The sequence below is a fragment of the uncultured Porphyromonas sp. genome (assembly GCF_905372525.1).
In the GTDB taxonomy this organism is placed as follows: Bacteria; Bacteroidota; Bacteroidia; order Bacteroidales; family Porphyromonadaceae; genus Porphyromonas.
In genome coordinates this window covers 57,672-115,342 of sequence record NZ_CAJPPN010000001.1, presented here as the reverse complement: position 1 = coordinate 115,342, position 57,671 = coordinate 57,672, and the positions used below count along the sequence as shown (strand labels likewise).

Genomic DNA, 57,671 nt, shown 5'->3' with positions numbered 1-57,671 from the left:
ACCTTACTCTCAGAGCCTTAGCATCCATCCTCTCTCCGAGATCTCCCGAGCGAGAGGAGACTAGCTAGTTGAGCCCAGTAGCTTGGGAAGCTCTTAGCGACGACCTCTGGCGTCTGGATACGTAGCCTTCCCGTCCTAAGAGTCATCAGTGAGAGTGCCATGGCGATGCGATGATCCTGATGCGGATCTATCACTGGGGGCTCCTCAGGGATACTCTGCTCCGAGGTCAGACCTGTCCAGTAGAGCTCGTCCCGGCTCATGCCAAGGGGAATACCGAGCTTAGCGAACTCCGAGCTTAGTACCCCGAGGCGATCAGACTCCTTGACCCTTAGGTGAGCGACCCCTCGGAGCCGAAAGGGGACTCCCCTCCCCACTAGTGCCGTGACAAGTGCGGGGACGAGATCGGGGCAAGGGCTCATATCAGCCTCGAAGCTCTCGACCACACTCTGCTCCCTATGATAAATACGTGTCCCCCCCTCTGTGGGCTCGGTATAGACCCCGAGATGCTCCATGTAGAGGGGTAGGTAGAGACTATCGCCCTGCAGGGAGGGCCGAATGAGCCGTCGCAGATAGCACTCCGAGCCTGATGGGAGCAGAGCCACTAGAGTATAGGCATAGGAGGCTGCACTCCAGTCCGCCTCTGCCCATTGTGTCATCTGGCTGGCTCTGTGGGAGCTCTCTGTACATGGTTCATAGACGAAGTGTCCTGCTCTAGTCTCTATCCATTGGTACCCACCCTCTCGGACTATAGCCTGTGTCATATAGGCGTAGGGAGCAGAGGCTAGCGAGCCAGATAAGTGAATAGCGACCCGCCCCACCAATCGTGGAGCCAGCAAGAAGAGGGCACTAAGATACTGGGAGCTAAGGGTAGCATCTAGGGTCACCTCTCCCGAGCCCAATATCCGTGGCGTGATATATAGTGGCGGATAGCCCTCCTTGCCTAGATACTGAATATCTGCTCCGAGGGTGCGCAGAGCGTCTACCAGCGGAGCTATTGGGCGGTCGTGCTGACGAGCTGTACCCTCTAGCCTACAAGGGGTACTAGCGGCTACAGAGAGATAGGCTGTCATGAAGCGCATCGCCGTCCCCGACTCTCCGACATTGATTACAGCACTACCCTCTCTACTCCTCTGGAGTGCCTGCAGTAGAGCCCGAATATCCTCAGGGGTATCATCCAGCGAGAGGGCCTCTAGGCTCGGAAGTTCCCCACCACATAGAGCAGAGAGGACGAGCCTACGAGCCATCAGGCTCTTAGAGGGAGGCAAAGCCCAGTGTAGGGATATAGGTTCGGAGATATGAGCCGAGGAAAGCTCTAGCATCTAGGGGAAGAGTGGAGCTAAGAGTCCGACATAAAGCTCGAGCCAAGGACGATCTAGCTCCTCAGAGAAGTCTCCTACCTCCTGACTATCTATATCCAGCACTCCCATGATCTCTCCACTCCTATCGTATATAGGTACGACGACCTCAGAGCGAGAGAGGCTAGAGCAAGCGATATGCCCAGGATAGCTCTCTACATCGGGGACGACTAGAGTCTGCCCCTGAGCCCAAGCATCGCCACAGACCCCTCGGCCGTAAGGGATTCGGGTACAAGCTATATCCCCTTGGAACGGGCCGAGGACGAGTTCTCTCTCCGATACGAGATAGAAGCCCACCCAAAAGAAACCAAAGGTCTGCCGAAGTGCAGCGGCCATATTAGCGAGGTTAGCTATACGATCTGTCTCGACCGAGAGGAGCGCCCGGAGCTGTGGGTATAGCTCACGATAGCGTTCCTCTCGGCTCTTGCCCTCTAGTATGAGTTGCTCTGCCATGATTATTGTCTACTGATGGTATAAGGGGGGGGCAGGGTGATTAGCTGACCTCTCGATCTAGTTCTATTCGGAAGGTCGTCCCCACATCTACGATAGAGTGATGCACATAGATACGCCCACCGTGATACTCATTTATGATCCTACGCGCGAGGGAGAGCCCGAGCCCCCACCCACGCTGACGAGTTGTGACTCCAGGGCGGAAGACCTCCCGTTGCTTTCCCTTTGGGATCCCCTTACCCGTATCCGTAATATCGATATAGACGATACGCTCCTTCACGACGTAGGCGAAGGTGATCGTCCCCTGTCCGTGCATAGCATCTACGGCGTTCTTGATCAGGTTCTCGAAGACCCAGGCTAGTAGAGGCTCGCTCAGACGGACAATGATCGGAGTCTCTGGAGTTTCTGGGGGGATCAGTCGGACCTGCTTAGATATACGTGGCTGCATATAGCCGATGATCCTTAGGAGCACCTCATGGAGGTCGGCGGGCTTGAGGTTGGGCAGTGAGCCTATCTTCTGGAAGCGGTCTGCGATGATCCCTAGACGTTGGATATCCTTCTCCATCTCCTCGGTGACCATGGGCTCGACACCACTACTAGCTAGGTATTCCTTCCAGGCGATGAGGGAGGAGATCGGGGTACCCAGCTGGTGTGCTGTCTCCCGAGAGAGTCCCTCCCAGATATGGTTTTGATCTGAGCGTTTGAGGCTGATGACAGCCACGATAGCTATCCCGAGGAAGAGGAGGAAGACCCCGAGCTGTATGTAGGGGAAGATCTCTAGATACCTCAGTCCATAGCTATCCGAGTAGTAGATATACTGGGGAGCTACGAGCTCGTCGATGACGATCGGTGGGTAGCCTCGCTTGTAGCGCTCCAGCTCTCGGCGCAGATAGGCTTCCCCATCCTTGCGGGGGACATCTATATTGTAGTAGCTCAGTATATTCCCCTTATCATCAGTCATGATGATCGGGATAGCGGTATTGGAGTCAAGGATGCGATAGAGATAGGTCATGATCATCTGCTGATCATAGGCATTCGCTGCCCGAGTAGCATTAGCCCACATCTCGAGCTTCTCATGCTCCTCTATGGCTATCTTGGAGACCAGTCGGTCAGAGAGGACGAGAGAGAGGACGGCGAAGAGTACGGAGCAGACGATGACGGCGATACGTCCAGAGCTACGCCGGGTCAGCCATAGCCCCCCTCCCTGGAGCCACTGCTCCCCTAGCCGACGGATCTTCATAGTCCACTAGTATGCTCCCTGGAGCACCTCATAAGCATAGCGGGCGAAGGAGGCAAGCCAGTGGTCGCCCCCATAGTTGGATCTGAAGATCATCCCCATCCCATGCTGGTACTGCGCACGAGCAGCCTTCCCGAAGCGCTCCTTCAGGGGATGTCCCTGTGGGAGGTAGCGTGCTATACGAGCCATCGTCCACGCTCTGGTGTAGGCGAGCCCCACGAGATGTACGATCGTATAGTCCGAGAGGTCACTGACCTGTGGTAGCTGGCAGAGGCGGGCAATCCCTGCGGGGGTGAAGTAGGTCCTGAGCCAAGCTACATACTCTCTCTGTGGCAGCACTCGGGTCATCAGATCTGCGACCATGAGTGTGGGGGAGAAGAAGTCTGTGGCATTAGGCTCCCATTCGGCTGGCACTCGCTTATCTGCGAGGTGTAGCTCCCGAGCCTTAGCGATGAGGGCTTGCTCGAAGTCCTTATCTCCTCGCTGACGGGCATAGTCTATGGCGAAGGAGAGGGCAAAGGCGAGGTTAGAGTGTGTCCCGACCCTATTTGAGTAGGTAAGCTTCGGCAGGTAAGCCTTCCACTTCGCTACGATCTTTGTCGCTAGGATATCTACGTTTTGCGCCCAGAGCTGAGCCTTTTGCTGGAGGACGGTATCGTCCGTCTCTGCGGCCATGCGGTGAAGCTCTTCGGAGAGCTTCAGGAGCCAAGCCCAGCCATAGGTACGCTCATAGGTAGAGGCAAGCTTGCGATCGAAGTAGGAGGCTTCGCTTCGCATATTTTCCTCCGTCAGGTGTTGGTCAAAGGAGGCTATGATAGCCTCCCGCTCTGGCAGGTCAGGATGACTACGAAGTACCTCAGCCAGCATCCAGTGACTGTGTACAGCGCTGTGCCAGTCGAAGCATCCATAGAACGCAGGATGTAGCTCTCGGGGAGAGAGCCCGAGGTCGGTACTATCTACGTAGGTGTGCCCAGGCTTATTGGGGTACTCTATGAAGATATTCTTGAGTGGCATCTGGATGAGACGCTGGAGCTCACTTGTCGCCAACTCTTGTGCCGAAGCGCTGGGGAGATAAAGCCCTAGGCCTAGGGCACAGAGTATCGTCTTATGTAGCTTATTCATATTCAGGGAGGGCTATTCATTCGTTGGGGCGTCAGTCAAGAGGGGCGAAGATGTCCCCTCGGCGACACATGAGGGAGGAGTGCAGATGGCTCCTATACATCATTATATATAGGATAGGCATCTGCGGAATGCTCAGTCTTCGTTACGGCTGGGGAAGCCACAGAAGCTATGCCACCAGCGGAGCTTTACCACTCCGGTGAAGGCCTCTCTGAAGATAGAGGTATTCATCTTGGAGGTACCTAGGACTCGATCCTCGAAGGTAATCGGCACCTCCACGACAGTGAAGCCTAGGCAGTAGGCCGTATACTTCATCTCGATCTGGAAGGCATAGCCCTTGAAGTGCACTTCTCCTAGGCGCATCGTCTGGAGCACCTCCCGCCGATAGCAGACAAAGCCTGCCGTACTATCCTTGACGGGCATCCCCGTGATGAGGCGGACGTAGAGCGAGGCGCCATAGCTCATAGCGATACGATCCAAGGGCCAGTTCTTCACGGCTCCACCTCGGGTATACCTAGAGCCTACAGCCACGTCTGCCCCTTGCTCAGCACAGGCTCGATAGAGCTCTAGGAGCTTCATCGGGGGATGGCTAAAGTCGCAGTCCATCTCAAAGATATAGGCATAGTCTCGCTCTAGAGCCCAGCGGAAGCCTGCTATATAGGCTGTCCCCAGACCTTGCTTCCCTGCTCGCTCCAGTAGGAATACTCGCTCGGGGTACTTCGCTTGTAGAGACCGTACGATAGCCGCCGTACCATCGGGCGAACCATCATCGACGATCAGTAGATCGAAGGGCTGAGGCAGCCCAAGGACTGTATCTATCATCTGAGCTACATTCTCGCGCTCGTTGTAGGTCGGGATGATGACGACGCTATCACTACTCATAGGTGTAAGTATCTATCTTGTGAGATGGGAACAAAGCAACCTTCATTCTGGGGGACAAAGATACCAAGAATATGTAGTTCGCTCGATACTCCCCCGAGGGGGATACTCCGCCCATAAGTGCACACTAGAGAAAGATAGATACCTCCAGCGGGCATCCTCCTCCAGTCATATGCCCCCCAAAGCTCCGTATCCAAGCTACTACGAGCCACTCCGTCATCCCCCATCTGGGTATTTCTAAGGAAGGCAAGAGGAATATACCGAGAGCACTATCGGGTAGATGGTGCATTTTCTCTAGCCTTTGGCCTAGACGTGTGACACATCCATGGCAAGGATCCTATATAGAAAGCTATCATGGGGTGGATAGCATCCCTCTAGGGGCCACTGACTTGGGGAGATCGTGCCCTTGTACGAAGCTAGATAGGGCGACCACATAGGGGTACTAACGGCCTAGGGCAAAGAGGTCGAGGAGCTGGCGCTTAGATAGGTGCAGCCCTATCTTAGACATAGATTTACTAGGCACAGACCTATTACTTAGGGAGGGAAAGTATACACGCGTGTACACTGCAGTGTACACGCGTGTATACCATAGTGTACAAACGTGTACACAACCTCGCTCTAAGTATATCCTCTAAGGCTCCCTCCCAGGCACTTATTTCGAGGGCTAACGCTTAGTCCATAAATGGATATAACGAAGGTATCTCACGGTATGAAACTATATCCCCAAAGATCCCGAAGAGAGGGGGTAGAGAAGAGTAGCCATACATCGGCTCTGGCGAGGAGCTCGATAGGTTAGGAGGTTAGCCTTCTTTAACGTATCTTTGTATATCTGACCTCCGTAATATGCCCTAAGATGGCTGAGATGCCGTATATACGATGAGGTCAGCAATACTCGTTTTGATTAGGTAGCAGTGATAGCCCTATCTCATAGCTTTGTCCATGGATGGAGCTAGCACCTCTGGGCAATAGGGACAAGTGAGTCCCTTGAGAAGCCGAGAGTACCTAGATATGATAGAATGTGAAGACAGAAGAATGAGACTAATATATTCGAAGATCGCCCTACTGGTCGTAGGGATAGGTATCGCCCTAGCTCCCCCTCTCTATGGGAGCCCAGCCGCTCGTCGCAAGAAGGCCAAAACGACGAAGACCAGTAGCTCGTCGAAGAGCAAACGGGGCAAGTCCACTCACAGAGGTAGAGGTACCCGTGGGCGCCATAGCTCCCGAGGGCGAGTATATATGCCTACTGCAGAGCAGCTCGAGCAGATGCGCCTCGACAGTATCCGACTGCGTACCGGAGGAGCAGAGGTCAGCCAGCAGGTCAGCCAGCAAGCGACCCAGCAGATGGAGCTCCTGACGACACGCTTTCGTCGTGCTGATACGACCCTGACCCGCTCCGAGATCCAGGAGCTCTACTTCGCTATGGATGAGCGTACCGACACGGCACCCTTCCTAGACAAGATAGAGCGGGAGGCCGATGAGCTGATCAATCAGAAGAAGATCTCCGAGGCACTACAGGTCGTGCAGCAGGGGCTATGGCGTACCCCGACACATATCGGGCTGATCAAGCGAGCCTGTGACCTATCGTTGCACCTGAAGAGCAATCGCTTCGACAGCTATATGTATCAGCTCATTGAGCTCATGAGTATGCTCGCTCATACGGGGGGGGATACCCTTACCAAGGAGAAAGCCGTATCGGTACGCTCTGCCTCTGATGCGCTCCTCTTCGAGATACATTGGAACGAGACCCCCCGCGAGGATATCCTCTCCACCCGAGAGGTGCAGTCTGGGGGAAAGACCTACAGCGTCATCACCGTACGTACGGGCAAGGGCAGCGAGGATCACTACTATCTCCTCCGCTCTACCTTTGCCTCTCCAGCGCCCCTAGCTAAGACTAAGTAACGAGCGAGCGGAAGATGACACAGCCTAGACGGTGGATACTCCGCTCCTATACCGAGCAGGAGCAGGCACTAGCGACTAGCCTCTCACAGCAGCTGGGACTATACCCTGCGGTGGGTCGTCTCCTCGTCGCTCGTGGGATCACGACCGTCACGGAGGCCGAGGGCTTCCTAGCTCCCTCCCTCGAGGCACTACATGACCCCCTGCTCATGCAGGACATGTCGGTAGCCCTAGACCGGCTACAGCAGGCGATAGACCGTCAGGAGCGCATCCTCATCTATGGAGACTACGATGTCGATGGGACGACAGCTGTCGCCCTCCTCTACCGCTACCTGAGTGCCCACTGCCTACCCGAGGATCTCCTCACCTATTATATCCCAGATAGGTACGAGGAGGGATACGGGATCACGAGGCAGGGGATAGACTATGCCCATAGCATCGGTACTGGACTGATCATATCTGTGGATACCGGCATCAAGGCTCATGAGGAGATCCGCTACGCTCGGGAGTTGGGCATGGACTTCATCATCTGCGACCATCACACCCCAGATCCTCATCTTCCCCCTGCGACAGCGATCCTCAATCCCAAGAGGCTGGATAACACCTACCCCTTCGCTGACCTATCGGGGTGTGGTGTTGCCTTCAAGTTCATGCAGGGATTAGCTCTACGCCGATCCTTACCCTTCGACACGCTCCTCCCTCTATTAGAACTCCTGGTGCTGAGCATCGCTCAGGATCGGGTACCTATCTTGGGGGAGAATAGGATACTGACCTACCACGGACTGAGGCAGCTGAATGCCACCCCTTCTATAGGGATCTCCTACCTCATGAAGCAGGGGAAGATACGCCCGGGACATGTAGATATGGCTAGCATATACTACGAGCTAGGGCCACGAATCAACGCAGCGGGTAGAATGGCTCATGGAGCTGAGTCCGTGAAGCTCCTCATCGCTCGAGATCAGCAGGTAGCCGAGAAGCAGAGTACGATACTAGATGGCTACAACCACCTGCGTCAGGATCTCGATCAGGAGATGACCAAGCAGGCACTAGAGCTCGTACGCTCGCACCCAGAGCTCCTAGAGCAGAGGATACTCGTGCTCTATGACCCTGACTGGAACAAGGGCGTGATGGGTATCGTCGCAGCTCGCCTAGCTGATCGGCTACATCGCCCTGTCATCATCCTAGCCCGTAGTGGAGACTACCTCTCGGGCTCTGCACGCTCCTATGGGGGGTACGACCTCTACCAAGCGGTACAGAGCTGTCGGGATAGCCTACAGAGCTTCGGGGGGCATATGTATGCTATCGGGATGACCCTCCTACCAGAGCATCTCGATGCCTTCCGCTCTCAGCTAGAGCAGTATGCCCAGACGAGCCCTAGTGGAGAGGTGGAGACAACCCCAATACTACAGATAGATACTCGCCTAGAGGCACAAGAGATCTCGAGGAGTCTACTGAGGCAGATCGAGTCTCTATCCCCCTTCGGCATGGGGAACGAGCGACCCGTCTTCCTCACGGAGCATCTACGGGACGCTGGGGGTACACGAGCCGTAGGGAAGTGTGATCAGCACCTTAGCCTACGAGTCACAGACTACTACCAGCGCATACGTCCCATCCACGGCTTCGCCCTAGGAAAGGCGTCCTATCTACCGAAGTTGATACGACACGAAGCCTTCGCCCTATGCTATGAGCTGGAGGATAACGACTTCTATACCCAGACCTTCCTACAGCTACGAGTGAAGGATCTATGCCTGGAGAGTGAACTACCAGAGCGACTACACTAGCCCCCATGCTCCCTAGAGAGAGCAAGATATACCAGAACGACCATGAGTGACGAAGCGCAGGAGACTATAGAGTCCGAAGGGGAGGAGATAGATACCCTCCTCACCACTGAAGAGCCAGTACCGGAGGATACGACGGACCGTATGCTCTGGCCCGAGGATCTCTTCGATCTAGTCACGACACCCACCTCTGCTATCACTGCTGGACACGACCCTCAGCCCGGAGTCGTGGATGCCGACCTTAGCCCAGAGGAGGTGCTGGAGCGCTACTGGGGCTATACCTCCTTCCGTCCCCTACAGCGAGAGCTCATCGAGTCTGTCCTACAGGGGCGGGATACACTGGGACTACTGCCCACGGGGGGAGGTAAGAGTATCATCTTCCAAGTACCAGGACTTATGCTCCCCGGGCTCACTCTGGTTATTACCCCTCTGATTGCCCTGATGAAGGATCAGGTAGATAGACTTCGGGCACAAGGTATACGGGCGACAGCCATCCATTCCGGGATGTCCTCGGAGCGTGTCCGTTCAGCACTAGACAACTGCTTGTACGGACACTACAAGTTCCTCTACATCTCGCCCGAGCGCCTAGGCTCTACCCTATTCCGTACATGGCTCACAGAGCTCAACATATCGCTCGTCGTGGTAGACGAGTGTCACTGCGTCTGTCAGTGGGGCTATGACTTCCGCCCCTCCTACCTAGATATACCGATCGTGCGCCAGGAGCTAAGCGAGGTGCCCATGCTCGCCCTCACCGCTACCGCCACAGAGGCGGTGGTAGAGGATATCATCCGAGAGCTAGCCTTTCGCCCTGGCTACACCTCGCTCAAGAAGAGCTTCTCTCGCCCCAACCTCTCCTACTCCATCCGTCACTACGATGACAAGTCCGCTATGATGCGTCATATCCTCAGTCGAGTAGAGGGATCCACGATCGTCTACTGCCGCAATAGGGATATGACACGTCAGATAGCAGAGGAGCTGAATGCCGTAGGGATAAGTGCTACACACTACCATGCCGGGCTGACCTACCAGGAGCGTGAGCTCCGCCAGGCACGTTGGATGCGTGATGAGATACGTGTGATGGTCGCTACGAATGCCTTCGGGATGGGGATCGATAAGCCTGATGTGCGCCTAGTCATCCATATGACTGTACCTACCTCACTGGAGGAATACTTCCAGGAGGCAGGACGGGCAGGACGGGATGGGGAGCGATCCTATGCCGTGATGATCGTCTCTAGCTCCGATGATCAGACCTTAGTGCGTAGGCTACGTGATACCTTCCCCGAGCTATCCTACGTACGCCATGTGTATGACCAGATGTGCAACTTCCTCTCCATAGGGGAAGGAGAGGGACTAGAGCGCACCTACGACTTCGACCTAGAGCTCTTCATACGTCGCTTCCATATGCGCCCCATACAGACCCGTCATGCCATAGAGATCATGCAACTCTCGGGCTGGCTAGACTACCACGATGATGATAGTCGCTCTAGGCTGAAGTTCCTCATCCCCAGCTCTCGGCTCTATGAGCAGAGTGTACGCCCAGACGACCTAATCCGTGCTATACTCCGCTCCTATACGGGGCTCTTCGCAGACTACGTCACCATCAGTGAGATCGACCTAGCACAGCTCACGGGCTATACGGCGGATGAGGTCTACCTCTTCCTACTGGATCTCACGATGAAGGGGATCCTACATTATATACCACAGAAGAAGATCCCTCGGGTATTCTTCCATATCCGCCGCGAGGAGAGCCGGCACCTCAGGATCCCCTACGAGGCCTATCAGCAGAGACTAGAGCGGATGAGTGAGCGTATAGGGGCGATGCGCACCTATATAGGGACAGATGACCTCTGTCGCTCGCAGATGCTCTTAGGCTACTTCGGAGAGGTATCGAGTCGCCCCTGTGGAGCTTGTGATGTTTGTCTCAAGAAACACCCCTCGGGGCTAACGCAGCATATAGTGGACGAGGTCAAGGTACAGCTAGATAAGCTCTTTCTCTCGACAGACCTTCCGAGCTATCCTCTAGCCTCGCTCGTGGATACCCTACCCTTCCATCCACTGGATGTGGCGAAGGCTGTACGCTTCTGGGCGGGAGAGCTAGAGGATGCCTTTATCCTAGACGGCCCCCACCTACGTAGGACTCTTGACGCGTAGTGATCCCATCCGCCCCATCCCTTACGGCTGGAGGACTCATCGAGGAGATATAGGGGGCTCCCCCTCCACATCTCAGCGCGCATATAGACCTTACTAGGGGCATTAGCCGAGTATATTGGCTATCATAGCCTAGCTATTAGTAACAACAAGTGCCAACTATTCACTAACTTTACGACCCGAAAAAGCGAATAACTCATGCAAGAAAGAATACAACAGCTACGTGATCAGGTAGAGGCTCTGACGGCGCAGACAGCACAAGAGGTCGAGGATCTTCGTATTAAATATATCAGCAAGAAGGGGCTTATCTCCCAGCTATTCGATGAATTCAAGACCGTCCCCAATGAGGAAAAGCGACTCGTGGGGCAGCAGCTCAATGTCCTGAAGGAGGCTACCATCGCCAAGATCAATGCCCTGAGGGAGGCGCTCTCCTCTACCAAGGGGGAGGCTGAGGCGATCGACTGGACACGTACGGCCTATCCTGTACGCCTAGGTACACGTCACCCACTGACCCTCGTTCAGCAGGAGATTACTTCTATCTTTGCTCGTCTAGGGTTTGCTATCGCTGAGGGGCCTGAGGTGGAGGATGATGACCATGTATTCTCTCTGCTCAACTTCGCAGAGGATCATCCTGCTCGTGATATGCAGGATACCTTCTTCGTGCGTAATACTCCTGACACCCTCCTCCGCACCCACACCTCGTCGGTACAGACTCGTGCAATGCTCGGCGCTCAACCACCTATTCGCATCATCTGCCCAGGGCGTGTATATCGCAACGAGGCTATCTCTTATCGTGCCCACTGCTTCTTTCATCAGGTAGAGGCTCTCTACGTGGACGAGAACGTCTCCTTTGCTGATCTCAAGCAGGTCTTGCTCTACTTCGCTCAGGAGATGTTTGGTAGCGAGACGAAGATTCGCCTACGTCCCTCCTACTTCCCCTTCACCGAGCCCTCTGCAGAGATGGACATCTCTTGTAATATATGTGGCGGCTCAGGATGTAACTTCTGTAAGCACACTGGCTGGGTAGAGATCCTCGGCTGTGGTATGGTCGATCCCAATGTCCTAGAGAACTGTGGTATCGATAGTCGCAAGTACTCTGGCTATGCTCTCGGGATGGGAGTAGAGCGTATCACCAACCTCAAGTATCGGGTGAGTGACCTACGTCTCTTCTCCGAGAATGATGTACGCTTCCTCGAGCAATTCCAAGGTGCTGAGTAGTCACCTCATCCCCTACCTAATAGAACTGTGACACGCAAGGAACGCTACGAAGTAGTCTTAGCTTGGTTCGAGGAGCATATGCCTGTAGCTGAGACTGAGCTACACTACTCGACTCCCTTCGAGCTACTAGTCGCAGTCATCCTCTCAGCCCAGTGCACAGACAAGCGGGTGAACATGATCACCCCACGCCTCTTCAAGCAATATCCCACGGCGGAGATCATGGCTCAGGCAGAGGTGGAGGATATCTTTGAACTCATCCGTAGTGTAAGCTATCCCAACTCCAAGGCTAAGTATCTAGTCTCTATGGCCAAGATGCTCGTGGAGCAGTTCGGAGGTGAGGTACCTGAGGAGCGGGAGCAACTCATGAAACTCCCAGGCGTAGGACGCAAGACAGCCAATGTGATCGCTGCTGTCGTCTACCATCGCCCAACGATGGCTGTAGATACGCATGTATTCCGCGTGGCCAATCGTATCGGACTAACGACAAATGCCAAGACACCCCTCGAAACCGAGCTTACCCTCATCAAGTACATCCCAGAGGCTCTCATCCCTAAGGCTCACCACTGGCTAATCCTGCACGGACGATACATCTGTGTCGCACGCAAGCCTCACTGCTGGGAGTGTGGGCTAGCTCCGTACTGCCGTTACTTCGCTGCACAGGAGCGCAAGAAGAAGAGGGAGACTCAACAAAAAGATAAGAAGAATGAAACTAAGGCATAGACTCACGGGGGCGATCAGCCTTTGTGCTACGGCTCTCGTCCTCATGACAGCTAGTATCTCCTCCTGTAGTGGAGGTAAGCAACGGGGAGCAGAGAGCGATAGCTCGGTACTCATCATCGGGGTCATGCCCTCAGTGGACTACCTCCCCATAGCTATAGCGGAGCAAAAGGGCTTCTTTGCAAAGCCCATCCGTCTCGTGCGCTTCTCCTCGCCTATGGAGCGTGATGCAGCCCTCCAGACAGGAGCTGTCGATGCCTCAGTGACAGACTATATGGGGGCTATGCTCCTACAGAGCAAGGGGACCAAGGTACAGCTCCCCATCGCCTGTCAGGGAGCCTTCCGCCTTGTCCTAGGTAAGAAACCACAACTCAATACCCTAGCAGACCTCAGAGGTGGCCGTATCGGGCTGTCCTCCAATACGCTCATTGAGTACGCGACGGAGCATGCGTTAGTAGAGGGCGGGCAACCTATTCCCTACGAACGAGTAGAGGTGCAGCGGATACCTATCCGCCTCGAGATGCTCCGATCTGGGGAGCTCGATGGTGCGATCCTCCCTGAGCCGTACGCTAGTATGGCTGCTGCCGAGGGGCTCAAGGTCATTGATCTTCCTTCTCATCTAACGAGCAACATCACGGGACTCGTCTTCCTCTCCTCGTCGGTGAAAGCGAAGGAATCAGCTCTTACCTCCTTCGTTGTCGGTTATGATCAGGCTGTAGCCTACCTCAATACTCATCCTAGAGAGGAATGGATAGGTGTCCTTCAGGATCTACTGGGTATAACGCCTAAGGTAGCAAAGACTCTCCCTCTGCCGACCTATACCACTGCGACCCAGCCCCGAGAAGAGGATCTACTCCCCATCCTAGACTGGATGAAGGGGCGTGGCCTCGTCTCTCCGAGCTATGAGCCCACGGGACTTGTCGGTCTGCAGCTCACGGACTAAATATCTCGGACTAGGACTTACGTCAGTCCCTCCCTCAATTATGGATACCCCTCCTGCACTACATATACAGAGCCTATCCGCCTCCTATACTAGTCGGCAGGGGAAGAAACAGCCAATACTTACTGGTGTATCAGCCTCCATTGGAGAAGAGATTGTCTCCGTCATAGGCCCTTCGGGGGGAGGTAAGTCTACCCTCATACATTGTCTATCGGGGATCATAGAGCCCACCTCTGGAAGCATTATGCTGAACGGGCTACCATTAGATCCCAAGAGACACCAGATAGCCCTCGTCCCCCAGCAGTACGGACTCCTCCCATGGAAGCGTGTACGAGAGAACATCCTCCTACCCCACTCCCTAGGGAAGCGTATCGTGAGTGAAGAGCTACAGAGCTCAATCCTACACACACTAGACATCCAGTCCCTACTCGGTCGCTATCCGAGCGAACTAAGTGGAGGACAGAGGCAGCGTGTAGCTCTAGCCAGAGCCTTCATCATGCGCCCCGACCTCCTGCTCTTAGATGAGGCATTCTCTGCCCTTGATATAGCCACAGCCGAGCGTTGCCGAGATCTCTTTGCCGAACTTTGGCAACGTTATCCGACCCCGACCCTCCTAGTGACCCATAGTCCTGAGGAAGCTACGAAGCTTACCTCCCGTACGCTCCTCATAGGAAGGGGTACCCTGCTCACCGATCTAAGGCATCCAACAAAGGATGAGCTAACACAACTCCTACTCCAGATCGATGAGGCGCTTCAGTAGACATCTCCTACAGCTACTATTCGGGGCATCCATCTTACACCTGATATGGATAGGAGGATACTATGCCTTGCACTCGACTGTGCTCCCTGCACCATGGGAGGTCTACCGACACATGCTCACGATGGACTGGGCACAGCTATTAGTGCATTCCTTGGCTAGCCTGGAGCGCATCGGATGGGGAGTGGCGATAGCTCTTTTCCTCGCCTGGGGCATATCCCTTACTGCCGTCCTGTCGCCTCGAGTCGGGAGAGTATTCTCGACCTTTATCTATTTCTCTTATCCGATCCCCAAGCTAGCACTTCTACCCGTCGTGATGCTCCTAGGTGGTCTTGGCGAGGTGACAAAGGTCGTTATGATCGTCTTGATCATTCTATTCCAGCTGGCCGTATCGATGAGGGATGCTCTGATGACGATACCAGCAGAGCACTTTATGCTCACTCGTTCACTAGGAGCTAATACCCTAGGGCTACTCCGTCAGGTACTCCTACCTGCTATCCTACCTGCCTCATTGTCTGCTCTTCGGGTTGCGATAGGTACGGCTATCTCTGTTCTCTTCGTGACAGAGACCTATGGGACTACCCTTGGACTAGGCTACTATATTACGGATGCTTGGATGCGAATAGACTATCTAGATATGTATGCTGGCATTGCCCTACTGAGCCTCGTTGGGGTGGTGCTCTTTATTTTGGTGGATCTAGCAGAGGTCGTGCTCTGCCCGTGGCTCCACAGGAAGAAGTAACGGGGCTCTATCTACTATACCTTCATACCTCCTCCTATACCATTACACAATAGGCTCTCACCACCAGCCAAGCTATCCCTCACTCATCTTAGGGCTGACACATAGCCCCCCTTATCTATTCTGGTCTCTAGCTCTCTAGGAGGATTATTCCACATCCGATAGAGAGCCTTAGTCGCATCTCTGGGGTGTCCAGGTGTTAGTCCCGAGAGAGAGACATTAGAGTCCCCTACTGAGACTATACTTAGAGTATGGTTGTGTACACGCGTGTACACTGGAGTGTACACGTGGGTATACTGGAGTGTACACACGTGTATACCCTTCCCTCCTAGATGGCAAGTGTAGACTCATGAAGTTACTCCTAGGATACAGATACTTCTACTCAAAGGGATACGCCTCAGCCTCTCCTACCTCGGTCTCAAGTGAACACATATGTCCCCCCCACCTATCTAGCCCTGTAGACTACCCCGAGCTCCGGAGGGCTATCAGCCCCCATTTCTCAGCTTTGCTTCCACTGCTCTTGCCTCTAGCTTTATGAGGCTATGTCCTAAGCCTCCTTCTCATCTTTGGGATGACTGTGTGGGGAGAGGCTACACATTATATGTATGTGTGCATGAGCTATGGGGGTACACGTGTATGAAGGCTCTGCTCAGCAAGATTCTGATGCAGTCCATGAGATAGTTGTGGGTGGAGGTGGGGGACGAGACACAGCGCCAAGGTAGAGGAGCCGTACCGTCGGTCGAACAGCTCGCTATCTCGGCCGTAGACCACAGCCCTCGAAAGATCCAAGAATTAGGAGTTATCCCGATAGCTTTGCTTGACGATGATTACCACCTTGCTGCAGAATTATTGAGCACACCTAGACTCCTCTGGTTAGCTGTATGATAGCCCTGGGTGGTGATTACTCTTCCGACAGAATTGATTATCTTTGTGGCGGGTCTAGCCGTGGCTAGCCTGCGACTGGAACCTCACTAAGGGGATGACTTGATCATCCCCTTTTTAGTTGGAGGACTTGGGAATTTTATCTTCATGAATGATAATAATATCTCACTCCCTATGTGAACGATTAAGATAATTCTTAATCATATGAAGTAAGTGGTGGATGGGTACCCCTATAACTATTCTTCGTGGGAAAAATCATCTTTCTCCAGACACCACTTGTGTCAGCGCTCCCCTCAAGCTAAGCTAATCGCCCAATATCATATCCCATCTATCTCGTTTAGGTACAGATATGGGATACTCCATTGTGGAGTTATGGCGCTTTATCAGTGACGAATAGGAGCGAGAAGATGAATATATCGGCGAGAAATAGTAGTTTTGGAGGTTAATTGAACCGGCTAATGGTCATCAGTGTATAGACCATAGTTGGGAGAAGATACGTTTAGGCAATAGAGTAATAGTATAATGGGCAAGATCATCGCTCTGGCCAACCAAAAGGGTGGCGTGGGTAAGACTACGACGGCTATCAACCTAGCCGCATCCTTGGCCTCACTAGGCAAGCGAGTGCTCCTCGTCGACACCGACCCTCAGGCTAACGCCTCCTCTGGTATTGGGATCGAGAGCTCCCAAGTCGGTAAGACAATCTACGAGTGTCTATGCTCCGCCCTACCGGCTCAGGAGGTCATCATCCCCACGGTGGTAGAGGGGCTGGACATCCTCCCCTCACATATCGACCTTGCCGGAGCTGACCTAGAGCTCCTGGAGCGTGACAAGCGTGAATACGTACTCAAGGGGATACTAGAGCCCATAGCAGACCGGTACGACTATATGCTCATCGACTGCTCTCCCTCGCTAGGGGTCATCACGGTGAATGCTCTCGTGGCGTCAGACTCCGTACTGATCCCCGTACAGTGTGAGTACTTTGCACTAGAGGGTATCTCTAAGCTCCTGAACACCATACGTATCGTGCGTCAGAGACTCAACCCCAAGCTGGAGATCGAGGGCTTCCTAATGACGATGTACGATAGCCGTACGCGACTGAACAATCAGATCTACGAGGAGGTCAAGGGACACTTCAAGAGCCTCGTCTTCGAGACTGTGATCCAGCGCAATGTCAAGCTAGGAGAGGCTCCTAGCCACGGGCTGCCAGCTCTACTCTATGATGCCGACAGCCGTGGCGCAGTCAATCACCTACAGCTAGCGACAGAGCTCATCAATAAAAACAAGTAGATGACCAAAGGGAAGAATAAGAATGTACTAGGCCGAGGGTTAGGAGATCTCCTAGGAGGTGATCCCGAGCCCAGCACGGGAGCTTCGTCCATCCAAGAGCTTGCGATTGGGCAGATTGTACCGAATAGTAACCAACCACGTCGGGAGTTTGACGAGGAGAAGCTAGCCGAGCTAGCAGCCTCTCTTCGCTCTATTGGCTTGGTACAGCCTATTACGGTACAGCAGATCAACCCAGAGCAGTATCTCCTGATCTCTGGAGAGCGACGCTGGAGAGCCGCTCAGATGGCAGGACTCGCTACCCTACCCGCCTATGTACGCCCTACGAAGCCCGAGGAGATCATGGAGCTTGCCCTCGTGGAGAATATCCAGCGAGAGGATCTCAATGCCATCGAGATCGCACTAGCCTACCAGCACCTCATCGAGCTCCATCACCTAAAGCATGAGGAGCTCGCAGAGCGTGTCGGCAAGAAGCGTGCGACAGTCACCAACTACCTGCGCCTCCTGCGCCTCCCTGCTGAGCTACAGCTAGGGCTCACCCAGAGGCTGATCGACATGGGGCACGCTCGTGCCCTCCTACAGATAGATGATACGGAGCGACAGATCGAGCTCTACAACCTCATCGTCCAGGAGCACCTGAGTGTACGAGCTGTCGAGGAACTGGCTCGAGCGATCAAGGAGCAGCATACCGAGGAGGTCGAGCAGGAGACCCAGAAGCGCACCGCCCCTCGGATGGTACGCCGAGCAGACTACCGTCTATTCGAGCGACAGCTCTCGCAGGTGCTGACGACCAAGGTCACCCTCCGAAGTGACGCCGAGGGTAGAGGCAAGCTCACCATACCCTTCTCCAGCGATAAGGAGCTGGGACGTATCATGCAGCTCCTGGAGAAGCTCCAGCATTAGTCTATAAGTATCTCCCGTGCGTATCTGTCTCCTCACCCTCCTCTCTCTGCTGAGCTTCCCGGCATACCTATCTGCGGGGGCTTCGCCAGCTATAGACACTAGTCAGCTAAGGATAGAGACTTATCCTCCCCTCGTAGCCTCGTCCCTCGGCAGTGTATCTAAGCACTCCACGACGCAGGATGGGTACCTCAGCCTATGGGCTGATAACACTAGCCGGCAGGATACGGTAGATACTCGGGCACTAGAGCAGTCGATAGAGCGCAGTCTCTGGAAGCCTAGCTCAGGGCGTGCTATGCTCTGGGCTCTACTCCCCGGTGGGGGACAGATATACAATCGCAAGTACTGGAAGCTCCCCATCGTCTGGGGTGCATTCATGGCTTGCTACTATGCGGTCTCGTGGAATCACCGTCAGTATCAGGAGTACCACGCCGCCTATAGAGACATCATGAGCGAAGACCCGTCGAAGAACACCGCCTGGCTAGTCTTCGCTCCTACAGGTGCCAAGGCAGAGAACTATGCTCAGTACTCCTCACTCAAGCAAACACTCAAGCGTGGAAACGACTTCTACCGACGCTACCGAGACCTGAGTATCGTCGTCAGTGTGCTCGTCTACGGACTCTCTATCCTAGACGCCTATGTAGACGCAGAGCTCTACACCTTTGACATCAGTCCAGATCTATCATTGAGGGTAGTCCCGGAGGTGGGACTACCTAAGCTCGGAGCCCCCTCCTATCAGCTGGGGGTGAACTGTAGCCTCACCTTCTAATATGGATACCCGATGAAATCCTATCTCAAGGTAATCGCCTCTTCGTTAGTTCTTTTTTCTACACTCACACTACAGGCACAGACGGATAGCCTTCGTGGCCGTACCCCCTCGAGCCTATCTCTCGCCTCGGCTCTACTAGACCCCATCACACTACCCTCCTCCCTAGATCAGGATGTGGAGGCTCTGCTCGAGCAGTGGTATAGAGGGTATGGCCTACACAAGGGGGCTCGTACCAATAGCCGTGTCGTCCCCTCCTCCGTAGCCGTCCCCTACACTCCAGACAGCGTGTACATACGTATGCTGAACAAGATGCCCTCGGCGATGCACTTCAGCTACAACCCTCTCGTACGCGAAGCTATCGAGCTCTACCTCTTCAAGCGAAGGGGGCTACTCAGCTCCATGCTCTCCCTAGCAGACCTATACTTCCCTGAGATAGAGGTGACCCTAGACAAGAATGGTCTCCCTATGGAGCTCCGCTATCTGGTCATCGTAGAGTCGGCCCTCAACCCCAAGGCGATCTCTCCAGCAGGGGCAGCCGGTCTGTGGCAACTCATGCTCCCCACGGGTAAGATCTACGGCCTCTCGGTCAATAGCCTCGTGGATGAGCGAATGGATCCGATCAAGAGTACCGAGGCTGCCTGTCGCTTCCTAAAGGATCTCTATAGCATCTATCGAGACTGGTGGCTCGTCCTAGCAGCCTACAACTGTGGCCCTGGGAATGTCAATCGAGCCCTCAAGCGTGCGGGAGTCTCTAAGGCCAACTTCTGGGACATCTATCGCTTCCTCCCCAATGAGACCCGTCGCTATATCCCTCTCTTCATCGGGGCTTACTTTGCGATGCACTACCATCGTGAGTATGGGATCTTCCCCCGCGAACTTGGGCGCCCCTTGGCTACCGACTACTACACGGCATCCCACCGGGTGACCTTCGAGCGTATTGCAGAGCTTACCGGAGTAGACCAGGAGACGATTTCAGCCTTCAATCCCCAGTTCCGCCGAGGGATCATCCCCGGGAACAACACGCCCTACCCCGTCCGCCTTCCCCTCTCTGCTATCCTCAAGCTAGATAGTGTCGGTGAGGGCGTATCCTCACCCGAACTCAGAGTAAACCTCGAAGGGCCTAGCAGTAGTGCTAGGAAGGGGCAGCAAGAGAGTCAGGAGGAGGACGAAGAGGAAGTCACCACCAGAAGAGGCCGCAGAGGCAAGCAGAGTAAACGATCCAAGAGAGAAAAGGGCTCCAAGAGCCAATCCTCTCATCACCGCGTACACTCTGGGGAGACCCTCTCCTCCATCGCCCGCAAGTACGGAGTCTCTGTCAGCGAGCTCAAGCGCTCCAACGGACTCTCCTCCGACCACCTCAGTGTCGGGCAGAAGCTCACGGTAAAGAAGAAATAGCTCCGTCTATAGTAAGAATAACTATATAACAAGTAAGAAGCACAATGAAACAACCAACACTCGTCGTACTCGCCGCAGGTATGGGTAGCCGCTACGGAGGGCTCAAGCAGCTCGACGGACTAGGCCCCTCAAGAGAGACGATCATGGACTACTCGATCTACGATGCTATACGTGCAGGCTTCGGCAAGGTCGTCTTCGTCATTCGTCACACCTTCGAGAAGGAGTTCCGAGAAAAGATTATCTCCAAGTACGAGCATAAGATCCCTGTAGAGGTTGTATTCCAGGATCTCGACAAGCTCCCTGAGGGCTTCACGGTACCAGAGGGGCGTGAGAAGCCTTGGGGTACCAACCACGCTGTAATGATGGCAGAGTCTGTCGTACGGGAGCCCTTCGCTGTGATCAATGCCGATGACTTCTATGGTCGTCATGGCTTCGCTACCCTAGCAGACAAGCTCCGTAGCTTCTCTGACACTCGTGACAAGTACTGCATGATCGGCTATCGTGTGGGCAATACCCTTAGCGAGAGTGGCTCCGTCGCCCGTGGTGTCTGCCAGGTAGACGAAAAGGGCTTCCTCACCGAGGTCGTCGAGCGTACTGCTATCTCACGCGATGATGCAGGACGTATCTGCTTCACCGACGAGAACGGTACGACTCAGTACCTCGAGGAGAATACCCCCGTATCTATGAATATGTGGGGCTTCACTCCCGACTACTTTGACTACTCCAATGAGCTCTTCTGCCACTTCCTGAAGGCTCTAGATACGAACCCCAAGTTCGAGTACTACATCCCCCTACCCGTCAATCTACTCGTCGCCGAGCATAAGGTCACGGTCGAGGTACTTGACACTCCAGACCAGTGGTTCGGGGTCACCTACGCTGCTGACCGCCCAGATGTAGTGGCGAAGATACAGGCACTAGTAGACGCTGGCGAGTATCCCACGAAGCTATTCTAGGCACTCCCATAGAGACCTTCCTAAGAGGCTACATCACCCTCCCGTGGTGTAGCCTCTTCTACTAATATATTATCCTACTCACTCAATAATCAACCTCTATCCTATGGCTTTCATACAGTCCGTACGAGGCTTTACACCTCAGATCGGCGAAGATTGCTTCCTCGCAGTCAATGCTACCGTCGTCGGGGATGTCGTCCTCGGTGATGGATGCAGTGTGTGGTTTAATGCCGTCCTTCGGGGCGATGTGAACTCCATCCGTATCGGACGCAATGTCAATATCCAGGATGGCTCTATCCTGCATACCCTCTACCAAAAGTCTACGATCGAGATCGGCGACAACGTCTCGATCGGTCACAACGTCACCCTACACGGCTGCCACATACGGGACTACGCCCTCATCGGTATGGGCTCTGTCGTGATGGATGATGCTATCGTAGGCGAGGGGGCTATCGTAGCAGCTGGCTCTGTCGTCCTAGCTAAGACGATTATCGAGCCCTACAGCCTCTATGCCGGGACACCCGCCAAGTTCATCAAGAAGGTATCCCCCGAGCAGAGCAAGGAGCTCAACGAGCGTATCGCCAATAACTATCAGATGTATGCCTCGTGGTTCGACAAGGAAGAGAACCCTCAGCCCTAAGGCACATACACTTAAATTTATACATCATCCTATGAAATCAGTATTGCTTACTTCGCTGGCACTCGTGCTAGCCCTCGGAGCGACCGAGATCACCTCTGCACAGAGCAAGGACGGTGCTATCACCCCCCAGCTCCTAGAACAGCTGCGCAAGAGCGAACCTAACACCCCGACTGAGCGTGCCCTACACAATGCTATCGCCCTACAGGGGATGAAGGACTTCTTCGTCAATCCTGCCCGTCCCCGCTCTATCGAGGACTCCTTCTCCATCGAGGTCAAGAGTGCAGGTATCTCGGACCAACAGCAGAGTGGTCGTTGCTGGCTCTTCACGGGGCTCAATGTCCTACGTGCGCAGTTCATGGCTCGAGAGAAGTCTGGTACCTTCTTCTTCTCGCAGAACTATTCCTTCTTCTGGGATCAGCTCGAGAAAGCCAACCTCTTCCTCGAGGGAATCATCGAGACCCGTAAGGCAGAGGTTACCGACAAGAAGGTAGAATGGCTCTTCAAGAACCCCATCAGCGATGGCGGGCAGTTCACCGGTATCTCAGACAATCTCATCAAGTACGGGGTGGTACCAGCCGAGGTCATGCCCGAGACGGCCTCCAGCAACGATACTCGGCTCATGGGGAGCATGATCGCACGCACCCTACGCCAGGCAGGCATACAGATCCGCAAGGCCTCTGCCTCTGGCGAAAGCCTTGCCCAGCTACGCAAGCGCAAGGACAACTGCCTCAAGCAAGTCTATCGCATCCTGAGTCTCAACCTCGGTGTCCCTCCCACAAGCTTCACCTACACGCTACGTGATGCTAGCGGCAAGGCTATCTCCACAGAGACCTATACCCCACAGAGCTTCTATAAGAGGTTCGTCGGCGTGGATATGCGCGATCAGTTCGTGATGCTCATGAATGATCCCTCCCGTCCCTACTACAAGGTCTATGAGATCGACTTCGACCGCCATGCCTATGACGGCAAGAACTGGACCTATGTAAACCTCCCTATGGAGGAGATCAAGCAGATGGCGATAGCCTCACTCCGAGACAATACGATGATGTATTACTCCTGCGACGTAGGCCGCGAGCTTGACCGCTCCAAGGGGATCGCAGCGCTTGATAACTATGACTATGCCTCGCTCCTCGGCTATCCCTTCGATATGACCAAGGCTGAGCGTATACAAAGCTTCGATAGTGGCTCTACCCACGCTATGACGCTGAAGGCTGTAAACCTAGATGCAAACGGTAAGCCCACGAAGTGGAAGGTCGAGAACAGCTGGGGCGAAAAGACCGGCGTCAAGGGACATATCATCATGACGGACGAGTGGTTTGATGCCTATACCTTCCGCCTCGTGGTGAACAAGAAGTACGCTACGGACAAGGTACTAGAGCTCCTCAAGACCAAGCCCGTCCAGCTCCCAGCCTGGGATCCTATGTTTACCCCCGATGCTCCCTAGTCCTATCCTATGAGGGCATATCATAGAGGATAAGCTCCTAGCCATTCCCCCGAGAGGAGGTAGCCAAAGGTCTCTGACCTCTTGGCTACCTCCTCTCTCTTTTGTAAGACACCCCTGCAGAGTATACTCTGGTATAGGACTCCAGGCTCTCTAGCCTCGTATCGCCCGTGCTTTGCTCCCCTACGGTCCGCTTATCATCACGCTCTATTCACGAGCGAGAATAGTATATCCCCCACCTATCCTAGAGATAAGTGGGGGATATACTTAAATAGGGCTTGCCTATATCTGTGGAGGTATGGACTACTTACCCTAGGCTGTAGGTATGGACACTTACCCCCTGGGCCGAGGGTAGATAGTTGATCCCCTACCAGCACATCTGCAGTAGGACGAAGGAGATGAAGAGTCCCCAGAGCGCAGCTCGTCGGTGACGCTCCGAGCGTAGGCGCACATGGATATAGGCTAGGTAAGCGAACCACGTAGCTGCCGCCCAAGTCTCCTTAGGGTCCCAAGCCCAATAGTGTCCCCAAGCCTCCTTAGCCCAAAGAGCCCCAAGGAGGATACCAAAGGTCATGAATGCCCAGCCAACCTGCACGAGGTTGTCACAAATATCCATCTCGTGGTCGCTGATAGGACACTTCTTGAACCACAGCATATAGGCAGACATTAGTGCCGCCGCTCCGAGTACGGCATAGGCAAACATATAGACGATGACGTGCGGTGCGAACCAAGGGCTCTGCAGCGCAGGCATGAGCGTCTTGTTATGAATGTCTGGATTAACGAGATTGATCGTAGTGAAGACACCCGCTAGGATAGTACTGAAGGCCAAGATCCAGGGATAACGCCAGCGAGAGTAGACGATCAGTCCTGCCGTAGGGAGGAAGAAAGCATACCAAAGGCGTGTCTCTCCCATCGTTCTCAGGGGAGGACGCTCTAGCGAGAGCCACAGGCCGAAGATAAAGCCGAAGTAGACCAATAGCCCCGCAGCCGTGAGGAGATAGGTCGGGAGAGGACGCTTCTTCCAAGCTGTCCAAGCGCCACCAGCCCATAGGGCTAGGGCGGGTAAGGCAAAGTATATGAAGGAATCCCAAGTCATAAGAATCGGATTGATTGTAATCGAGAGGTTAGAGCCGAGGGAGAGGACGAAGGGTAGCTCTGCTCATAGGTCACGAGATCAGGAGCTATCTGTAGTGAGCAGAGGTAATCCCCTCCTAAAGCCCGCTAGAGGGCTTAACGGCGTTTCTGTGAGACGATGAAGGTGAGTATGGCTCCAGCTAGAAGCATGTAGATACCGACATAGACGGCGGGGAGCCAAGGATCCTTGACGAGCTCGAAGGTACTGGTCTCACTCCATCGTCCCATCGCCTCGTCATAGCTGAGCTGGTAGATACGCCAGCCATCTACTGATACGGGCTTATTGACCTCGACGGTAGCGACAATATTCTTCTGCGACTCCGTATAAACATGGATACGCGAGGCATAGCGCTCGGGCTCACGGCGAGCCATGACGAGGCTTAGCTGCTTGGTAAGCTTGAGTTCCTGGAAGGGGAAGAGGTAGCTACCACAAGTGACCCACCCTACGGTGGGGGGGCCTACGGCACGACCATCCTTCATACGCTGAGCCTCCACGAGGAGTGCTGTCACAGCACCTGACGACTGCCACTCGACGTACTTCGTCGTATCACTCGTGACGACGGGAGCAGCTAGGGGGAGATTCTTAAGCACTCGGATACGCCACTTCAGGATATTTCCCTCACGGAAATGCTTATCGATAAGTGCGATCTCGGGGTTCTTAGCTGGGACGGACTTACCCGTCTGGCTATTGATGATGAGGAGCTTCGGAGGATACTCATCGATCGTGAACTTCTCTAGCTGGATCGCTAGTGGTAGCTCTACAAAGCCCTGCTCATGCGTTGCCCGCCACTCTGGCATATCTGTGGTAGCAGTGAGCTTCACACGCTCCATATCTGCACTACCGAGCGTAGCCGTGACGATAACTAGGAATAGCCCGACGTGGGAGAGGAGTGAGGGGAGCTCCCGCAGACGGAAGTGTAGGATCTGCCGCAGTGTGATCAGCCCCACTATAGTGGCTAGGAGGAGATAGACGAGTACAAACGGCCAGAAGGAGAGCATCTGCGTCAGCCCAATTGGGTCTATAGCACGCTCATGAGCCGATACCTGCCGGGTAAGTCCCATCACTACCGTAAGTGCAGCTGCATAGATGAGGGTCGGTACAGCTGCCTCCGCAGTGAGGAGGAAGGAAAAGAGGCGTACCCGGCGACGTAGCCAGTAGGCTAGAACGAGGATGAGGAGGAATACAATGAGGAAGATGAGGTTGATCGGGAAGGCAAAGTCAGACCAGTGAATAGGGCCGACACTAAACTGTAGTGCTAGCCCTACTAGGATCAGCCCTGCACCGAAGACAAAGCCCTCCTTCATTTTCCAGACTTCATTGAACATAGAGGATGAGGTTGGTGGATAGAGAGAAAGCGCGGCGGTAGACGATGAGGTCTATCGCCGCGTTTGGTTGTGAGACGAGATTATCTTGAGCTTATAGGGTAGCTTACAGTTCGATGAGCTTCCCCTGCTGCTTAGCCGACTGTACCCACTTGGGGACTACGGTGTTCATGAACTTTTCCTTATCGGCCTGAAGCATCTTGCCATCAAGACCGATATAGGCCCAAGCCTTTTCCTTGCTTGAGATGTCAGGCATGGGGACATCCCCCGTGAAGCCGTGCTTAGCTAGGACCTTGGCGATAGCGATACGTGCCTCCTGAGCATAGCCGAGGCTCTGTCCGAGGATACGTGTCACCTCCTGTGGTGCGTGGAATGAGGCTCCGTGGCTAGCGACAGCGAAGTCCCAGCGCCACTGACTCTTGCGGATAGCCTGCAGTGCAGCCTTCATCTCGGGTTCGGTAGCCCCCTTGTCCCAGGCATACTTAGCCTCGATATGAGCCTTAGCGAGCTCCTTCTCTACGCGGTTACGTACGTCGTTGGCCATGCGCTGACGATCGTAGACATTCTGGCGCAGGGTCTCCGCATCCTCGCGATGGCAGGTCTGACAGGTCTTATCGATACGAGCTAGCGGGCTCACAATCTGGTGATCGGAGTACTTCACGCCACCTTCACTCACATAGGGCATATGACAGTCAGCACAGGAGACACCACGCTGACCATGGATACCCATACGCCAGAGCTCATAGTCGGGGTGCTGCGCCTTGAGGATGGGAGCACGTGAGAGCTTGTGGGTGTAGTCTGAGTAGTTCATCTCATCATAGTATGCCTCCATGTCTTCTACCGTCCATCCCTTGTCGTGGGGGAAGGTGAGGTACTTACCATCGCCCTTGAAGTAGTACTCCGTGTGACACTGAGCACAGACGAGGGAGCGCATGTGCTGGTGCGACTGCTCGGAGACGTTTTCCCCACGACGAGCCCAAGCCTCATAGAGAGCAGGGCGAGCGGGCTTGAGCTTCATCGAACGAGCATCGTGACAGTCAGAGCAGCCGATCGTATTGACGATCTCTGGCCCCCACTGACTCCAGGGAGCTTTGTAGAACTCTGCGATCCCCTTCTCCTTCATCAGGCGGGGTACGTCAGGGCTCTTACAGGTCCAGCAGGTACCAGGCTGGATATCTTCCTTGCCGTCTACACCAGGGGAACCTGTACGTAGGATCTCACGCATATCGTCGATCGCATGCTTATGGCCTCGTGGGGTATTGTACTCCATAGAAAAGGAGTAACCAGCCCACAGCACCACCATCTCGGGACGGGCTGCTAGGACGTCGGAGCGCTGCGAGCTATTGAACTCACCCTTGTAGGTCGTATCCGTAGTATTAGCCCACGTCTGGTACTCGCGGGGGAAGTCCTCGGCGAAGAGCTCGTTCTGAGACACGATAGAGTCCTTGAACATGTGCTTGCGGTTGTTGTAGATGCTTACCACCTCGGCACGGCGCTCGAGGAGGGAAGAGACGATGAGTCCGAGGACGAAGACCACGACCATCGAGCCTCCGAACAGAAGCCATCCTTGCCAACGTTTTAGTTTTTGTGCCATAATCTTGGGGTCTTTGTTATTATGCTGTTGTTATTTACTCTGTGTTTTGGGGTGGGCTTATTTCATCATTTTCTGAAGCCAGTCAGGTACGGGGGAGTCAGGTAGTGGTACTTCGGCGTTTGGAGTCGAGGAGATCGAGTTCATCTTACCATGGGCTACGTCGCGGTGGCAGTCCCAGCAAGCCTTACCCTCATCGCACTTGACATCCATGTAGGAGATGCGCCCTGTATTGACGATCTCAGTATTGAGGGTAGCATGGCACCGCACGCAGTTCTCCATGATGACCTCTGCACTCTCGTCGATCGCTTGGATAGCCTGTCGTTCCTGTCGCGTAACGAACTTGTAGACGTGGTTCATCCCGTCTTTACCCTTGAAAAAGTACTTTCTGAAGACGTTGTCGTGAGGTACGTGACAGTCGTTACACGTGGTGTTGCGGGCGTGAGCACCATGCATCCACGTAGCATAGTAAGGGGTCATGATGTGGCAGTTGACGCAGGCCGAAGGATCATCCCCTAGATAGGTATGAAACCTGAGCAGGTAGAGGAAGAGCCCGACTAAGCCTACTGTGATACCGCCCATGAGCAGTAGGGCTACCTTCAGACGAAAACCTAAGCGTGGCAACCGTTGTAGAAATCTGTTCATGATCGTGATGTCTATTTGTTTGATGCTACAAATATATATGGTTTATACCAACTTATCGTTATTCGGAGACAAAAAAGGTAGACACATTTAGGTATATGATCGTACCAACTAAGACGATTTCGTCTAATAATCAGCACTCTATATCTCTTAGGGAAAAGGGCTCAATGGATAAGATTATTGGGTTCCACCTTGGTATTTGGGACAGTCTATCCCCCAAAATAGGCAGAGCCCCCAACCAAGTATCTACTTGATTGGGGTCTCTATCGGCGGAGAGAGAGGGATTCGAACCCCCGGAACCTCTCAGTTCAACGGTTTTCAAGACCGCCGCGATCGACCACTCTGCCATCTCTCCAAGCTTTAGGATTTGAGCTACCCAGGGCTCAGCTCTCCTCCCTCAGCGGATGCAAAGGTACTACTTAATATTTATACACACAAGTCTCCTCTACAAAGAATACCTACTTGTATACTCCCCCCACAAGGGTAGTAGTAAAGACAAATGGGACAGCCCACACACCGGATGACCCTATCTACTCCATCTGATCAGGGTGCGGTAGATGCTTAAAACTCAGCGTACTCGGAGTATATATATCTATCCAAGATTCTTAGTGTGTCGGCTTCGCGGATGTACCAAACCGTGATAAGAGTATCATCTTTAACTCTCCAAGTAAACTCTAGTATCCATGTATTATGCGCCAAGCGTTGCTTCATCGGAAATTGTTGCTCCACGGGATGCCGAAATTCATCATGCTTCTCTTGCAAGATAAAGCTATCCCGACAAAGAGGCTCATAGAGGCTATCCAGCTCCATGGGTGTATAGCTGGTCGGGAGCTGCTGAGGCGGTATTTGTTGCGATTGCTCCCTACTAGGACCTGTGCAGGCGAGGAGACTAGGGATAAGGCAAGAAACCTGAAGAATCTTCGTGAACATGCTCATAAACTACACTTCTATTACTTCACTGAATCAGAATAGCGACCAAGGGGAAGGAAAGATCAATGGCTAGAACTCATCATGCTCTGAGAATCTAAAGTGTCTTAGTTTTCTCAAGGTATCGGCTTCTCTCACATACCAAACCGTGATGAGGCTATCGGCTTTCACGCGCCACGTAAACTCGAGAATCCAAGTCTTGTGTGCCATCCGTTGCTCCATAGGGAACAGCCTCTCAGTTGGATTCCTGAACTCATCGTGTAGCTCTTGCAGGATGAAGCTATCTCTACAAAGTGGCTGATAAAGACTATCTAGTTCCGTCGGGGTATAACTAATAGGAAACACCTCAGGCAGCGTTACTTGCTGCACCTGCTGACTATTGTGACTTGTGCAAGCGAGGAAGCCCATAACCAGACAGCAAATCTGAAGAACCCTTGTCTGCATTCTCATAAGCTATAGTTTCATCGGATCAAACTTCTCGGGAGCAAAATAGAGGTTAAGAGGGAATTGTGGGCCTATCGTTAGATTTAGTCTCCAACAAACAGTAGTGCCTCATTAGAAAATGGAGAAAAGCTTGCTTGTAGCTGCTCTAGTATCACATACTCTTGGTTAAAACAATACTTAGAGGATAGTAGACTACGTCGTCTCCTTATTTCATTGAATAGGAAAGTACCTGACTCGGATCTAGGCGAAGGAACGGTATCGACACATAGCCCTCGGGGTTCAGCCCAGGCTGAGTCTCCTCAAGGATCTTACCGTTCATATCCAAGCGACGATACCACACTTCCTTGCCCTCCTCGTCGTACGCCTCCGTTGGCATGCCGAGTTGGTCACAGACGATGCTGTATGCCTTGCCCTCTTGGATGAGAGCCAGCGGTACGAAGCTCTCCTCTTCGAAGAGCCAAGTCTTCAGATCCTCGCTGTAGGACTTCAGACCATCATCCTCATAGCGCTCACCCGTTCGCCATTCGTGAAGTGGGACATTACCATTCCACAGGTAGTGGAAGCTAGCATCCCCGAGCTTCGTCAGGCGACGACCGAGGGCATTGTAGGTGAAGCGCGTCCAGTGTCCACGACGATGAGGAGCAAAGACGCCCTTGAGTGTACCGTTCTGATTCCAGCTATACTCCCAGCGATCCTTCTTCGTTCCGAAGATGCCAGCCTTACCTCGGAACTTCTCTATGAGTTGTCCATCTTTGTCATACTTAAATGTCCATTCTCCCGACTTCTCGATACGACCTCCTTCGAGGTACTTGCGTAGCTTCTTGTCGGGATCGTTATACAGATTGCCCACCTTGTCGGAGAGACGATACTCCTTCCTGCCATCAGCATAGGTAGCCATCGTCAGCTCGCCCGAGGGGCTGTAGCTATACTGAGTAAGTCCGTAGCGGTCATCCTCGATTGAGAGGAGCCGATCGGCACTGCCCCAGCTGTAGTGGCGGGAGCGTCACTGCTCCGCCGAGCGTCGGGTCTTGCTATCGACCAAACGACCGATGTTGTCATAGGCAAAGCTCTGACTCACGCCTCCTGGCAAGAGACGCTCCAGCTCAAAGCCCAGACTTTCATACTGATGCTCGCTCGTAAAGCTCGCATTCGTTTCCGCTTCACCGGCTCTGAAGCAAACTAGCTCGCCATAAGCATTACGCTCATAGCTGAGCTGAGCCCCGAGACTGCTCCGTAAAGATACGATAAGTCCGTGTTTGTCATAGCTTCACTGAAAGAGTCTGCATTTTGCCGACCTTGATAGTCGTACCGCCCTCCACTAGAGTAAGAGATGAGTAAGAGAATAGATACCACTTATTCTATGATATATATTTGCTTACCTCTACTACTATAAATTACCCTGACTATCTACACCGAAGCTATTACCCACTTTACTTTAAGCACAGAAGCGGCCTTTACTACCATTGAGGATAACGGCAAGGCCACGCTCTGGGATAGAGCCTTTGACATTGTTGCTAGAACTATAGCCACCGGTATTGCCTCATTGAAGAGCGGCCCCATGCATAGAGGAGCGGTTAGGAGCGTCGTATCGGAGATCCATGGGATCCCACTCGGAGTATCATATATCACAGATTAAGAGAGCTATAAGGGGGATATACCAAGCGCTCGGGAATACACTCGGTGAGAACACCCTCATCACCTTACATAGGTGACGAGAACGCTCATTATAGGAGCGCATGAGCGCTCTCGGTAAGAACGCATCTGTCACCTTACATAGGTGATGAGGACGTCCTTTATAGGAGCACAAGAGTACCCTCGGAATGCACACTTTCGCCCCCTCGGTAGGGCCCGACCTAGGAGACACAAGACACCCTCGGGATGAGGCCCTTCAGTGCAGCTGGGGCTACACCTACCTATTTGACCTACCATGCTCCCTTCGGAGCTATCACTGGACTCCTCCGCATCGAGCCTAAACCTTTTCTATGTCAGCCCCCAAGGTAGGGTCACGAAGCAGGGCACTTTTTCCCGCAAATAATGTACCTTTGCAACACTGAAAACAAAGATCATAAGCTGATAGATGGAATATAACTTTAGGGCTATCGAAGCTCGTTGGCAAGCCTACTGGCGAGAGCAGAATGTGTATCAAGTCTCGGAGGACCAGAGTCGTCCTCCCTACTACGTCTTGGATATGTTCCCCTACCCCTCTGGGGCTGGGCTACATGTAGGACACCCCTTGGGCTACATTGCCTCCGATATCTTTGCTCGCTACAAGCGCCTTCAGGGCTTCAATGTCCTCCATCCTATGGGCTATGATGCCTTTGGGCTGCCTGCGGAGCAGTATGCTATCCAGACAGGACAACACCCGGAGATCACGACCGAGGAGAATATTCGACGCTACCGAGAGCAGCTCGATCGTATCGGCTTCAGCTTTGACTGGTCACGTGAGGTACGTACCTCAGACCCCGAGTACTACCGCTGGACACAGTGGGTATTCATTCGCCTCTTCCACTCCTATTATAATTATGGAGTAGGTCAGGCTCGCCCCATCACCGAGCTCATCGAGCACCTAGAGAACCGAGGGACAGAGGGTCTGGAGGTCGCCGAGGGCGAAGCCCTGAGCTTCACGGCTCAGGAGTGGCTGAGCTGGGATAGAGTACGCCAGGCACAGGTGCTCATGAACTATCGCCTTGCCTACCTCGGCGAGACAATGGTCAATTGGTGTGAGGCTCTAGGCACCGTCCTAGCCAATGACGAGGTCAGCGATGGGGTCAGTATCCGTGGTGGGCATCCTGTGGAGCAGCGCAAGATGCGCCAGTGGTGTCTACGTGTCTCAGCCTATGCAGGACGGCTACTGGAGGGACTCGATAGGATCGCTTGGAGCGAGTCACTCAAGGAAGCCCAGCGCAACTGGATCGGACGTAGTGAGGGAGCGGAGGTACGCTTCCCCATCCTCCGGGATCGGACGAGCAAGGGGGACTATCGTGGAGAGCTCACAGTCTTCACCACACGTATCGACACGATCTACGGGGTCACCTCCATGGTTCTTGCCCCCGAGAGCGACTATGTCGCCGAGGTCACCACAGCCGAGCAGGCTACAGCTGTAGAGGAATACCTACAGGCTACCCGACGACGTACGGAGCGTGATCGTATGGCCGATCGCCGCGTCTCAGGGGTATTCTCAGGCTCATATGCCGAGAACCCGATCACGGGAGAGGCGATTCCCATCTGGATCAGTGACTATGTCCTAGCGGGCTATGGTACCGGGGCGATCATGGCTGTCCCGGCACACGATAGCCGAGACTTTGCCTTTGCACGACACTTCGATCTACCCATCATACAGGTAGTCCTCCCCGAGGGAGAGGAACTATCCGATCCCTCTAGCTGGACTGAGTCCAAGGACAGCAAGAGCGGCACACTCGTACACTCTGGGCTACTCAATGGTCTATCTGTACAAGAGGCCATAGCTAAGATGAAGGCTCATATCTCCGAGCATCAGCTGGGACGAGTACGTACGAACTATCGTCTGCGCGACGCCATATTCAGTCGCCAGCGCTACTGGGGAGAGCCCTTCCCCATCTATTACGACTCCGAGGGTATCGCACACACCCTCCGAGATGAGGAGCTCCCACTATGCCTGCCAGAGGTAGACAAGTATCTCCCCACATCAGACGGACAGCCCCCACTAGGACGTGCCCAAGGCTGGCACACGGCTCAAGGATACCCCTACGAGCTCAGTACGATGCCAGGCTTCGCAGGTAGCTCAGCCTACTATCTGCGCTATATGGATCCGCACAATGACCAGGCTCTAGTCAGCAAGGAGAAGGATGCCTACTGGCGTCATGTAGACCTCTATGTAGGTGGGGCGGAGCATGCCACGGGGCATCTAATCTATAGTCGTTTCTGGAACAAGTTCCTCTTTGACCTCGGTCTCATCGTAGAGGATGAGCCCTTCCAGAAGCTCATCAACCAAGGTATGATCCAGGGGCGATCCAACTTTGTCTACCGAATTAAGGACACCAACACGTTCGTCTCTCTGGGGCTAAAGGATGCATACGATACGACTCCCATCCATGTGGATGTGAATATCGTATCCAATGACTACCTCGACCTAGATGCCTTCAGAGCCTGGCGACCAGAGTATGCCACGGCGGACTTTATCCTAGAGGATGGGAAGTACCTCTGTGGCTGGGCTGTAGAGAAGATGAGCAAGTCCATGTACAACGTAGTGAACCCCGACATGATCGTCGAGCGATATGGTGCTGACACACTTCGCCTCTACGAGATGTTCCTAGGCCCTATCGAGCAGAGCAAGCCCTGGGACACCAACGGTATCGATGGGGTACACCGCTTCCTCAGGAAGCTCTGGGGACTCTACTATGCTCCAGAGGGACTACGCGTCACCGACAGCCCCGCAAGCAAGGAAGAGCTCAAGAGCCTGCATAAGCTCATCAAGAAGGTCACACAGGATATCGAGCAGTTCTCCTTCAACACCTCTGTGGCAGCCTTCATGATCTGTATCAATGAACTACAGAGCCTCAAGACAACCACCCGAGAGGTACTCCAGCCTCTACTGATCCTCCTGGCTCCCTTTGCCCCCCACATCAGTGAGGAGCTCTGGCATGCCCTCGGGGAGCAGACGACCATCATCGGGGCGACGTGGCCCGAGTATGATGAGTCCTACCTCATCGAGGATCAGGTGAAGTACCCCGTGAGCTTCAATGGTAAGACTCGCTTCACCATCGAGATCCCCTCGGGAGCTACGAAGGAGCAGGCTGAGGCTCTAGTCCTACAGAGCCAGGAGGCTCAGCGCTGGCTAGAGGGTAAGACACCCAAGAAGGTCATCGTCGTCCCAGGGCGCATCATCAATATCGTCCTATAAGGAACCAAAGCAGTATATAACAATCAATACTTTTCATGGCACAGACATTCAACCCAGTTAGCTTCATAGCTGGGAAGTTCCGTGACCTAGGGAACGAGCTCTCGCGGCAGGTCGTCTCACGCTACTTCTGGCGTGACCTGCTCAGTGTCTTCCTCGGGGTCATGCTCTACACGATCGGCTTCAGCTTCCTCATCTACCCCCAGCGCGTGACCACAGGGGGGCTCATGGGGATCTGTAACATCATCACGATCATCACCGGGATCAAGGTCGATATCCCCTACAACGTGATTAACATCACGCTCCTCTTCATCGCCTTCATCTTCCTCGATAAGAACTTCTTCATCAAGACCCTTATCGGCATCGGGCTTCTGGCGATCATCATCCCTATCGCTACTCGTACGGCTATCCCTGATCCAAGGGTAGAGGAATACTGGCACCTCCTAATCCTCAAGGATCAGCCTCTGCTAGCGCTCATCCTCGGCTCTATGATGTGCGGGCTGGGGCTGGGGCTCATCTTCTCCGTCAATGGGAGCTCAGGGGGGACAGACGTCATCGTAGCCCTCATCAGCAAGTATCGGAATATGTCCTTCGGGCGTATCTTCGTGGCCATGGACGGCACCATAGTGCTCTTCTCCTACATCGCCAACGTCTATCTTGCGGATATCAAGATCGATGCCCTAGCAGCCTTTGATAAGCTCGTCATGTCCTTCATCGAAGTCGTGCTCCTAGCGATGACGATGGACTGGTATACCAACAATAACAAGCAGTCCATACAGTTCATGATCTTCAGCACCAAATACAAGGAGATCAACGATGCGATCATATCTCGCCTACGTCGTGGGTGTACCGTGCTGGAGGCCACAGGGGGCTACACAGGTCAGTCTCAGAAGGTCCTCCTCGTAGTCGTACGCAAGCAGTACTCTGTGGCTATCTCACGGATCATTGAGGAGATTGACCCTAAGGCCTTCGTCTCCCAAGGGGCCGTGAAGGGCGTCTATGGAGAGGGCTTCGAAAGCATCAAAAAGCTGAAGTAAGCGACTAGAGATTATCACAAGTGTTAAAAGCTCGCCCTATAGGTCTCGGCCTGTAGGGCGAGCTCTCTTTATATATGCAGGATAAATATCCCGAGTCTAGTGTAGCTTAGCTTAGTTATATGTATCTTTGTACAGATTTTAATCATTGCAGACATATACAGCATGACGGGAAAAGACCTATATCCCCTGACCTTCATGCCTTTACTCAAGGAGGTTCTCTGGGGAGGGCAAGCCATACGTCCCTTCAAGGGGCTCGAGGCTGATGATAGAAAGATTGGTGAGAGTTGGGAAATATCCCACGTGGACGACAACTACTCGATTGTGGCAACAGGCAGCCTAGAGGGCAAGAGCCTAGATGAGCTCATTGACCTCTACGGAGAGCGGCTTGTGGGTAGGAGTGTGCTTGAGCGGTTCGGTCACCGCTTCCCCCTGCTGATCAAGTTCATTGATGCCCATGACTACCTCTCGATCCAGGTACACCCAGACGATGAGTTAGGCATGAGGCGCCACAACTCCTTCGGTAAGACAGAGATGTGGTACGTGATCCATGCGGCACCAGGAGCCAAGCTCTATAGTGGCTTTGCCCTCCAGTCCTCCCCCGAGGACTATGTACGTCGTGTGGCTGAGGGGACGATCGTAGAGGCACTAGCTGAGTACGAGGTACAGCCAGGGGATGTCTTCTTCCTCCCTGCTGGCCGTGTACATGCGATTGGGGCGGGCTGCTTCATCGCGGAGATCCAGCAGACCTCCAACATCACCTACCGCATCTATGACTACGATCGTACGGACGCCTCTGGGAACAAGCGAGAGCTCCATACAGAGCTCGCCAAGGATGCAATCGACTATCGTCTACAGGATGACTATCGTACGGCCTATACTCCGCATGTAGACGCAGCTGTAGAGCTCGTCTCATGTCGCTACTTCGAGACCAACCTCCTAGAGCTAGATCAGCCCATGACACGAGACTGGGCGACATTAGATAGCTTCGTGATCTACATCTGTATGGAGGGTAAGGTGATCCTACACGATGCCTCTGGCTATGAAGTCTCACTCCATCAGGGACAGAGCGCCCTAGTCCCAGCGGAGAATAAGCTCGTCAGGCTCACCCCGCAGGGCAGGTGCAAGCTCCTAGAGACTTACATCCCCACAGCAAAGTAATCCTGGGCATAGCAGCCCATTAGACACAGAACAAAAGAATCATGGCTAAGCGACTCTATTACCGCATCAAGGAGGTGGCAGATCGAGTCGGAGAGGAAGCCTCGACCATCCGCTACTGGGAGGCCGTGTTTCCTCACATCGCCCCGAACACTACCCCTAATGGTACTCGTCAGTATACCGAGAAGGATATACAGAGGATCATGGCGGTACAGCACCTTCTTCGAGAGAAGAAGATGACCATTGACGGAGCCCGTGCTGAGCTAAAGAGCCACCGAGACAAGGTAGAGCTGAGAAGCAATACGCTGACCCGTCTAAGGTCTATTCACTCACAGCTCCTTGACTTGAGACGTTCACTTGACGAACCGATAGGCATGCAGTGAACGGGGAACAAGGACTACTTCCCCCCTCATAGGGTACAGACAGGAATATCCCAAGGCCTCTCCTAAACAATTTAGGAGAGGCCTTGGGCTTTAGTACCTGCAGAGGATATGTTCCTCAAGGAAGTGATCCAGTGAGGAGTATGCTGAGCTCTTTATAGAGGCGAGTCCCTTACATCCTATTCTATTGGATCACTATTGGGTAGTCTTAGTTGATTAAGCCCCTCTAGGAGCAAGGGAGATCTCGCCACTGGAAATGGTATCATCTGGGTAAAGGAAGAGGGATGTAGATCACATGACCTACAGCCCTCTAGCGGTATGGACGGGACTCGAACCCGCGACCCCCTGCGTGACAGGCAGGTATTCTAACCAGCTGAACTACCACACCGTTCCGCTTTTGCACTGCAAAGATAGTATAAGTAATCGTAACTACCAAACGGATGTATACATGCGCATTGCTCTACACCCATTCCACCTCGGCTGATTAGCCCTTAGGATATAAGTTCTCTAGTTAGCTCAATGCATACAGCCCTCTTATTCAAGAGCCAATATGCCTACTCTTACTTCTATGAGCTAGACAAGAGGAGGGAGGAGAGAGGGAAGCTCACATGCTCTCAGACGGGAGCGGGCCTGGAGGATCACTAAGTGCTTATTTTTCGTATCTTTGTGTAGATATTACAATAGTATTCAACGAAATCAATGAGCGAAGAGCTGTTTGACCAAGCAAGTGAGAAGGAGTACTCCGCCAGTAGCATTCAAGTCCTAGAGGGACTAGAAGCAGTGCGCAAGCGCCCCGCCATGTACATCGGGGACATCGGAGAGAAGGGACTTCATCACTTGGTATATGAGGTGGTAGATAACTCCATCGACGAAGCCCTCGCAGGCTACTGCGATAATATCAAAGTCATCATCCACGAAGATAACTCGATCGAGGTCCAAGACAATGGTCGAGGTATCCCTGTGGATCTTCATGAGAAGGAGGGGAAGAGTGCCCTAGAGGTCGTGCTCACCGTCCTACATGCTGGAGGTAAGTTTGACAAGGGCTCATACAAGGTCTCTGGGGGGCTACATGGTGTAGGGGTATCCTGCGTGAATGCCCTATCCACCTACCTCAAGGCCATCGTCTATCGTGAGGGGAAGATCTATACAGAGGAGTTCAGCCGGGGTATCCCCACGACTGACCTACAGATCATCGGGACGACGGACCGCACTGGGACGACGATCATCTTCAAGCCCGATGATAGCATATTCTCCGTCACCGAGTATCAGACCAAGATCCTCTCCAACCGGCTTCGTGAGCTTGCCTTCCTCAACGCAGGCATCACGCTTTCGCTCATCGACGAGCGTGAGAGGGATGCTGAGGGGAAGCCTCTGACTGAGGTCTACTACTCCCAGGAGGGGCTCAAGGAATTCGCTCGGTACATCGACCGATCCAAGGAGCACCTCATCCAGGACGTGATCCATATCGTCACAGAGAAGCAGGGCATCCCCGTAGAGGTAGCGATGACCTACAATACCTCGTACAACGAGAACATCTACAGCTACGTCAATAACATCAACACCATAGAGGGTGGGACGCACCTAGCAGGCTTTCGCCGTGGGCTGACGCGTACCCTCAAGAAGTATGCTACCGACTCCAAGCTCCTAGACAAGGTCAAGGTGGAGATCACCGGGGATGACTTCCGCGAAGGGCTTACTGCCGTGATTAGCATCAAGGTGGCTGAGCCACAGTTCGAGGGTCAGACCAAGACCAAGCTCGGGAACAACGAGGTCATGGGTGCGGTAGACATCGCCGTGAGTGAAGCCCTCGAGATCTATCTGGAGGAGCACCCCAAGGAGGCTAAGACGATCGTCGATAAGGTCATCCTAGCGGCAACGGCTCGCCAGGCAGCACGCAAGGCTCGTGAGATGGTACAGCGCAAGTCCCCCCTCTCAGGCGGAGGACTACCAGGCAAACTCGCCGACTGCTCCTCCAAGGATCCTGCCCTCTCTGAACTCTTCCTCGTCGAGGGTGACTCAGCGGGTGGTACAGCTAAGCAGGGACGAGACCGAGAGTTTCAGGCTATCCTTCCCCTACGAGGCAAGATCCTGAACGTAGAGAAGGCGATGCAGCACAAGGTGCTCGAGAGCGAAGAAATCCGTAATATCTATACTGCTCTAGGGGTAACGATCGGTACAGAGGAGGATGCCAAGGAGCTCAACCTCGCCAAGCTTCGCTACCACAAGGTCATCATCATGACCGATGCTGATGTCGATGGTAGCCACATCGCTACGCTCATCCTCACCTTCTTCTTCCGCAACATGCGTTCACTCATCGAGAACGGCTACGTATATATAGCTACTCCCCCACTCTACCTCTGTACTAGGGGCAAGGAGAAGGAGTACTGCTGGACCGAACAGCAGCGTCAGGCATTCATCGACCGAGTCGGTGGTGGAGACGAAAAGCGTGTGCACGTGCAGCGTTATAAGGGTCTCGGTGAGATGAATGACGAGCAGCTCTGGGAGACGACAATGAACCCAGAGAACCGTACACTACGCAAGATCACGATAGAGAATGCAGCCGAGGCCGATGCTATCTTCTCCATGCTAATGGGAGACGAGGTAGGGCCACGCCGAGAGTTCATCGAGGCTAATGCGACCTATGCCCGCATTGATGCCTAGTCATCTCCTCTAATGAAGAGGCTCACCCTCCCCATAAGCCTGCGGAGGATGAGCCTCTTCGCTTTATGCTCGTCCTCTAGAGAATGACACTCTGGGGAGAGAACGTAACTATTTCCCCTCGTTTTCGGTTAGGTAATAGATGACAAGCGCTTACTATTACATCAGTACATCCCGAGATCCCTATTATAACATAGCACTAGAGGACTACCTCTATCGGCAGCTACGTTCCTTGGATACGATCTACCTCCTCTGGATCAACACGCCCTCTGTCTTCATGGGGCGGTATCAGCATCCCGAGGCGGAGCTGGATGTCGAATACCTCCGCACAGAGGGTATCGCACTCCTACGCCGCACCTCAGGGGGGGGGACTGTATACCATGATGAGGGCAATCTGAACTTCTCTGTGATCAAGAATGGGGAAGCCTCTGTGGGGTTTGACCTTGCGGCTTGCCCTCAGCCTATCCAATCTGCACTTGCCAAGCAAGGGGTAGAGGTCGTGCGCTCCCCCCGTGGAGATCTCAGACTAAATGACCTCAAGGTCGGGGGAGCCGCAGAGGCGATGACCCGAGGGCGTCTACTGTATCATATCTGTCTGCTCTTCGACACCGACCTAGATGTACTCGAGCGAATTCTGACAGTCTCACCCGATACGACAGTCCGCTCGAGGGTCCCGTCCGTACGCTCCAGAGTAACCAATCTGCGTCCTGTCCTACCAGCAGGCTGTACGATCACCGACCTACAGCACCTCATCTTGGACGAACTGAGAGGGACAGAATCTGAGCTCACACCACTCACACTTGACAGAGATGCAGAGGAGTATATCCAGCACAGACGTATGGAGCACTTCGAGCACCTAGACTGGATCTATTCGCCGATTGGGCTCGCTAAGGGGAGCTAGATAAGTGTATGAGCAGAGCTGATAGTCCCCCTTACATCGACTTCTCCACCTTTCTCTGTCGCTATTTCCCCGGGCAGAAGGTGCAAAAGATTACCCTCACAGCGGGCTTCTCTTGTCCTACCCGAGATGGATCTCGGGGAAAGGGCGGGTGTACCTACTGCAATAATAAGAGCTTCAGCCCCAACTATGCGACGAAGCTCCGACCGATCACGGAGCAGATCGATGAGGGCATATCCTTCTTTAGGAGGAAGTATCCCGAGATGAAGTACCTCGCTTACTTCCAGTCATACACTAACACCTATGGAGAGGTCGCAGACTGTATCGCCAAGTATGAGGAAGCCCTATCACATCCAGACGTTGTGGGGCTAATCATCGGGACACGCCCAGACTGTATGCCAGAGCCTCTACTCCACTATCTCGGGGAGCTCTCCAGACGTACCTTCCTACTGATTGAGTATGGGGTGGAGAGTACCTGGGACAAGACGCTTGAGCGGATCCAGCGTGGACACACTTGGCAGGATAGCGTCGCCACTATCTGGCGCACCCACCAAGCAGGGATCATGGTCGGAGCCCATATCATACTAGGTCTACCAGGTGAGAGCCGACAGGAGATGCTCCTACATGCAGATCGCCTCTCCGAGCTCCCCATCACTACGCTCAAGATCCACCAGCTACAGATCATCCGTGGGACGCTCATGGCAGGCGAATATCTCCAGACCCCCGAGGACTTCCACCTATTCACCGAGGAGGAGTACATCGAGCTCTGTGTGGACTTCGTCCATCGCCTCCGGCCGGACATCGTCCTAGAGCGCTTCGTCTCTCAGTCTCCCCCTGAGCTACTCCTCGCCCCTCGCTGGGGATGGAAGAACTATGAGTTCACGGCCAAGATCCGCAAGGCTCTCTCCACGCCACCATCAAGCAATCAACCATCAACTCAAGTCATAGAAACTAAGTAACAAGACAGTAATGAAGAAGATCTTTATCTCGCTAGCCCTCCTAGCCACAGTGGCTACAGGTGCCCAAGCTCAAGACAACACGACCGAGGCCTCCGCTCCCGAGAGCAACTGGAAGGTCAATGGTATCACAGGTATCAACACAGCCCAGACAGCCCTAGTGAACTGGTCTGCTGGGGGAGAGAACTCCGTGGCATGGAACCTCTACCTCAACGTCAATGCCAACTATAAGAAGGATAAGTGGAGCTGGGACAACGCCCTAGTGACAGACTTCGGAATGACGTATACGACCAGTAATGAGTGGCTCAAGAATGTCGATAAGCTCAACCTCAGTACCAAGGTCGGTCACCTTATCAGCTCTCACTGGAGCATCTCTGCCCTCGGTGACCTCCTCACGCAGTTCGCCCGTGGCTATGATGCTTCCACCAACCCCAATGTAGCTGGCAACCGAGACAAGTACATCTCTACCCTCTTCGCTCCCGGCTACTTCACGGCCGCCCTCGGTGCCGACTATAAGCCCAATGACAACCTCTCCGTCCTATTCTCCCCTGTGACGGGCAAGATGACATTTGTCCTAGACAAGAAGCTCTCCGATGCAGGAGCCTTTGGTGTGAAGCCCGGTAAGAGGCTCCTGGCCGAGCTCGGTGCCTCTATCGTGGCAAACTACAAGAAGAAGCTCGCCGAGAATATCGACTTCTCAACGAAGCTAACCCTCTTCACGGCCTACAACTCCGACTTTGGCAACATCGACGTAAACTGGGATATGATGATTGCCTTCAAGATCAACAAGTTCCTCACGACGACCCTCACGACCAACCTTATCTACGACGACAACGTCAAGAGCGTAGATAAGGCAGGCAACCTCAGAGGGCCTAAGGTTCAGTTCCGTGAAGTCCTTGGCCTCGGCCTCTCCTACAGCTTCTAGTCTAGTAGATCCTCTATAGATGGGAGCTCCTACCTGCTCTGGGTGGGGGCTCCCTTTTTTCTGAGCCTGGGTCATCGCTGAGGCTTTCCACCTCAGTACAGCGCATGGCAGATCCTCTCTCATGGGAGGTTGGCTCAGTCTCAGATTAGGAAACCCTATGGGCGGATTGAAAGATTTGCACTATATTTGCAAAGCAAAAGAATGATATTCATCCAATTAAAATAATTTCATCATCATCTATGACGAAAGCAGAAGTGGTGAGCGACATCGCCAAGAACACAGGGGTAGACAAAGAGACTACCTTGGCTGTGGTAGAAGCATTCATGGAGTCGGTCAAAGAGTCTCTGGTTCGTGGAGAGAACGTTTACCTTCGTGGCTTCGGTAGCTTCATCATAAAGGAGCGCGCAGAGAAGACGGCTCGTAATATCTCCAAGAAGACTACGATCATCATCCCCAAGCGTCGCATCCCTGCCTTCAAGCCTTCTAAGCTCTTCGCTTCGAAGGTGAAGTAGAGGAGTAATCGCAGATAACTATCATATAACAAACAAAAGAAAGCTATGCCAAGCGGAAAGAAAAGAAAGCGCCATAAGATGGCTACGCACAAGCGTAAGAAGAGACTCAAGAAGAATAGACATAAGAAGAAGAAATAGTGTCTTACATGAGGGGTCTAGGGCAAGTGATAAGCTAGCTCTTACCCCTTGTGTGCTTTAGGTAAGCAGCATCTACCCCCTACTATTGATACATCATTTATACGCTAAGTGACCAGTGAACTAATCGTCGATGTCTCCCCGAAGGAGATATCTATGGCTCTACTAGAGGACCAAAAGCTAGTGGAGCTACAGCGTGAGCGCAGGGACTTAGCCTTCGCCGTCGGGGACATATACCTCGGACGTGTGAAGAAGGTCATGCCTGGGCTGAACGCAGCGTTCGTCGATGTAGGCTATAAGAAAGATGCTTTTCTCCACTATCTTGATCTAGGGATGATCTATCAGGCTCAGCAACGCTTCCTCGAGCAGATTGAGAAGACAAAAGCCGTGCCTGCCCTACACAAGATCCCGAACTTCCCAGACCTCCCCAAGGATGGCAAGATTGCCGACTACATCAAGGCGGGACAGAACGTCCTCGTACAAGTCGTCAAGGAGCCTATATCCACCAAAGGGCCTCGGCTATCAGCAGAGATCTCTATCGCAGGGCGTAACCTCGTCCTAGTACCCTTCTCCGACAAGGTCTCGGTCAGCACCAAGATCGAGTCTCACGAGGAGCGTACCCGTCTCAAGCAGCTGGTGCTGAGTATGAAGCCAAAGAACTTCAGCGTCATCATCCGTACCTCTGCTGAGGGCAAGCGGGCCTCAGAGCTGGACCAAGAGCTCCGTCGCCTACTCCGTCGCTGGGAGGAGTGTGTACAGAAGCTCCCCAAGATAACCAAGGCTCCCAAGATTGTCTATGAGGAGTCCAGCCGTGCCTTGGGGATACTCCGAGATACGTTCAACCCTTCCTTCCAAAGCATTCAGGTCAACGACAAAGCCTATTTCGAGGAGATACGTGAGTATGTCGCTCAGATAGCACCAGGGAGGGAAGACATCGTACACCTCTATACAGGGAACTTACCCATCTTCGACGAGAAGGGGGTGACGAAGCAGATCAAGTCCTCCTTTGGACGTACCGTCACCTGCAAGAGCGGTGCCTATCTCATCATCGAGCAGACCGAAGCCATGTACGTCGTAGACGTCAATAGTGGTAATAGGTCGCGGAAGAATAACGAGCAGGAGGGTACGGCTATCGATGTGAACCTTATCGCAGCCGAAGAGCTGGCTCGCCAGCTCCGACTCAGAGATATGGGTGGCATCATCGCCGTAGACTTCATCGACATGCATGACCAGAAGAATCGTCAGCTCCTCTATGAGCACATGGTCAAGCTGATGGAGCCCGATCGCACGAGGCACAATATACTCCCCCTAAGCAAGTTCGGCGTGATGCAGATCACCCGACAGCGAGTACGCCCCGCTACGCAGATCAATACAGACGAGACCTGTCCAACCTGTATGGGCACTGGGAAGATGAAGGGTTCTGTACTCTTCACCGACCAACTGGAAGAAAAGCTCAAGGATCTAGTCCATCGACTAGGCCTCTCCTACGTGAATGTACATGTACATCCCTACGTAGCCGCCTACCTCACTAAGGGGTTCCTCGTATCCATCGCACGTAGATGGAAGCTACAGATAGCACGAGGGATCCGTGTAACTCCCAACCAAAGTCTCGGATTCCTCGACTACAAGTTCCTCGACAAGGAGGGCAACGAGATCGAGACCTTGGATGAATAGACTTGACTAGGAAGCCCATAGAGAGACAGCCCCTGAGTAGTGACGATCAGCGATCGTACCTGGGTCTTTACTCTCTATGGGCTTCTTAGCTTTACGACTAAGAGCCATACATAGAGATGATCTCTTATCCATCCAAGCTCGTAGAGCGAGCTGTCGAGCAGCTAGCTACACTCCCCGGCATTGGGCGCAAGAGTGCCCTACGCCTAGCACTACATCTGCTCTCTCGCCCCGAGGGTGATACGCACACGTTTGCCCAAGCCCTAGTGGAGATGCGAGATGGGATCATCTACTGTCGTCAGTGTCACAACATCAGCGATACCGAGCTCTGCAGCATCTGTGCTAATCCAAGTCGTGACGCCTCTACGGTCTGTGTCGTACAGCATGTAGGGGATGTCTTGGCAATCGAGAATACAGGACAGTATCGTGGCCTCTATCATGTCCTCGGTGGAGTCATATCTCCCATAGATGGGATAGGGCCAGAGGAGCTACTCATCGACGAGCTCGTCGAGCGTGTCCACTCTGGCATCGTGAAGGAGGTCATCCTAGCCCTAGGCACCACGATGGAGGGTGATACTACGAACTTCTTCATCTATCGCCGCCTCAAGCCTCTCGGAGTGAAGATCTCGGTGATCGCTCGAGGGATCGCTATCGGGGATGAGATCGAGTATACGGACGAGGTGACCTTAGGTAGATCCATCCTTACCCGTACGGACTTCGACCAATCCCTTCGCTTCTGACCATCTCTCACCCGCTATGGCACATCTACTAGAGCACGAAGATCTCCGCCTGAGAGCCCTCTCTCTGGAGGATTTGCCTCAGCTAGAGACCTGGGAGAATGATACCGAAGGATGGCTCTCAAGCAATACCATCAATCCCCTCTCCAAAGACTTCCTACAGGGCTATATCACCACCTCCTCGCAGCATATCCTAGAGACGGGGACGATGGGACTCATGATGGAGCTCTGGGATGGCTCTATCCCTACCCCCCTAGGACATCTGGTACTCTACGGCTATACTCCCCTACACTGCCGTGTGGGGCTCGGGATATACATCGCTCCTGAGCATAGGCGCATGGGCTATGCCTCTCGGGGAATTAGACTAGTGTGCCGCTATGCCTTCGAGCGGCTACGTTGCCAGCAGATCTACGCTGAGTCACTAGCCTACAACACACCTTCGCTGGGCTTGCTTCTCTCCCTCGGCTTCAGACATACAGCCACCCTAGCCCGCTGGCAGTGGGCCAGAGGGGACTATCAGGATCTCTACTACTATCAGAAATGGAACGAATAGACCAACGCATCAAAGCGCTCCGAGAGGAGATCAATCGGCACAATCATGCCTATTATGTCCTATCCGCCCCTACCATCTCGGACTATGACTTTGACCACCTGCTCAAGGAGCTAGAGGCTCTAGAAGCCCAACACCCCGAGCTCATCACCCCCGACTCCCCGACCCAGCGTGTCGGGGCAGACCGCACCGAGGGCTTTGTACAGGTAGCACATCGCTATCCCATGCTCTCCCTAGGCAATACCTATAGCTATGCCGAGGTCGATAGCTTCTACGAGCGAGTAAAGAAGGACTTGGGGGGGAAGGACTTCGTCATAGCTGCCGAGCTGAAGTATGACGGTCTATCCATATCCCTCATCTATGAGGAGGGGATCCTCGTACGTGCTGTCACCCGAGGGGACGGTCAGATGGGCGACGACGTGACAGCCAATGTCCGTACCATTCGCTCTATTCCTCTACACCTGCAGGGAGAGGGCTATCCTCGTGAGCTGGAGGTACGTGGTGAGATACTCCTCCCCTTCGCAGAGTTTGATCGGATCAATATGGAGCGTAGTGCGGCTGGGCTCCCTCTCTTCGCGAACCCACGTAATGCTGCCAGTGGCACACTCAAGCAGCTGGATCCTGCTATCGTAGCATCCCGTAGGTTAGATGCCTTCTTCTACTATGTCCCCGCACAAACAGAGATGCCAGATAGCCACTACGAGCGACTAATGCAGTGCCGGGCTTGGGGGCTCAAGGTCTCCCATGCGATCGAGCTCTGTCACACACTCTCGGAGGTCCATCACTTCCTCGATTACTGGGACGAGGCACGTCACTCTGCTCCCGTGGCGACAGATGGCGTAGTACTCAAGGTAGACTCTATCGCAGAGCAAGAGGAGCTAGGCTATACCTCCAAGACGCCTCGCTGGGCCATCGCCTACAAGTTCCAAGCTGAGCAGGCAAAGACCACTCTACGCTCTGTAGACTTTCAGGTCGGACGGACAGGAGCTGTGACCCCAGTGGCCAACCTAGATGCAGTCCCCCTCTCGGGGACCACGGTACGCCGAGCTTCCCTGCACAATGCCGACTTTATCGCTTCGCTAGATCTACACCTCGGAGATCAGGTATTCGTCGAGAAGGGCGGGGAGATCATCCCCAAGATCGTAGGCGTTGCCAAGGAAGAGCGCCCCGCAGGCGCAGAGCCGATCATATTCCCCTCGCTGTGTCCTGCCTGTAGCTCACCTCTACACCGCAATGAGGGTGAGGCTGCCTACTATTGTCCTAACCAAGCCTCCTGTCCTCCCCAGCAGATGGCACGACTGGAGCACTTCTGCGGACGAAAGGCCGCTGATATCCGTCTGGGCGAGGAGACCATATCTCTACTCTTCGAGCAAGACCTAGTACACAACATAGCGGATCTGTATCGTCTCAGTCTACAGGATCTACTCAGCCTACCGGGCTTCAAGGAGCGTAGTGCTACGAAGCTCCTAGAGAGCATCACTGCCTCCAAGGATCGTCCCTTCAGTGCGCTACTCTTCGGGCTCGGTATTCGCTTCGTGGGCGAGACCGTTGCCAAAACCTTAGTACAGCACTACCCGAGTATAGAGGAGCTCGCCAAGGCCTCCCTCGAGGAGCTGACTGCCATACCCGATATTGGTAAGGTCATCGCTCAGAGCCTCGTGGATTACTTCGCACTAGAGGCCAACCGACACTTCATCCTTGAGCTAGAGGAGCTCGGACTCCCACTCCGACGTACAGCTCAGGAGGAGCCTAGCCCGGTCACCTCACACGAATTCGTCTCGGGGCGTACCTTTGTCATCAGTGGTGTCTTCACCGAGCATTCTCGAGAGGAGTATAAGGCTATGATCGAGTCCTATGGGGGGAAGGTCTCCTCCTCGATCTCCAGCAAGACAGACTTCGTCCTAGCTGGTGCCAACATGGGGCCTGCCAAGCTCGAGAAGGCGAACTCCCTAGGCATCACCTTACTCTCTGAGGAAGACTTCCTCTCCCACCTACAGGGCACTCAAGCTATGCCCACCGAGGCTCCTACTCCACCTCTGGTACAGGAGGCTAGTGATGAGCCTCGTTCCCTCTTCGATTAGTCATGCGTCTCACCAACTAACCCTAGAACATATTTGTCCCAGTAATGGAAATCATCTTTATCTGCATCCTAGTATTCTTACTGATCCTCGCCTGCTTTGACCTCGTGGCGGGGGTAAGTAACGATGCTGTGAACTTCCTAAACTCTGCTATCGGAGCAAAGGCTGCCCCCTTCAAGGTCGTCCTTGCCGTCGCAGCTGTCGGTATCTTCATCGGTGCATCCCTGAGCAATGGGATGATGGACATAGCTCGCTATGGCATCTATGACCCCTCGTACTTCACCTTCCAGGAGGTGATGACGATCTGCCTCACAGCTGTCGTCACGGACATTATCCTACTGAACATATTCAATACCCTCGGGTTACCGACCTCCACGACCGTCTCCATGGTCTTCGAGCTCCTTGGCGCAGCCTTTTGTATGGCGATGATCAAGAGTGTCGGTGATCCCTCGATCCAGGTCCTTGACCTGCTGAATACCTCCAAGGCGCTGCAGGTCATCATCGCCATCTTCCTCTCCGTAGCTATTGCCTTCTTCTTTGGATCACTCGTGCAGTGGATTGCTCGCGTGCTCTTCACCTTCAACTACAAGAAGAACCTACCCTACCTAGCTGGCATCTATGGGGGACTAGCTCTCACGGCCATCGTCTACTTCATGCTCATCAAGGGGCTAGGGGACTCGACTTTTGCCTACAAGGAGTGGATCAATGAGCACACCCAGGAGCTCGTCATCGGTTGCCTCATCATCTCGACGATCGTGATGCAGCTCCTCTATTGGTGCAAGGTGAATATCCTCAAGATCATCGTCCTAGCAGGTACCCTCTCTCTATCGCTTGCCTTTGCGGGCAACGACTTGGTGAACTTCATCGGGGTGCCTTTGACGGGACTTGCTTCCTACCAGGACTTCACAGCCCATGGGAATGGCGCCTACGACAGCTACCTGATGACTGCCAACAAGGGGCCAGCTGAGACTCCCTATTATTTCCTCCTCGCCTCCGGAGTCATCATGGTCGTCGCACTCTTCTTCTCCAAGAGTGCCCAGAACGTCATCAAGACCTCCGTGAACCTCTCCCGCCAAGATGATGGTGAGGAGACCTTCGGCTCCTCTCGTATCGCCCGAGGCCTCGTACGCACGAGCAGCACGATAGCGAACTTCCTAGAGCGTGCCGTGCCTAAGCAAGCTCGCACCTGGATCGATAGTCGCTTCAACAAGCAGGAGATCACCCTCGAGCAGGGGGCTGCCTTTGACCTCGTGAGAGCCTCGGTGAACCTCGTCCTCTCGGGGCTACTCATCGCCGTCGGTACCTCCATGAAGCTACCTCTCTCGACGACCTATGTCACCTTCATGGTCGCTATGGGGTCCTCTCTAGCGGATCGTGCCTGGGGACGTGAGAGCGCCGTGGGGCGTCTCACTGGGGTGATGTCCGTGATCGGGGGCTGGTTCATCACTGCTGGTGCAGCCTTCATCATCGCGATCATCATCGCTGCGACGATGAACTTCGGGGGCTTCGTCGCTATGGTTGCTCTCATCGGCCTAGCTCTCTTCCTCCTCTTCAATAGTCATCTGATCAAGCGCAAGAAGGATGATGGTGACGATGAACTCTTCGTCGCTATCCTCAATGCAGAGAAGCCCGAGGCGATGTGGAGCCTACTCTCTGAGCACGTACGTCTCAATCAGATTACCCTCCTCGACCAAGTCAGCACAGACTACATGGATCTGACCACAGGGCTCTTCAGTGAAGACCTACGTAAGCTCCGTCGCACCCAGCACCACCTAGATAGCCACAAGCGTCGCTTCAAGACCATGCGTCGCAAGGAGACGATCGGGCTGAGGCGTATGTCCAATGACGAGGATGTACTAGAGAAGAACATGTGGTTCCATCTCGGAGCAAACGCTTGCCTCCAGATGATCTATGCCCTAGAGCGAGCTAGTGAGGTCGGGGCCGAGCACGTGGACAACAACTTCAATCCGATCCCCGAGCAGTGCCGCTCCGAGTTCCTCCCCATACGTGATCGTGTCATCGACTATATCGCCCAGGTGCACCGCCTCATCGCCAGCGAACGAATGGAGGAAGCAAAGAAGGCCAAGTCTATGGGTAAGGAACTCCGTAGTATCGTCAAGGACATGCGCAAGACGCAGATGAAGCGTACCCACAAGAGCAGTAAGGAGGATCTACGTGCCTCCCTCGTCTACCTCAACCTCCTCATTGAGACGGATGAGCTCCTTGTGAACCTTCGCCACCTCGTAGGCTACAGCCAGCACCTACTGGACGAGGAGTCCGAGTAGCCTATCCGCTCATCCTCCCCACTCTGCGAGAGTAGCCAGACGACAGCGCCCCCGTAGACCAATGAGGTCTACGGGGGCGCTGTCGTTATATGCTCACCCCTCTCTGGGGACAGTCACACTCTCCTTCTACTCTCAGCTAGTAGTCTCAACCCTTAGACTGAGACATATCCGCCACACTAGATCTATTCACCACACTCAGCCTATCAGCCTCGCCTATAAGCTCATTGTGGGAGGTCATCTACACTCCTATAAAGAGCATCGTCATCACCTATGTAAGGTGATGAATACGTTCTTACCGAGAGCGCATCAGCGCTCCTATAAAGAGCGTCACCGTCACCTTACATAGGTGATGAGAGTGTTCCTACCGAGAGCGCATCAGACTACTCGGCATGACTGCTAGTACATTTGATACAGAGGCTGTTACGCGAGGGGCTACTCATAGCTTACCCACCATACCTCTTCAGGGGGGAGATCATAGTCTGAATAGCACTACTATATGATCCTCACCCTCGAGGCGCTCGGCTACAACGTCTCAGGGGGCAAGTTCGTCAGCGCAAGGAGATCGACATCATCACACAAGCAAACATCCACCTCAATGCCAAGAAGCCCGACGACTTCGAGTTGCACCAAGTGCTCCTTTCATACCTCCAGGGGCGTGAAGGGTGGGTGCGTAGACACCTCTCCAATCGGGCTAGGGACTGCCTAGTTGCCTCTACGTAGAAAAGGCGATAGAGGAGGCTCTCAAGAATGATCCAGGCACCTATCGGAGTGCAGTGGCGGAGGAGTTTGGCGATCGATTTAAGATTAGCGACACCGTAGATCCTGTAGACCTAGAGGACAACAAGCGGGTTGCTCGTACCATTCTGCGCTCATTCCCAGATAGAGAGGTGCGGATACGGTCAAATATTACGCATCAATGACCTCTCAATGTATATCTCTCGAAGAAGAACGGACTTTGAGGAAGGGCGAATTAAGATGTGCTACGTGGTGTATAGGGGCAAAGCCATTGCGATTGCCACTGGAGACAAGAAGAAGATAAAAGAAACCTTGTCTCTACTACAATAAAAGTAAATGGAGTTGCAGATCGCTCCACAACTCCATAGTGTAATTTGTCACCCAGAGACCGGCGGAGCTTGAAGTTATCGCGCTTATAGTTTGCTGGCGTGCTGACTCCACGAAGATAATCAATTCTCCAAACAATGCAATCAGACATGCTACTCAAGGTCATCGCGTAGCTAACCAAAGATGCCGAGGCGGAGCCCAACAACCACCTCCCCACAAGGTGGCGGTCATCTCCAAGCGTCACTACGGGGATAACTTCCGCCTCTTAGGCTTTGTGGACGGAGGTCTGCATCAGTGGCAACGAGCTATCCGAAAGCACGACTCGTCTACCTCGGCACAATACCGTACTCTAACCTCCGCTCGGAACCTCCTCATGAGTAGCATCGAGGCCGTGCCGAGCAAGGCCTCTGTACTCGTGTTCAACCCCGTAGCTTATGCTCGCATACACAACGAGGGGGGAGATATGCTCCCCCCACGGTCACCCTCAAGATGAGAAAGTGTTTTTTGGCTCAGTACTACAAAACTGGTGGCAAGAGCGGAGGGAGCGAAGCTGAGCTATGAGGGTAGAGGACGAGGCGGTACGGAGGGGATTTCGTATATTAGCTGGTGAAAGCCTTTGTCATAGGCATTCGGAGCAGAAACAAACGACTTAGATAATTAGAATAGGAAAGATGAAGGAACGGACTCTCCAGATCCCCTATAGCACCCTCACACACGATGAGCTATCCCCCATAGAGCAGGAGCTAGAGCGACGAGCGCTAGAGGCTGCCACTGGAGCCTATGCACCCTATAGCCACTTCCATGTGGGGGCGGCTGTACTACTAGCCAATGGAGAGATCGTGACAGGGTCCAACCAAGAGAATGCAGCCTATCCCTCTGGGACTTGTGCCGAGCGTACGGCTCTCTTCTGGGCTTCGGCTCAGTGGCCTGAGGTGCCCGTAGAGCGACTCGTCATCGTAGCGATCAATAGTGAGGGGCGTGTCCCCTTCATCTCCCCCTGCGGGAGCTGTCGGCAGGTGATCATGGAGGCTGCGACCCGCTTCCATCCCTTCCCCATACTACTCTGCGGCAGCGAGCAAACCATTCGGATAGAAGACTGTCGGCAGCTCCTCCCTCTCGGCTTCGATGGGAGTGCCCTCTAGTGCCTCTCTATCTCCATTATATATTATAGCCCTCAAGGATGAGAACTAGTCATCGCTTCCCCTACATCGAGCGAGATGAGAGCTGGATGTACTTCAATAAGCGCATACTGCTGGAGGCTCGGCGTGAAGACCTACCCCTACTGGAGCGGTTCAACTATCTGGGTATATACTCTAATAACCTCGACGAATTCTTCCGCGTGCGGGTAGCCTCGCTACGTCGTCTCATTGATGCCACGATAGAGGCCTCGGAGGATGAGCGTAAGAAGGCTCGGGATGTACTGCGCACGATCCTGCGCCTCAACCAAGAGTACTCCCAGCTCTTCGAGCAGACCTTCGAGTCTCTGCTGCACTCCCTAGCTGAGGCACATATCCATATCATCAACGAGCAGGAGCTGAGTGAGGAGCAGCGGCAGGAGGTACGCACCTTCTTCATGGAGAAGATCAATGGGACGACCTCCCCGATCTTCATCAGCAGCCCTACCTTTAGCCCCGAGCGACACCTCAAGGAGTCCCTCTACCTAGCTGTCGTCCTATGGCACGAGGAGCAGGAGGCGGAGGAGATGCATGATGTCGCCCTACTAGAGGTACCCACCAAGGAGCTCGGTAGATTCTTTCGTCTGAGAGACCATGGGGGCGAGAGCTACCTTATGTTCCTAGACGATGTACTGAGAGCCTGTCTCCCCTATTTCTTCGTCGGAGATCAGTATGCACGCTACGAGGCATATACATTCAAGTTCACGAGGGATGCCGAGTTCGAGATCGATCAAGACCTACGCACCAGCGTCGTAGAGAAGGTCTCTCGGGGAGTGAAGCGACGCAAGCGAGGGGAGACTGTCCGTGTGGTCTACGACGAAGCTATCCCCCCTGTAGTCCTCAAGCGCCTAAGCGATATGGCTGAGCTCAACTACCGGGATACCCGTGTGGGCGGGGGACGCTATCACAATATGCGTGACCTAATGACCCTGCCAGACTGCGGACGCAAGGGGCTTCGCTTCCCACGTCGCGAGCCTCTCGGTGTCGATGACCAGCGCTACACACAGAGCATTATCGACGAGATCCTAGAGCGGGACCGCTGTGTACACTTCCCCTACCAGAGCTTTGACCATTTCCTTCGTCTACTGCAGGAGGCCGCCATTAGCACCGAGGTCACAGAGATCCGTATCTCACTCTACCGAGTAGCACAGAGCTCCAAGGTCATCAAGGCCCTGATGGCAGCCGCCCAGAATGGTAAGCGGGTGACTGCGGTCATCGAGATCCTTGCCCGCTTCGACGAGCAGTCCAATATCAGCTGGAGCAAGAAGATGCAGGACTCTGGGATCAACGTCGTCTTTGGCCCAGAAAAGCTCAAGATCCACTCTAAGCTCGTCTACATAGCCACCCGCAGGGGAGACATCGCCTGTATCGGGTCGGGCAACCTCCATGAGGGGACGGCTAAGGTCTACACAGACCTCATGCTCATGACAGCCCACAAAGGGATCGCTCGAGACGTCTTGCACGTCTTTGATTTCATTGAGCGTCCCTTCCTAAACGTTCGCTTCAGGGAGCTCCTCGTCGCTCCCAACGATATGCGTCAGCCTCTCTACACGATGATCAATAGAGAGATCCGTCTAGCACGCTCTGGACAGGAGGCTTTCATCCGACTGAAGATCAACCATATCGTGGATGAGAAGATGGTGCAGAAGCTCTACGAAGCCTGCACAGCAGGGGTACGTGTGGAGCTCTGTCTAAGGGGTAACTGCTCCCTAGTGCCTGGCGTGGAGGGCTTCAGCGAAGGGATGTATATCAACTCCATCATCTCACGCTACCTAGAGCACTCCCGTATCTATATCTTCGGCAACGGAGGACAGCCTCGTTACTTCATCGGCTCGACTGACTGGATGACACGCAACCTCGACCGACGCATAGAGGTCATGACCCCAATCTATGACCCCGAGATACAGAGAGAGCTCGACTTCATCGTCTCGGCTGGACTCTCTGATATGGAACAGGGCTACTATACCCTCGATGGGGAGGTCTATGCCTATCGGGATCGCTACCCGATAGGGACGAAGCTCTTCAACTCCCAAGACGTCATCTACAACTATTATCTAAATAAGAAGGAACAGCATGGCTAAGTCTCACTACGCAGGTATCGACATCGGCTCCAATGCCGTACGCCTACTCGTCAAGTGCCTCAATGAGCCTGGGAGCACCGAGCCCCTCTCCAAGGTACAGCTCGTACGTGTCCCCCTTCGCCTAGGGGAAGATGCCTTCACCGAGGGGCGCATATCCAAGAAGAAAGGCAAACAGCTCGTCAGCCTCATGAAGGCCTACCGGGAGCTCATGGAGATCTACGAGGTGGAGGCCTTCAGAGCCTGTGCCACCTCGGCAATGCGCGATGCGGAGAACGGACTTGAGCTCGTCGAGAAGATCGAGGAGAAGACGGGCATACGTATCGAGATCATCGGTGGCCGCGAGGAGGCTCAGCTGATCTCAGCTGATCTCATGCGTTCCCTAGAGGGGCGTGATGGGGATACCTTCCTCTATGTAGACGTCGGGGGGGGGAGTACAGAGCTCAATATCGTCCGAGGACAGCGCCTCATAGACTCACGCTCCTTCGACATCGGTACGATCCGACAGATCAGTGGTCGGGTCAGGGAGGAGGTGCGTCAGGATTTCCGTCACTATCTACAGGAGCTGACGGACACCTATCAGGGGCACATCCAGCTGGTAGGGACTGGGGGGAACATCAATAAGCTCCTCCGGCTAGGAGCTCCCTCCGAGCGTGCCAACATCAATCACCTCCCCATCACTAGTCTACGAGCCGTAGCCGACGAACTAAGGAAGTATACCCCCGAAGAGCGTATGCTCCGCTTCCGCCTAAAGCCCGACCGTGCAGAGGTCATCGTACCTGCAGCCGACATCTTCCTCACCGTAGCTGAGATCACCCAGTCTACAGAGGTCATCGTACCTACCAAGGGGCTTGCCGACGGGATCGTAGACTCGATCTGTCCAGCCCTTAGCTAGGGGGTATCCACGGAAAGATGTTTGGTGCATAAGGGCTTTATCGCTATCTTTGCACACGAAAAGAAGGGGCATCACCTCCCTAGGTGACCTCCTTTGGTCCTATAGCTCAGTCGGTTAGAGCACCTGACTCATAATCAGGGAGTCCTTGGTTCAAGCCCAAGTGGGACCACAATAGAAACTAAGTGAATATAAGCAGGTTAAAAGTTCCATTTGTGAACTTGATAGCCTGCTTATTTCCCTTTGAAGTAGTGAAAAGCTCATAAAAACATCCCCAATATGCATGATCTGTTTACACCACAGCTTACACCCACGATATACGAACCTTCAAAGCTAAGATAAGGAAACGGAGAAACAACTGGGCTGTTCTTCCAGCTGTCCGTATGGCTTCGGGGGTATGGTATAGGAGAGTTCCCAACAGTGCCCTGTCAGTCTCCCCGTCACCTGCACCAGAGGTTCTCCACTCCCTCTAGTGCACCTACCAGCTTTCCGACCTAGTGGTGGGCTGTCCGAGCATCTGACTTTTCGCACTGCTCCCCCTTTATGGACTCCTTTTCGGTGGATTGGCCCACAGTTACTTCGAGGGGTTCAACCTGCATTCCTTAACGTTCGTCTAACACCGATAGCTGAGTGCTGATACTCTCCTAAAATGGACTACCCCTCGGTCTTCGCCCAGACCAAGGGGAGGTATTTGAGATTTCAATTTGCCAACGTATAGATGGCTTCCTACCGATGGGCGAATTGGTACTACAAAGGCATAGAAAGATTTCCTGGTATGAAAGCAGAAGTAGAAACAAATCTTGCAGTGGGTGGTAGGTTCAAGGAAATGTACCACTATTTGCAGAGCAAGGCTCTTGTCCACAGGCAGAAAGACCTTGCCAACCTCATCGGGGCTACCGAGGGCAATGTATCACGAATGCTCAAGGGCGATCCTCGATATACGACCTCATCTATGATTTCACGCATCTGTATGGCTTCTAACTTACCATTCAGCGAGGACTATCTCCTACGAGGCGAGGGGACACTACTCAAAGACGGGACGCAGGACGAAGCCCCGAAGAAGCCCCAACGGGCCTCCAATGAGGTAGAAACGAACACCTCTGGCTCTCGCATCATCCTGCGACTGCCCATTATCCCCATCGAAGCGAAAGCTGGCACAGGGAAAGGCTTCCTATACGACAGAGACAGTTCACAAGACCCTGATGATATATACGATGAGTTCGACTCTATGGAAGTTTTCCTTGAGCGTGAAGTCTCCGATAGATACAAGCTCTTCCGAGTAAAGGGGGACAGTATGACGGACGGAACACTATCCTCAATATGTGCAGGTGATGTGCTTCTTTGCCGTGAAGTCTTCCCAGAGGACTGGAAGCTCGGGCTGACAAACAACCGATACCCAAACGTGGTAATCGTGATCGAAGAGGAGGGCATCCTAATCAAGCAACTAATAAAGCACAGCAAGAAGAACGAAACCATCTCCCTACACTCACTCAACAGCGCCTACAAAGACCTCTCAATAGACCTAAAGAAAGTGCGAGCCTTCTACTACGTGGAGCGCCTCATCGACCGACACCTAGCTCAATGGTAATCTTCCATTCGGTAGATGAAAGCTTAGGTAAAGAATACCAAAGATGGGTCTGTATGGTAGACGAAGGCTCTCGATCATAGAGTCCTTCGCTCAAGCCCGAGTGGAAGCTCATCAGAGAACGACATAAAGCCAACTGGTTACGATCCCTAGGTATCGTCACTAGTTGGCTTTGTCCTCTCTATTTATGCGAGTGGTTCGCCTAGACACTGATTGAGGCCAAATAGGGGCAAGGGGGAGGAAGAGTAGTGGGAGTGGTGAAGTTTTCACTATTCAGAATTATTTCTACCTTTGTTTATAAGAGTCCGCCTTATGGTGTGAGACTCTTTACCACCCAAGAATAGAAATGAACGAATTCAAGAAGTTTGCTGTAGGTCATCTGGGGATGAACACCCTTGCCCTAGAGGACTATATGCAGGTGCAGAGTAGCTATATCTCACCTACAATCATCGAGGAGCGCCCCATGAACGT

Annotated in this window: 46 protein-coding genes and 3 tRNA genes (2 of these 49 cut by a window edge); 37 read left to right on the top strand and 12 right to left on the bottom strand. The window is 53.7% G+C overall.

Features of this window, described 5'->3' with window-relative positions:
• A protein-coding gene (locus tag QZ170_RS00480; protein WP_297175845.1) for a hypothetical protein crosses the window boundary here: on the top strand, nucleotides 1-21 show its end. The gene continues 435 nt to the left of window position 1, outside the view; 21 of the gene's 456 nt are visible here — the last part of the coding sequence; its start codon lies beyond the left edge, outside the window; it ends in the stop codon at nucleotides 19-21.
• Here the strand turns inward: QZ170_RS00480 and QZ170_RS00475 are convergent.
• From QZ170_RS00475 to QZ170_RS00455, 5 genes are all read right to left on the bottom strand, one after another.
• Complete coding sequence (locus QZ170_RS00475; RefSeq protein WP_297175844.1) at nucleotides 18-1,319, bottom strand: 3-phosphoshikimate 1-carboxyvinyltransferase; 1,302 nt, start codon at nucleotides 1,317-1,319, stop codon at nucleotides 18-20. The two genes, QZ170_RS00480 and QZ170_RS00475, sit on opposite strands and share 4 nt — an antisense overlap.
• A complete protein-coding gene (locus QZ170_RS00470; protein ID WP_297175843.1) occupies nucleotides 1,320-1,808 on the bottom strand; it encodes a GAF domain-containing protein in 489 nt (162 codons plus the stop codon).
• A 40-nt stretch (nucleotides 1,809-1,848) separates the two neighbouring features.
• The gene (locus QZ170_RS00465) at nucleotides 1,849-3,045 is read right to left on the bottom strand and encodes a HAMP domain-containing sensor histidine kinase (protein WP_297175842.1); all 1,197 of its coding nucleotides are present in this window, start codon (nucleotides 3,043-3,045) and stop codon (nucleotides 1,849-1,851) included.
• A gap of 6 nt (nucleotides 3,046-3,051) precedes the next feature.
• Nucleotides 3,052-4,164: a DUF2891 domain-containing protein gene (locus QZ170_RS00460; RefSeq protein ID WP_297175841.1), complete on the bottom strand. Its 1,113-nt coding sequence runs from the start codon at nucleotides 4,162-4,164 to the stop codon at nucleotides 3,052-3,054.
• Nucleotides 4,165-4,296: 132 nt separating this feature from the next.
• Entirely contained in the window at nucleotides 4,297-5,043 is a 747-nt protein-coding gene (locus QZ170_RS00455; protein WP_297175840.1) for a polyprenol monophosphomannose synthase, read from the bottom strand.
• 1,029 nt (nucleotides 5,044-6,072) lie between these two features.
• Here QZ170_RS00455 and QZ170_RS00450 point away from each other — a divergent pair.
• From QZ170_RS00450 to QZ170_RS00380, 15 genes are all read left to right on the top strand, one after another.
• Nucleotides 6,073-6,939 carry a DUF4919 domain-containing protein gene (locus tag QZ170_RS00450; protein ID WP_297175839.1) on the top strand — a complete coding sequence of 289 codons (867 nt, stop codon included), beginning with the start codon at nucleotides 6,073-6,075 and terminating at the stop codon, nucleotides 6,937-6,939.
• 14 nt (nucleotides 6,940-6,953) lie between these two features.
• A complete protein-coding gene (gene recJ, locus QZ170_RS00445) occupies nucleotides 6,954-8,717 on the top strand; it encodes a single-stranded-DNA-specific exonuclease RecJ (RefSeq protein ID WP_297175838.1) in 1,764 nt (587 codons plus the stop codon).
• Between the two features lie 42 nt (nucleotides 8,718-8,759).
• Entirely contained in the window at nucleotides 8,760-10,865 is a 2,106-nt protein-coding gene (locus tag QZ170_RS00440; RefSeq protein ID WP_297175837.1) for an ATP-dependent DNA helicase RecQ, read from the top strand.
• Nucleotides 10,866-11,060: 195 nt separating this feature from the next.
• Nucleotides 11,061-12,080, top strand: coding sequence for a phenylalanine--tRNA ligase subunit alpha (gene pheS, locus QZ170_RS00435; protein WP_297175836.1), 1,020 nt, complete (start codon nucleotides 11,061-11,063; stop codon nucleotides 12,078-12,080).
• Nucleotides 12,081-12,107: 27 nt separating this feature from the next.
• Nucleotides 12,108-12,800, top strand: a complete 693-nt coding sequence (gene nth, locus QZ170_RS00430) for an endonuclease III (protein ID WP_297175835.1) — start codon at nucleotides 12,108-12,110, stop codon at nucleotides 12,798-12,800.
• Entirely contained in the window at nucleotides 12,784-13,740 is a 957-nt protein-coding gene (locus QZ170_RS00425) for an ABC transporter substrate-binding protein (RefSeq protein ID WP_297175834.1), read from the top strand. Before nth ends, QZ170_RS00425 begins: the two co-directional genes overlap by 17 nt.
• Nucleotides 13,700-14,497 carry an ATP-binding cassette domain-containing protein gene (locus tag QZ170_RS00420; protein WP_365299573.1) on the top strand — a complete coding sequence of 266 codons (798 nt, stop codon included), beginning with the start codon at nucleotides 13,700-13,702 and terminating at the stop codon, nucleotides 14,495-14,497. Before QZ170_RS00425 ends, QZ170_RS00420 begins: the two co-directional genes overlap by 41 nt.
• Nucleotides 14,481-15,236: an ABC transporter permease subunit gene (locus QZ170_RS00415; protein WP_297175832.1), complete on the top strand. Its 756-nt coding sequence runs from the start codon at nucleotides 14,481-14,483 to the stop codon at nucleotides 15,234-15,236. The genes QZ170_RS00420 and QZ170_RS00415 overlap by 17 nt, the downstream gene beginning before the upstream one ends.
• 1,401 nt (nucleotides 15,237-16,637) lie before the next feature.
• A complete protein-coding gene (locus QZ170_RS00410; protein WP_297175831.1) occupies nucleotides 16,638-17,402 on the top strand; it encodes an AAA family ATPase in 765 nt (254 codons plus the stop codon).
• Nucleotides 17,403-18,302 carry a ParB/RepB/Spo0J family partition protein gene (locus tag QZ170_RS00405; protein WP_297175830.1) on the top strand — a complete coding sequence of 300 codons (900 nt, stop codon included), beginning with the start codon at nucleotides 17,403-17,405 and terminating at the stop codon, nucleotides 18,300-18,302. It begins immediately after the preceding gene.
• Nucleotides 18,303-18,318: 16 nt separating this feature from the next.
• Entirely contained in the window at nucleotides 18,319-19,068 is a 750-nt protein-coding gene (locus tag QZ170_RS00400; RefSeq protein WP_297175829.1) for a DUF5683 domain-containing protein, read from the top strand.
• Between the two features lie 12 nt (nucleotides 19,069-19,080).
• Nucleotides 19,081-20,463, top strand: coding sequence for a lytic transglycosylase domain-containing protein (locus QZ170_RS00395; RefSeq protein WP_297175828.1), 1,383 nt, complete (start codon nucleotides 19,081-19,083; stop codon nucleotides 20,461-20,463).
• Nucleotides 20,464-20,507: 44 nt separating this feature from the next.
• Nucleotides 20,508-21,416, top strand: coding sequence for a sugar phosphate nucleotidyltransferase (locus tag QZ170_RS00390; protein ID WP_297175827.1), 909 nt, complete (start codon nucleotides 20,508-20,510; stop codon nucleotides 21,414-21,416).
• 103 nt (nucleotides 21,417-21,519) lie between these two features.
• Nucleotides 21,520-22,053: a gamma carbonic anhydrase family protein gene (locus QZ170_RS00385; RefSeq protein ID WP_297175826.1), complete on the top strand. Its 534-nt coding sequence runs from the start codon at nucleotides 21,520-21,522 to the stop codon at nucleotides 22,051-22,053.
• A 31-nt stretch (nucleotides 22,054-22,084) separates the two neighbouring features.
• Nucleotides 22,085-23,497, top strand: a complete 1,413-nt coding sequence (locus QZ170_RS00380; RefSeq protein ID WP_297175825.1) for a C1 family peptidase — start codon at nucleotides 22,085-22,087, stop codon at nucleotides 23,495-23,497.
• Between the two features lie 364 nt (nucleotides 23,498-23,861).
• Here QZ170_RS00380 and ccsA read toward each other — a convergent pair whose 3' ends face one another.
• The 5 genes from ccsA to QZ170_RS00355 all read right to left on the bottom strand — a co-directional run bounded on the left by ccsA (nucleotide 23,862) and on the right by QZ170_RS00355 (nucleotide 28,539).
• On the bottom strand, nucleotides 23,862-24,590 hold the full coding sequence (gene ccsA, locus QZ170_RS00375) for a cytochrome c biogenesis protein CcsA (RefSeq protein WP_297175824.1): 729 nt from the start codon (nucleotides 24,588-24,590) through the stop codon (nucleotides 23,862-23,864).
• Between the two features lie 134 nt (nucleotides 24,591-24,724).
• Nucleotides 24,725-25,954 carry a cytochrome c biogenesis protein ResB gene (locus QZ170_RS00370; protein WP_297175823.1) on the bottom strand — a complete coding sequence of 410 codons (1,230 nt, stop codon included), beginning with the start codon at nucleotides 25,952-25,954 and terminating at the stop codon, nucleotides 24,725-24,727.
• A 103-nt stretch (nucleotides 25,955-26,057) separates the two neighbouring features.
• A complete protein-coding gene (gene nrfA / locus QZ170_RS00365; RefSeq protein ID WP_297175822.1) occupies nucleotides 26,058-27,545 on the bottom strand; it encodes an ammonia-forming cytochrome c nitrite reductase in 1,488 nt (495 codons plus the stop codon).
• Between the two features lie 57 nt (nucleotides 27,546-27,602).
• Nucleotides 27,603-28,187 carry a cytochrome c nitrite reductase small subunit gene (gene nrfH / locus QZ170_RS00360; protein WP_297175821.1) on the bottom strand — a complete coding sequence of 195 codons (585 nt, stop codon included), beginning with the start codon at nucleotides 28,185-28,187 and terminating at the stop codon, nucleotides 27,603-27,605.
• Nucleotides 28,188-28,454: 267 nt separating this feature from the next.
• Nucleotides 28,455-28,539 (bottom strand) — tRNA-Ser (locus QZ170_RS00355).
• Nucleotides 28,540-28,916: 377 nt separating this feature from the next.
• On the opposite strand from QZ170_RS00355, the gene QZ170_RS00350 reads away from it, so the two are divergent.
• Nucleotides 28,917-29,156, top strand: a complete 240-nt coding sequence (locus tag QZ170_RS00350; RefSeq protein WP_297175820.1) for a hypothetical protein — start codon at nucleotides 28,917-28,919, stop codon at nucleotides 29,154-29,156.
• A gap of 604 nt (nucleotides 29,157-29,760) precedes the next feature.
• Here the strand turns inward: QZ170_RS00350 and QZ170_RS00345 are convergent.
• Nucleotides 29,761-30,453 (bottom strand): hypothetical protein, encoded by a 693-nt coding sequence (locus QZ170_RS00345; RefSeq protein ID WP_297175819.1) that lies wholly within the window; start codon nucleotides 30,451-30,453, stop codon nucleotides 29,761-29,763.
• Between the two features lie 1,179 nt (nucleotides 30,454-31,632).
• Between QZ170_RS00345 and leuS the strand changes: the two genes are divergently transcribed.
• The 4 genes from leuS (at nucleotide 31,633) to QZ170_RS00325 (ending at nucleotide 37,006) form a co-directional block, all read left to right on the top strand.
• Nucleotides 31,633-34,434: a leucine--tRNA ligase gene (gene leuS / locus QZ170_RS00340; RefSeq protein WP_297175818.1), complete on the top strand. Its 2,802-nt coding sequence runs from the start codon at nucleotides 31,633-31,635 to the stop codon at nucleotides 34,432-34,434.
• A gap of 35 nt (nucleotides 34,435-34,469) precedes the next feature.
• Nucleotides 34,470-35,468 carry a YitT family protein gene (locus QZ170_RS00335; protein WP_297175817.1) on the top strand — a complete coding sequence of 333 codons (999 nt, stop codon included), beginning with the start codon at nucleotides 34,470-34,472 and terminating at the stop codon, nucleotides 35,466-35,468.
• A 162-nt stretch (nucleotides 35,469-35,630) separates the two neighbouring features.
• The gene (locus tag QZ170_RS00330; RefSeq protein ID WP_297175816.1) at nucleotides 35,631-36,626 is read left to right on the top strand and encodes a type I phosphomannose isomerase catalytic subunit; all 996 of its coding nucleotides are present in this window, start codon (nucleotides 35,631-35,633) and stop codon (nucleotides 36,624-36,626) included.
• A gap of 41 nt (nucleotides 36,627-36,667) precedes the next feature.
• Nucleotides 36,668-37,006, top strand: a complete 339-nt coding sequence (locus tag QZ170_RS00325) for a MerR family transcriptional regulator (protein WP_297175815.1) — start codon at nucleotides 36,668-36,670, stop codon at nucleotides 37,004-37,006.
• Between the two features lie 311 nt (nucleotides 37,007-37,317).
• Here the strand turns inward: QZ170_RS00325 and QZ170_RS00320 are convergent.
• Nucleotides 37,318-37,391, bottom strand: a tRNA-Asp gene (locus QZ170_RS00320).
• A 311-nt stretch (nucleotides 37,392-37,702) separates the two neighbouring features.
• On the opposite strand from QZ170_RS00320, the gene gyrB reads away from it, so the two are divergent.
• The 16 genes from gyrB to clpP all read left to right on the top strand — a co-directional run.
• Nucleotides 37,703-39,664, top strand: a complete 1,962-nt coding sequence (gyrB, locus tag QZ170_RS00315; protein ID WP_297175814.1) for a DNA topoisomerase (ATP-hydrolyzing) subunit B — start codon at nucleotides 37,703-37,705, stop codon at nucleotides 39,662-39,664.
• A gap of 139 nt (nucleotides 39,665-39,803) precedes the next feature.
• Entirely contained in the window at nucleotides 39,804-40,562 is a 759-nt protein-coding gene (locus tag QZ170_RS00310; RefSeq protein WP_297175813.1) for a lipoate--protein ligase family protein, read from the top strand.
• Nucleotides 40,563-40,570: 8 nt separating this feature from the next.
• Nucleotides 40,571-41,518, top strand: a complete 948-nt coding sequence (locus QZ170_RS00305) for a TIGR01212 family radical SAM protein (protein ID WP_297175812.1) — start codon at nucleotides 40,571-40,573, stop codon at nucleotides 41,516-41,518.
• A 10-nt stretch (nucleotides 41,519-41,528) separates the two neighbouring features.
• On the top strand, nucleotides 41,529-42,440 hold the full coding sequence (locus tag QZ170_RS00300) for a DUF3078 domain-containing protein (RefSeq protein WP_297175811.1): 912 nt from the start codon (nucleotides 41,529-41,531) through the stop codon (nucleotides 42,438-42,440).
• Between the two features lie 224 nt (nucleotides 42,441-42,664).
• Entirely contained in the window at nucleotides 42,665-42,952 is a 288-nt protein-coding gene (locus tag QZ170_RS00295) for an HU family DNA-binding protein (protein WP_297175861.1), read from the top strand.
• 246 nt (nucleotides 42,953-43,198) lie between these two features.
• Nucleotides 43,199-44,761, top strand: a complete 1,563-nt coding sequence (locus QZ170_RS00290; protein WP_297175810.1) for an Rne/Rng family ribonuclease — start codon at nucleotides 43,199-43,201, stop codon at nucleotides 44,759-44,761.
• A gap of 116 nt (nucleotides 44,762-44,877) precedes the next feature.
• The gene (gene recR, locus QZ170_RS00285; protein ID WP_297175809.1) at nucleotides 44,878-45,498 is read left to right on the top strand and encodes a recombination mediator RecR; all 621 of its coding nucleotides are present in this window, start codon (nucleotides 44,878-44,880) and stop codon (nucleotides 45,496-45,498) included.
• Nucleotides 45,499-45,514: 16 nt separating this feature from the next.
• Complete coding sequence (locus QZ170_RS00280; RefSeq protein ID WP_297175808.1) at nucleotides 45,515-46,048, top strand: GNAT family protein; 534 nt, start codon at nucleotides 45,515-45,517, stop codon at nucleotides 46,046-46,048.
• Nucleotides 46,036-48,126 carry an NAD-dependent DNA ligase LigA gene (ligA, locus tag QZ170_RS00275; RefSeq protein WP_297175807.1) on the top strand — a complete coding sequence of 697 codons (2,091 nt, stop codon included), beginning with the start codon at nucleotides 46,036-46,038 and terminating at the stop codon, nucleotides 48,124-48,126. The genes QZ170_RS00280 and ligA overlap by 13 nt, the downstream gene beginning before the upstream one ends.
• A 44-nt stretch (nucleotides 48,127-48,170) precedes the next feature.
• Entirely contained in the window at nucleotides 48,171-50,408 is a 2,238-nt protein-coding gene (locus QZ170_RS00270; RefSeq protein ID WP_297175806.1) for an inorganic phosphate transporter, read from the top strand.
• Between the two features lie 1,733 nt (nucleotides 50,409-52,141).
• Nucleotides 52,142-52,612, top strand: a complete 471-nt coding sequence (cdd, locus tag QZ170_RS00265) for a cytidine deaminase (RefSeq protein ID WP_297175805.1) — start codon at nucleotides 52,142-52,144, stop codon at nucleotides 52,610-52,612.
• A gap of 38 nt (nucleotides 52,613-52,650) precedes the next feature.
• The gene (locus tag QZ170_RS00260) at nucleotides 52,651-54,726 is read left to right on the top strand and encodes an RNA degradosome polyphosphate kinase (protein ID WP_297175804.1); all 2,076 of its coding nucleotides are present in this window, start codon (nucleotides 52,651-52,653) and stop codon (nucleotides 54,724-54,726) included.
• Nucleotides 54,719-55,618, top strand: coding sequence for a Ppx/GppA family phosphatase (locus QZ170_RS00255; RefSeq protein ID WP_297175803.1), 900 nt, complete (start codon nucleotides 54,719-54,721; stop codon nucleotides 55,616-55,618). Before QZ170_RS00260 ends, QZ170_RS00255 begins: the two co-directional genes overlap by 8 nt.
• A 95-nt stretch (nucleotides 55,619-55,713) precedes the next feature.
• A tRNA-Ile gene (locus QZ170_RS00250) sits at nucleotides 55,714-55,787 on the top strand.
• A 603-nt stretch (nucleotides 55,788-56,390) separates the two neighbouring features.
• Nucleotides 56,391-57,203: a S24 family peptidase gene (locus QZ170_RS00245; protein ID WP_297175802.1), complete on the top strand. Its 813-nt coding sequence runs from the start codon at nucleotides 56,391-56,393 to the stop codon at nucleotides 57,201-57,203.
• Nucleotides 57,204-57,546: 343 nt separating this feature from the next.
• Nucleotides 57,547-57,671, top strand: the beginning of a protein-coding gene (gene clpP, locus QZ170_RS00240; RefSeq protein WP_297175801.1) for an ATP-dependent Clp endopeptidase proteolytic subunit ClpP. The gene runs 547 nt beyond the window's last position; 125 of the gene's 672 nt are visible here — the first part of the coding sequence; its start codon is at nucleotides 57,547-57,549; the stop codon falls past the right edge of the window.

Coding starts and splice junctions, on each gene's coding strand:
- QZ170_RS00330 (WP_297175816.1), top strand. CDS start 35,631: ATGACGGGAAAAGACCTATATCCCCTGACCTTCATGCCTTTACTCAAG.
- QZ170_RS00455 (WP_297175840.1), bottom strand. CDS start 5,043: ATGAGTAGTGATAGCGTCGTCATCATCCCGACCTACAACGAGCGCGAG.
- QZ170_RS00415 (WP_297175832.1), top strand. CDS start 14,481: ATGAGGCGCTTCAGTAGACATCTCCTACAGCTACTATTCGGGGCATCC.
- QZ170_RS00460 (WP_297175841.1), bottom strand. CDS start 4,164: ATGAATAAGCTACATAAGACGATACTCTGTGCCCTAGGCCTAGGGCTT.
- recR (WP_297175809.1), top strand. CDS start 44,878: ATGATCTCTTATCCATCCAAGCTCGTAGAGCGAGCTGTCGAGCAGCTA.
- QZ170_RS00350 (WP_297175820.1), top strand. CDS start 28,917: ATGCCGAAATTCATCATGCTTCTCTTGCAAGATAAAGCTATCCCGACA.
- QZ170_RS00305 (WP_297175812.1), top strand. CDS start 40,571: ATGAGCAGAGCTGATAGTCCCCCTTACATCGACTTCTCCACCTTTCTC.
- QZ170_RS00245 (WP_297175802.1), top strand. CDS start 56,391: ATGAAAGCAGAAGTAGAAACAAATCTTGCAGTGGGTGGTAGGTTCAAG.
- QZ170_RS00310 (WP_297175813.1), top strand. CDS start 39,804: ATGACAAGCGCTTACTATTACATCAGTACATCCCGAGATCCCTATTAT.
- QZ170_RS00260 (WP_297175804.1), top strand. CDS start 52,651: ATGAGAACTAGTCATCGCTTCCCCTACATCGAGCGAGATGAGAGCTGG.
- ccsA (WP_297175824.1), bottom strand. CDS start 24,590: ATGACTTGGGATTCCTTCATATACTTTGCCTTACCCGCCCTAGCCCTA.
- QZ170_RS00385 (WP_297175826.1), top strand. CDS start 21,520: ATGGCTTTCATACAGTCCGTACGAGGCTTTACACCTCAGATCGGCGAA.
- QZ170_RS00390 (WP_297175827.1), top strand. CDS start 20,508: ATGAAACAACCAACACTCGTCGTACTCGCCGCAGGTATGGGTAGCCGC.
- nrfA (WP_297175822.1), bottom strand. CDS start 27,545: ATGGCACAAAAACTAAAACGTTGGCAAGGATGGCTTCTGTTCGGAGGC.
- QZ170_RS00325 (WP_297175815.1), top strand. CDS start 36,668: ATGGCTAAGCGACTCTATTACCGCATCAAGGAGGTGGCAGATCGAGTC.
- recJ (WP_297175838.1), top strand. CDS start 6,954: ATGACACAGCCTAGACGGTGGATACTCCGCTCCTATACCGAGCAGGAG.
- QZ170_RS00405 (WP_297175830.1), top strand. CDS start 17,403: ATGACCAAAGGGAAGAATAAGAATGTACTAGGCCGAGGGTTAGGAGAT.
- nrfH (WP_297175821.1), bottom strand. CDS start 28,187: ATGAACAGATTTCTACAACGGTTGCCACGCTTAGGTTTTCGTCTGAAG.
- pheS (WP_297175836.1), top strand. CDS start 11,061: ATGCAAGAAAGAATACAACAGCTACGTGATCAGGTAGAGGCTCTGACG.
- QZ170_RS00420 (WP_365299573.1), top strand. CDS start 13,700: ATGAGCCCACGGGACTTGTCGGTCTGCAGCTCACGGACTAAATATCTC.
- QZ170_RS00470 (WP_297175843.1), bottom strand. CDS start 1,808: ATGGCAGAGCAACTCATACTAGAGGGCAAGAGCCGAGAGGAACGCTAT.
- QZ170_RS00370 (WP_297175823.1), bottom strand. CDS start 25,954: ATGTTCAATGAAGTCTGGAAAATGAAGGAGGGCTTTGTCTTCGGTGCA.
- QZ170_RS00345 (WP_297175819.1), bottom strand. CDS start 30,453: ATGGCTACCTATGCTGATGGCAGGAAGGAGTATCGTCTCTCCGACAAG.
- cdd (WP_297175805.1), top strand. CDS start 52,142: ATGAAGGAACGGACTCTCCAGATCCCCTATAGCACCCTCACACACGAT.
- QZ170_RS00450 (WP_297175839.1), top strand. CDS start 6,073: ATGAGACTAATATATTCGAAGATCGCCCTACTGGTCGTAGGGATAGGT.
- ligA (WP_297175807.1), top strand. CDS start 46,036: ATGGAACGAATAGACCAACGCATCAAAGCGCTCCGAGAGGAGATCAAT.
- QZ170_RS00280 (WP_297175808.1), top strand. CDS start 45,515: ATGGCACATCTACTAGAGCACGAAGATCTCCGCCTGAGAGCCCTCTCT.
- QZ170_RS00335 (WP_297175817.1), top strand. CDS start 34,470: ATGGCACAGACATTCAACCCAGTTAGCTTCATAGCTGGGAAGTTCCGT.
- QZ170_RS00440 (WP_297175837.1), top strand. CDS start 8,760: ATGAGTGACGAAGCGCAGGAGACTATAGAGTCCGAAGGGGAGGAGATA.
- QZ170_RS00270 (WP_297175806.1), top strand. CDS start 48,171: ATGGAAATCATCTTTATCTGCATCCTAGTATTCTTACTGATCCTCGCC.
- leuS (WP_297175818.1), top strand. CDS start 31,633: ATGGAATATAACTTTAGGGCTATCGAAGCTCGTTGGCAAGCCTACTGG.
- gyrB (WP_297175814.1), top strand. CDS start 37,703: ATGAGCGAAGAGCTGTTTGACCAAGCAAGTGAGAAGGAGTACTCCGCC.
- QZ170_RS00465 (WP_297175842.1), bottom strand. CDS start 3,045: ATGAAGATCCGTCGGCTAGGGGAGCAGTGGCTCCAGGGAGGGGGGCTA.
- QZ170_RS00475 (WP_297175844.1), bottom strand. CDS start 1,319: ATGCTAGAGCTTTCCTCGGCTCATATCTCCGAACCTATATCCCTACAC.
- QZ170_RS00395 (WP_297175828.1), top strand. CDS start 19,081: ATGAAATCCTATCTCAAGGTAATCGCCTCTTCGTTAGTTCTTTTTTCT.
- QZ170_RS00300 (WP_297175811.1), top strand. CDS start 41,529: ATGAAGAAGATCTTTATCTCGCTAGCCCTCCTAGCCACAGTGGCTACA.
- QZ170_RS00255 (WP_297175803.1), top strand. CDS start 54,719: ATGGCTAAGTCTCACTACGCAGGTATCGACATCGGCTCCAATGCCGTA.
- QZ170_RS00410 (WP_297175831.1), top strand. CDS start 16,638: ATGGGCAAGATCATCGCTCTGGCCAACCAAAAGGGTGGCGTGGGTAAG.
- QZ170_RS00380 (WP_297175825.1), top strand. CDS start 22,085: ATGAAATCAGTATTGCTTACTTCGCTGGCACTCGTGCTAGCCCTCGGA.
- QZ170_RS00425 (WP_297175834.1), top strand. CDS start 12,784: ATGAAACTAAGGCATAGACTCACGGGGGCGATCAGCCTTTGTGCTACG.